We start from the raw sequence: 56,132 nt of genomic DNA, 5'->3' as shown, positions 1-56,132 counted from the left end.
CCGGAACGTACGGCGACGGTCTTGGCGGCGGAGGGACCGGCGGCGACGGGACGGGAACCGGCGGTGGCGAGGCTGTGCGGGGGCCGCGTCGCACCAGCGGGCGCATGACATTCCAAGACCTCCCTGAGGATGCTCTCGCGATGGGCGAAGAGGCGCTGGTCACAGTGGTCTTCGCGGTCGAGCCGGGCGGCACGGTGTCTGGTTGCCGGATCGAGGAATCGAGCGGTTTTGCGCGGGTGGATGCGCTGACATGCCGGCTGATCGAGCAGCGATTTCGCTACCGACCGGCGCTCGATCGGAGAGGTCGGCCGGTCCGGGCGCTCGTTCGCGAATCGCACCACTGGTTCGCGCGCGAGGAATAGGTCGCGCTTGCCGCCTGCGCCGGGTTCGGCAACAAAGGTGGCATGATCAAGATGCTCAATCGCTCTCCGCGCGTAGTGTCCATTCTGGGCGCCGTTCTCCTTGCCGCGTGCACCGGTGCAGCGCAGGCCGCGCCGTACGTCATGTACAAGGATCCGTACTGCGGATGCTGTACCGAGTGGGTGGAGCATGCGCGCGCAGGCTTGGCGCAAAAGATCGAATCTCGCGACGAGAGCCGGATGGACCTGCTCAAGGCGCGCCTCGGTGTGCCCTCCGACCTCGTGTCGTGTCACACCGCCGTGATCGGCGGCTACGTGATCGAGGGGCACGTGCCCGCAAGGGACATCGCGCGCTTGCTGGAGCAGCGTCCCAAGGGTGTTAAGGGTCTGGCCGTGGCGGGGATGCCGCTCGGCTCGCCGGGCATGGAAGCGGGCGGGCGGGTGCAGCCGTACCAGGTCATCGCTTTCGGCGACGCCGGACGGCGGGTGTTCTCGAGTTACCCCGCGAAGTAGCGCCGCTTTCGCCGACGCTCGGGACGTGTGAGAAAAATGGTCGGGGAAAGAGGATTCGAACCTCCGGCCCCTGCCTCCCGAAGACAGTGCTCTACCAGGCTGAGCTATTCCCCGACCGATGCATTCCCCCATCCGGAAGACCGGACGGGCGAGGCAGAGGCGGCCCTATAGGGAGGGGACGGCGGGGTGGCAAGCGGGCTTTTCGCGCGCTAGTGACCGTTCATGCCGACCACGCCTCCGCACCCGGAAAACCAGTATCTCGACCTGATGCGGCGCATCTGGACCGAGGGGTCGGAGCGTATCGACCGGACGGGAATCGGCACGCGGTCGATCTTCGGCGCGACCCTGCGATTCGACCTGGCCGACGGCGCGATGCCGCTCATCACCACCAAGCGGGTGTACTGGAAAACCGCCACGCGCGAGTTGTTGTGGTTCCTGACGGGCGAGACCAACATTCGCCCGCTGGTGCTGCAGGGGGTCGGCATCTGGAACGAATGGCCGCACGCCAACTACGTGCGCCAGACCGGCGACGACCTGCCGCTCGACGCCTTTGTCCAGCGCATCGCCGATGACGCGGCGTTCGCCGCCAACTGGGGCGATCTGGGGCCGGTGTATGGCAAGCAGTGGGTGGACTGGCCGACCTATCGCTATCGGCCCGACGGACTGTTCGAGGCGGGCGAGGGGATCGATCAGGTTTCCGCCGTGGTCGAATCCCTGCGCTCCAATCCCGGCAGCCGGCGGCACATCATCGAGGGCTGGAACGTGGCAGAGCTCGACAGGATGGCGCTGCCCCCGTGTCACAAGACCTACCAGTTCCACGTCGCGGACGGCCGCCTCAACGGGTTGCTCTACCAGCGCAGCTGCGATGTAGCGCTGGGCCTGCCGTTCAACCTGTGGTCCGCGGCTCTGCTGCAGCGGATGCTGGCCCAGCAGGCCGATCTGGAACCCGGCGAATTCGTGTGGATGGGCGGGGACGTCCACCTCTATCTCAACCACGCCGATCTGATCGACGAGCAGCTCACGCGGGAACCGCAGGGCCGTCCACGCCTTGAGATAGTGCGGCGTCCGGAAACCATTTTTGGCTACCGGATCGACGATTTCGAGGTTTCGAACTACACCCCGCTCGGCGCGCTCAAGGCGCCAGTGGCGGTCTGACCGGGCCAAGCTTGACTCGATTACCCGCATTGAAATAAAATAACGCGGTCGTAAAAGATTGCGACAGTCGCCTCGGTCCACTTTCGGGGCGGAATTTTCTCGCGGGAGAGCGTGAAGTGGCCGATGAGCCGAAAGGGACCGGACGAGCGGGGCACAATCGCCCGGCGCTGCAGTTCCATGTTCCCGAACCCAAGTTCCGGCCCGGCGACGCGGTCGATTTCTCCGACCTGAAGATCACCAAGCCCGGCGAACAGCCACGCCCGGACGAGGCCTGCGCGCCGATCGACACCGCGCCGCTCGCCAACGACCTGATCCGCGTGCTGGGCGACGACAACGCCGCGCACGGCCCGTGGGATCCGAAGCTCGACGCCGAAACGCTGCGCCGGATGCTGCGCACGATGGCGCTGACCCGTGCCTTCGACGAGCGGATGTATCGCGGCCAGCGGCAGGGCAAGACCAGCTTCTACATGAAGTGCACCGGCGAAGAGGCGACCAGCGTGTCCGCCGCGATGGCGCTGGCGGCCGACGACATGGTGTTTCCCAGCTATCGCCAGCAGGGTATCCTGATCGCCCGCGGCTATCCGCTGGTCGAAATGATCAACCAGATCTACTCGAACCGCGGCGACAAGCTCAAGGGTCGCCAGCTGCCGATCATGTATTCGAGCCGGCCGCACAGCTTCTTCACCATCAGCGGCAACCTGGCCACGCAGACTCCGCAGGCGGTGGGCTGGGCGATGGCGAGCGCAATGCGCGGCGACAGCCGGATCGCGGCGACCTGGGTGGGCGAGGGCAGCACCGCGGAAGGCGACTTCCACGCCGCGTGCCTGTTCGCCACGGTCTACAACGCGCCGGTCATCCTCAACGTCGTCAACAACCAGTGGGCGATCTCGAGCTTCTCGGGCTTCGCGGGCGGCGAGCGGGCGACCTTCGCCGCGCGCGGCGTCGGCTATGGCATCGCTTCGCTGCGGGTCGACGGTAACGACGCCCTGGCGGTCTACGCGGCGACCCAGTGGGCGGCCGATCGCGCCCGCTCCAACGGCGGGCCGACGCTCATCGAGCACTTCACCTACCGGGCCGAAGGGCACTCGACTTCCGACGACCCGAGCCAGTACCGCAGCGCGCACGAGCGGACCGAATGGCCTCTGGGCGATCCCGTGATGCGGCTCAAGAACCACCTCATCCATCTGGGCGAGTGGGACGAGGAGCGGCAGGTCGCGCTCGACCTCGAATGCGCCGAGCAGGTGAAGGCGGCGACCAAGGAGGCCGAGAAGAACGGCGTCCTGGGCCACGGCATGCACCATCCATTTCACACGATGTTCGAGGACGTGTTCGAAGAGCTGCCTTGGCATCTGGAAGAACAGGCCGCGCAGGCGATCCGCGAAAGGAAGATCAAGTGGCCACAAGCCTGATCGACGATACCCCCGTGGGCCTCGCCGATGCGCCCGCGCGCAACATGAACATGATCGAGGCGATCAACGATGCGCTCGACATCATGCTCAGCCACGATCCCACCGTGGTTATCATGGGCGAGGACGTCGGCTATTTCGGCGGCGTCTTCCGCGCGACGGCGCACCTGCAAGAAAAGCACGGCAAGAACCGCGTGTTCGACACCCCCATCTCCGAATGCGGGATCATCGGCGCAGCGGTCGGGATGGGCGCCTACGGCCTGCGGCCCGTGCCGGAAATCCAGTTCGCCGACTACATCTATCCCGGCATGGACCAGCTCATCAGCGAGGCCGCGCGGCTGCGCTATCGCTCGGCAGGCGAATTCATCGCGCCGATGACGGTTCGCTCTCCGTTCGGCGGCGGTATCTTCGGCGGGCAGACCCACAGCCAGAGCCCGGAATCGCTGTTCACCCACGTCGCCGGGCTGAAGACCGTCATTCCGTCGACGCCCTACGACGCGAAGGGCCTCCTGATCGCCTCGATCGAGGACAACGATCCGGTGATCTTCTTCGAGCCGAAGCGGATCTACAACGGCCCGTTCAGTGGCTACTACGACAAGCCTGTCGAGCCGTGGAAGAACCACCCGGACAGCAAGGTGCCCGAGGGCTATTATTCGATCCCGCTCGGCAAGGCGCGCACCGTCCGCGAAGGCGACGCGCTGACGATCCTGGCCTACGGCACGATGGTTCACGTCGTCTCCGCCGTGGCGAAGGAAAAAGGCGTCGACGCCGAGATCATCGACCTGCGCACGCTGGTGCCACTCGATATCGAGGCGATCGAGGCTTCGGTCGAGAAGACCGGCCGCTGCCTCGTCGTTCACGAGGCGACGCGGACGAGCGGTTTCGGTGCGGAACTCTCCGCGCTGGTGCAGGAGCGGTGCTTCTACCACCTCGAGGCACCGGTCGAGCGCGTCACCGGTTTCGACACCCCCTATCCGCACAGCCTCGAGTGGGCTTATTTCCCCGGTCCCGTCCGCATCGGCGAAGCGATCGACAAGATACTGGAAGCCTGACCCATGGCCCGTTTCACCTTCAATCTCCCCGATATCGGCGAAGGCATCGCCGAGGCCGAGATCGTGGCGATGCACGTCAAACCCGGCGACCGGGTCGAGGAAGATCAGCAGATCGCCGACATGATGACCGACAAGGCGACGGTCGAGATGGAGAGCCCGGTCTCGGGCACCGTCGTCGAGGTCGCGGGCGAAGCGGGCGACGTGATCGCGATCGGGTCGATGCTGGTCGTGATCGAAACCGAAGGCGGAATGATCGACAACGCGCCCGTCGACGAGGCGCCCGCGCCGAAATCCGAAGCGGTCGAGCAGCGGATCGAGGTCGAGACGCCCGAGGCGGAGGATGTCGCGCGCCTGGTCGAAGATGCACCCAAGGCGCCGCCTCCGCCAGAGCCTGCTCCGGCACCCCGATCTGCGGCGCCGAGTCCTGCACCGGCCAAGCCTGCGCCCGTCTCGAAGACTTCGCACGCCAAGGTCCTGGCCACACCCGCCGTGCGCCTGCGCGCCCAGCAGCTCGGCATCGACCTTTCCGAAGTGCGTCCGGGCGAAGAAGGGCGCATTCGCCATGCGGATCTCGACGCGTTCATCTCCTACGGCGCGCCGACCGGCCATGCGCCTTCGGGGGCAACGCGCGCCGACGAGACGATCAAGGTCATAGGCCTGCGCCGGCGCATCGCCGAGAACATGGCCGCGGCCAAGCGTAACATCCCGCACTTCACGTATGTCGAGGAGTGCGACGTCACCGAGCTCGAGCGGCTGCGCGAACAGCTCAACGGCGGGCGGGGCGACAAGCCGAAGCTCACGATGCTGCCGCTGCTGATCGCTGCTATCTGCAAGACGATCCCGCAGTTCCCGATGATCAACGCACGCTACGATGACGAAGCCAATGTCGTCACGCGGCACGGCGCGGTCCACCTCGGCATGGCCACGCAGACCGATGGCGGCCTGATGGTCCCTGTCATTCGCGACGCGCAGGCCAGGAACCTGTGGCAGCTCGCCGGCGAAATCCGCCGCCTTGCCGACGCGGCGCGGGACGGATCGACCAAGTCGGGCGAACTCAGCGGATCGACGCTCACGATCACCTCGCTCGGGCCCTTGGGCGGTGTGGCGACGACGCCGGTCATCAACCGGCCCGAAGTGGCGATCATCGGTCCGAACCGCATCGTCGAGCGCCCGATGTTCGTATCCGACGGGATGGGCGGCGAGCGCGTGGAGAAGCGCAAGCTGATGAACATCTCGATCAGCTGCGATCACCGCGTGGTCGACGGTTACGACGCGGCAAGCTTCATCCAGGCGATCAAGAAGCTGATCGAGAGCCCGGCCCTTTTGCTGGTCAATTGATGGCGGTATGCTGCCTTCCCGAAACGGAGGGCAGCATGACCACCGACCCGCGTATCGACGCCTACATCGCCAAGGCCGCTCCCTTCGCGCAGCCCATACTCCTGCACATTCGCAAGATCGTGCACGCGGCACTTCCGGAGGTTGAGGAGGGCATCAAGTGGGGGATGCCGCACTTCATGGTGAGCGGGAAGAACGTCGCCGGGATGAGCGCGTTCAAGGCACACTGCGCGTTCATCATCCACGGAGAAGGTCGACAGAACGGTGAGGGAATGGGCGGATATGGCAGGGTAACCGCCTTGTCCGACCTACCCAGCGACACTGTGCTCGAAACCGGGCTGAAGGAAGCTGCGCAGCGGATACTGGCCGGCGGAACCGCTCGCAAGCCGGTGCCGAACAAGGCCTCCAAGGCAGAGATCGCGATGCCCGACGATTTTGCGGCGGCTCTTGCGGCGGTTCCCGACGCCAAAGCGGCGCTCGATCGCTTCGCGCCGGGTCAGCGCCGCGAGTATCTCGAATGGATCACGACGGCCAAGCAGGCGGAGACGCGCGCAAGGCGGATCGAGCAAGCCGTCGAATGGCTCGCGGACGGAAAAAAGCGGCACTGGAAATACGAGAAGTGCTGACCCGTCTCAGCGGACGATCGCGCTGTAGGTCAGCCTCCCGGTAGGCGATCCCGCAACCCGCATCCGCACGTGAGTCACGTCTTCTGCCGAAGCGAGCCGGCTGCCGATGCGCAGCGCGCCCAGTTCGCCCCAGTTGCGGCCGCCGTCGATCGACACTTCGGCTGCGTCGTGTCCCGCGCGCTGGAAGGCGAGGGTGCGAGGAACCGCGCTTTGCACGGTGAACTTGCGATCGCGCGATTCGCTGCGCCACTGCACGACAAGCACCACCTTGTCGCCCGGCCGCAGCGTGGTGGCCGGTTCCAGCGCACGCACACCTTCGCTGGTGCGTTCGACATAGACCGAGCGGTCGATATCGACTGCTCCGTCGGCAAGAGCCGGGCTCGCCGCAAGGCAAGCGAGGCTGGCGATACCAAGCCCGATACGCATGATCCGAAGTCCCCCCAAGCCCCGCGGCCGGGGCAGGTGGACAATGGCCCGACATGGTTAATTTTCGGTGGACGGATAAGCGGCAAAAAGGGGCGCCTGCGGCTGTTGACAGGCCTCCGATCACGCCCTAGTGGCGCTGCTCCCAAGCGGTGCAAGCCCCGGATGCGCGGGTGTAGCTCAGTTGGTTAGAGTGCCGGCCTGTCACGCCGGAGGTCGCGGGTTCGAGCCCCGTCACTCGCGCCACTTGGGACCTTTTTTCAGCCCCAGCGGCCGGTTTCCATCCACAGGATGAACCGCCTGAGCGGCAAGAGCCATACGATCCCCAGAACCAAATAGACGACGGCCTGCGCCAGCGCCGGCCAGTCGCCGATGATCTCGGGCGCATAACGCGCGATGACCAGCGCGTAGGCGGTCAGCCCGGCCAGAAGGGCCAGAATGCCCAGCGGGATGCGCAGCGTCGGCTCGGTTCTCATGCGAAGGGTCCCAGGATGCGAGTGGGGGTGACGACCGCGCTCAGCGCCACGTCGTGCGGTTCGTGCGGCAGGTCGGCGACTTCCTGTATGTCCCAGGCCAGTCCGATCGTCACGGTGCCTGGATGCGCGGCGAGCCAGCGGTCGTAGTGCCCGCCGCCCTGGCCCAGCCTCCGTCCGTCGGGCGTGAAGGCCAGAAGCGGGACGATCAAGACCTGCGGCACGATCTCGGCGGCGTCCTCGTTCGGTTGCAGGCCGAAGGGACCATCGACGAGATCGTCACCGTCGAACGGGTCGGAATGAACGCGAAAGGACATCGGCGCATCGCGGTCTGCGAACCACGGCAGGGCGATAGGATACCCGTGCTCGGCAAAGAACCGGGCGTAACCGCCCGCAGGCGCTTCACCCTTGACGGCGTGGTACAGGCCGACGCTCGCGCCTTCGGGCACCATCTCCAGTGCCGGGCGGGGAGGGCGGTGGAATACCAGCGCGCGCACTTGCATGGGCAGCGCCTGGGCGTGGGCAAGGCGTTCGGCCCTCAGTTTTCGGCGGATTTCTGCTTTCGTCAAAGGATCATCGCTCCAGGAACAGACTATCGGGCATCAGCCCGCAAGGGCGAACGCCCGCCCGCAGCGACGCGACCTTTAGGTCGTTTGAGCGAGGAAAGCCAAGGCTGCGGACGCGGCCGCCGGCGCTTGAGGCGCAGCAGGTGGTGTGGCGGAACCACCATGGGTCGTTTGCCCCGAAATCCTCCGACGCCTCAACGTCAGGTGGGAACCATGTACCCCGGTCCCCGGGACGAACCCGGTCGCCAGGGCAGGGACAGCTCCCTAGATTTGCTTATAGCCCCGGGGATTTTGATGCGGCTCGTGCCGGGCAGTCCCGCCGCGTCCTATCTAGGCGTCCGCGGACCGTCTCTCAAGCTTGTCGGCACATTCTTCGAGCATTTGTGCCAGTCCTTCGAGCGCAGGGGCGAGCGAACCGAGGTCTTCGCCGGTAGGTCGCACGGCCTCCGCGGCTGCTTGCGCCGCGCGCAATTCGGTAATTTCGGACTGGTGCCGGACCGCCTCGGCGTCCTGCCTGTCGATCTGCTCGCGCAACCCGGTCTCACGGTCGGAAGCGTCTTTCAATTGCCTTTCGGTCTCGGCGGCTGCGGACTGCAACCGGGCAATCTCCGCTTCCAGCTCAGCGATCGTCTCGCTGAGCGCGGCATTGGCCTGGGCTTCGGCTTCGCTGTCGACAGAAGGAGCCGCGCCTGCGCCACCGTCGCGCGCTTCCTGCACCTCGTCGGCCAGGAGGAGGGCTGCGAACAGCATGTTCTGCTCGCCCGGCCCGGCGGAAGGGCCCATCGTGGCGAGCTTCTCGTCGATCGTCTTGCCGAGGCGCTTGACCCGGTCTTCCTCGCCCGCGGCGCATGCGACCCGATAGGTGCGACCGCCGATCTTGAGGGCGACCTCGCTCACTGCTCGAGCTCCGCCAGAACCTTGTCGAGTTCGGCGATCGCCTGGGCAACGGTTTCGCGGAGCGATTCGTGCTTGTCCACCAGCGCGAGGACGTTGGCCGGAGATGCGGGGGGCGCGGCATCCGCTGCGCGGGCGATACGCGCGAGCGCGGCTTCGATCCTTTGCACCGCGGCTTCGCTTCGATCCCCCGACATGCGCACCGATTTACCGCCAATCCCGCGCCGGTGCAAAGGGTTGCCGGGGCCTGTTGATAACTGACTTCGGCCACCTGCGCCGGGAACTAGCGGGGCACTTGCCTTGACCTTGCCCGACCCGTCCGCGAAGGGGTCGGCGCGCAACCGAATCGCCTGCCGAGGAGCCCTGCCGCGATGACGCCGAACCCCGCCCTCCTGGCGCCGATGGCCAACGCCATCCGCGCGCTTTCGATGGACGCGGTCCAGGCTGCGAATTCGGGGCACCCCGGAATGCCGATGGGCATGGCCGACGTCGCCACCGTGCTCTTCTCGAAATATCTGAAGTTCGATCCGAGCGCGCCCGACTGGGCGGATCGCGATCGGTTCGTACTGTCGGCAGGCCACGGATCGATGCTGATCTACAGCCTGCTCTACCTGTCGGGCTACGAACGTCCGACGATCGAGGACATCGCCAATTTCCGCAAGCTGGGCAGCCCCTGCGCCGGCCATCCTGAGAATTTCCTCCTCGACGGGGTCGAGTGCACGACGGGTCCGCTCGGTCAGGGCCTGGCGATGGCGGTGGGCATGGCGATCGCCGAGCGGCACCTGAACGCACATTACGGCACCGACATAGTCGATCACGATACCTGGGTAGTGGCGGGCGACGGGTGCCTGATGGAAGGCGTCAATCACGAGGCGATCGGCCTCGCCGGACATCTCGGTCTCGGTCGGCTCAAGGTGCTGTGGGATTCCAACAGCATCACGATCGACGGGTCGACTTCGCTTTCGACCTGCGAAGATATCCCGGCGCGCTATCGAGCCTCGGGCTGGCACGTGATCGCGTGCGACGGTCACGATTTCGCCGACATCGACCGCGCACTGGGCGAAGCGGCGGCGTTCACCGACAAGCCGGTGCTGGTCGAGTGTCGCACCGTGATCGGCAAGGGCGCCCCTAACAAGCAGGGCACCAGCGGAGTCCACGGCGCCGCCTTGGGTAACGATGAAGTTGCCGCCGCTCGTACCGAGCTTGGATGGACGGCAAAGCCCTTCGAGGTACCCGCCGAAATACTCGCCGATTGGCGCGCGACGGGTGAGCGCGGCAAGGCCCTGCACGCCGATTGGCAGGCCAGGCTTGATTCGTCAGGCCTTGGCGCAGAATTCAGCGCTCGAATGAGGGGTGAATTCGTCACCAATGCCCTCGACGAGTACATCGCAGGCCTGCTCGCCGAGCCAAAGACGGTCGCCACCCGCAAGGCGAGCGAGATGGCGCTGGAAGTGCTGACCGCCGCGATCCCCGCGATGATCGGCGGCTCGGCCGACCTCACGGGTTCGAACAATACCAAGACCAAGGCGACATCGCCGCTGACCGCTGGCGACTATGCCGGGCGTTACCTCTACTACGGCATCCGCGAGTTCGGCATGGCCTGCGCGATGAACGGGATGGCGCTGCACGGCGGCGTGATCCCCTATGGCGGCACGTTCCTGATCTTCAGCGACTATTGCCGCAACGCCGTTCGCCTGAGCGCATTGCAGCAGACGCGGGCGATCTACGTATTCACCCACGACAGCATCGGTCTTGGCGAGGATGGTCCCACGCACCAGCCCGTCGAGCAACTGATGAGCCTGCGGCTGATACCGAACCTCAACGTGTTCCGCCCATGCGACACGATCGAGACCGCCGAGTGCTGGGCACTCGCGCTGTCGACGCCGGAGACGCCCTCGGTCCTGGCCCTGAGCCGCCAGAACCTGCCGCAGCTCCGCAGCGAGGGCGGCAACCTCAGCGCGAAAGGCGCCTACCGCCTTCGCGCCGCGAAAGCGGAGCGCAAGGTGATCCTGATCGCCACCGGCTCCGAAGTTGAGGTCGCCGTGGCGACGGCCGATGCGCTCGAAGCGCAGGGCATCGGGGCGGACGTGGTGTCGATGCCTTGCATGGAACTGTTCGAGGCGCAGCCGCAGTCCTACAAGGACGAACTGCTGCCGAACGTCCCGCCGGAGCAACTACTGCGCGTTTCCATAGAGGCGGGATCGACGCTGGGCTGGGACCGTTACACTATGACAAACGGACTGCGGATCGGCCTCGACCGGTTCGGCGCCTCCGCCCCGGCGGAAGACCTTTACGCGAAGTTCGGCTTCACCGCCGAAGCTATCGTTCCAAAAATCACAGCAAAACTCGGTATTTAGCAGGAGCTTTTCACATGGCGACCAAGGTTGCGATCAACGGTTTCGGACGCATCGGGCGACTCGTCGCGCGTGCCATTCTCGAGCGCAGCGACCACGACCTTGAACTGGTGTCGATCAACGACCTCGCCGACACGGCGTCGAACGCCGTCCTGTTCGGTTTCGACAGCACGCACGGCCGGTTCCCCGGCAAGGTGGACACCGACGGCAACGACCTGATCGTCAACGGCAAGCGCATTCACGTGACCGCCGAGCGCGATCCCGGCAAGCTACCGCATGGCGACAACGGCATCGACCTGGTGATGGAGTGCACCGGTTTCTTCCAGTCGGACGAAGGCGCGCGCCCGCACCTTTCAGCAGGCGCCAAGCGGGTCCTAATCTCGGCCCCGGCGACGGGCGTCAGCAAGACGATCGTTTACGGCGTCAACCACGACACGCTGACCGCCGAAGACGTGATCATCTCAAACGCCAGCTGCACCACCAACTGCCTCGCCCCGGTCGCGAAGGTGCTGAACGACACCATCGGGATCGAGCGCGGGTTCATGACCACGATCCACAGCTACACCAACGACCAGCGCATGCTCGACCAGATCCACAGCGATCTGCGCCGCGCGCGCGGCGGGGCGCAGAACATGATCCCGACGACCACCGGCGCCGCCCGCGCGGTCGGACTGGTCCTACCCGAACTGAAGGGCAAGCTCGACGGCAGCTCGGTCCGGGTCCCGACGCCGAACGTATCGATGGTCGATCTGGTCTTCGTGCCGGGTCGCGACACATCGGTCGAAGAGATCAATGCCGCGCTCAAGGCTGCGGCGGACGGTCCGATGAAGGGCGTTCTCGACTATACCGACCAGCCCCTGGTTTCGAGCGATTTCAATCACTACCCGGCGTCTTCTACCGTCGATTCGCTGGAAACGGCCGTTCTCGAAAGCAAGCTCGCCCGTGTCGTCAGCTGGTACGACAACGAGTGGGGCTTCTCCAACCGCATGATCGATACCGCCGGAGTGATGGCGAAGTTCATCTAAGGAACGATACCAATGGCAGGCTTCCGGACGCTCGACGATCTGGGCGACGTGCGCGGCAAAGTCGCGCTCGTGCGCGTGGACCTCAACCTGCCGATGGACGAGGGGCGCGCTAGCGACGTCACGCGTGTCGAGGCGAGCGCGCCGACGATCTTGGAACTGGCCGATGCCGGGGCCAAGGTGCTGCTGCTCGCCCACTTCGGGCGGCCCAAGGGTCAGCGAAGCTCGGTGATGAGCACCAGCATGGTGATGGGCGATGCCGAGCGCGTGCTGGGCCGCGAGATCATGTTCATTCCCGAGGTCTCCGGCCCGGTGGTCGCACAATCGATCGGCATCCTGCGCGACGGCGACATCGGCCTGCTCGACAACGTGCGGTTCTGGCCCGGCGAGGAGCAGAACGATCCCGAGTTTGCCAAGGCGATCGCCGCGCACGGCGACTTCTACGTCAACGATGCCTTTTCCGCCGCGCACCGTGCCCATGCCTCCACCGAAGGTCTCGCGCATCTGCTACCGGCTTACGTGGGACGAGCGATGGAAAAGGAACTGAAGGCGCTCGACGCCGCGCTCGGCAATCCGCAAACGCCGGTCGTAGCGGTCGTCGGCGGTGCCAAGGTCTCGAGCAAGCTCGCGGTGCTCGAACACCTCGTCACCAAAGTCCAGCATCTCATCATCGGCGGGGGCATGGCCAATACGTTCCTCGCAGCGCGCGGCGTCGATGTCGGGAAATCCCTGTGCGAGCACGATCTTGCCGCCACGGCGAACGCGATCATGGACAAGGCCGACCATGCCGGCTGCACGGTCCACCTGCCTTATGACGTCGTGGTCGCGAAGGAGTTCGCCGCCAACCCGGCTTCTCTGCGGACCTGCAACGTGCACGAGGTCGCTGCCGACGAAATGATCCTCGACGTCGGACCTGCCGCAGTCGAGGCACTGGCCGATGTTCTGAAGACCTGCCGCACCCTGGTCTGGAACGGCCCGCTCGGTGCCTTCGAGACGCCTCCCTTCGACGAGGCGACCGTCGCTCTCGCGCGCACGGCTGCCGCGCTGACACAGGATGGCAGCCTCGTATCGGTAGCCGGCGGAGGAGACACCGTGGCGGCACTCAATCACGCCGGCGCGGCGGGAGATTTCACCTATGTCTCGACGGCAGGAGGCGCGTTCCTCGAATGGATGGAAGGCCGTGAGCTTCCGGGTGTGAAGGCACTGCAGTCATGAGCGAGGAACCCGCCGTCACCCAGTCGCCGCGCGGACCCCGCGTGATCGAGGAAGGCGAGTTTGCCGGTTGGATGAACTGGCCGCACGATGCGTTCGAAACCCGTGCCGGTCCGTTCTATTATCGCACCGAGGACGACGGTCAGATCGTCTGCGCCTTCCGCGCCGAACAGAAACACATGAATGGCGGCGGCTTCATGCATGGCGGTTGCCTCATGACATTCGCGGACTTTGCGCTGTTTTCGATTGCCGAGCATCACCTGAAGGACAACTTCGCCGTAACCCTGCAAATGGGCTGCGATTTCCTGGATCCGGCCCGCGTCGGGCAGTGGATGGAAGCACGTGGAGAGGTTACGCGCGCCGGCGGCAAGACGATATTCGTGCGCGGCACCATCACGGCGGACGGCGCGCCGGTCTTCGGTTTCACCGGGATCATTCGCAAGGTCGGCAAGCGCGCCTGACCACGGGTTGCCGCTGCCCCGCAAGGTGGCTATCGGACGCCCGCGCATACCTATGCACGGACTTGAGGATCGACGATGAATCACGCTGAAATGACCGACCGCATCGCCACCGGCGAGGGCTTCATCGCCGCACTCGATCAATCGGGCGGATCGACGCCCAAGGCGTTGACCGGATACGGGATCGAAGACGGATCCTGGACCGGCGAGGAAGAGATGTTCGCCTTGATCCACGACATGCGGAGCCGGATCATCGAGAGCCCGTGCTTCGGCAACGGCAAGGTCATCGGCGCAATCCTGTTCGAAAAGACCATGGACGGCATGAGCGGCGGCAAGCCGGTGCCCGAACGCCTCGCCGAGCGCGGGGTGGTCCCTTTCCTCAAGGTGGATAAAGGCCTCGAAGACGAGGCGAACGGCGTTCAGCTGATGAAACCGATGCCCGACCTCGAAAGCCTGCTTGCCCGCGCCAAGGCCAAGGGCGTGTTCGGCACCAAGATGCGGTCGGTAATCAAGTCGAACGATGCAGAAGGCATCGCGGCGGTGGTTCGGCAGCAGTTCGCCGAGGGTGCGCGCATCACTGCCGCCGGCCTGATGCCGATCCTCGAACCCGAATACGACATCAAGGCGGCCGACCGCGGAGAAGGTGAGCAGGTTTTGCTGGCCGAAATCCTCAAGGATCTCGACGCATTGCCCGAGGGCCAGCAGGTGATGCTCAAGCTCTCGATCCCGGTGGAAGCGAACCTCTACAAGCCGCTGGTCGACCACCCGAAAGTCCTGCGCGTGGTCGCGCTGTCGGGCGGGTTCTCCACCGACGAAGCGTGCGAAAAGCTCGAGGCGAACGAGGGTATGATCGCCAGTTTCAGCCGCGGCCTGCTGCAGGACCTGCGCGCGACGCAGAACGACGACGAATTCGACTCGGTGCTCGGCGGAGCGATCGACCGTATTCAGGCCGCCAGCGTTACCTGATCAGCGAGCTTCGAAGGCGAAGCGGTAGTCGCGCGGGCCAATCTCGGCCTGCGTCGTCTTCTCGGGCCGAACGCTAACGAGGGCGAGCATCTTGCCGTTCGTGCCGAAGGGTTCGCCCAGCGTCAGGTCGGCGGTGTCGGAGAACCCCGGGCCGACTATCCGGGCGGTCACCACAACGCGCCCGGCCCAGACACAGCGGGCGTTCATAGGGCAGCGACTGTCCTCCACCATCTTCTTCGGTGTGACGACCAGGTCGCCCACGCGCACCGGCACATCGAACGGAACCGCGTAGCCCTGCGGTTGCGGCGGGGTGCTGTTGGGCGGCGGAACCATGGTGCAGGCACCGATCAGGGCGGAAGCGGAGAGCGCGAAGACAGCTTTCATGCTGCCCATACGCACCTCTACCGCTTGCGGTTGCCTGAATGGCCGCTACCTAGCCAGCCCATGATGCCGAGCGAACTCTATGTGATATCTCCTTTGGACGTCGGAGGTGACTTTCCCGTCAGGCTGGAAGCGGCGCTTGGCGCGGGACCGGTCGCGGCGTTCCAGTTCAGGGTGAAAGGCCTGGATCAGCACGAGGCAGCGCGCCTCGCGGCGCCGCTTCAGACTATCTGCGCGGGGCACGATTGCGCCTTCATCGTCAACGACAGCGTCGCCCTCACCAAGCGCATCGGTGCCGATGGCGTCCATCTCGGCCAGTCGGATGGAGACGTGCGCGAGGCGCGTGAAATTCTGGGGCGCGAGGCGCAGATCGGGGTCACCTGCCACGCCAGTCGGCATCTTGCGATGGAGGCGGGTGATGCCGGCGCGGACTACGTCGCGTTCGGGGCTTTCTTCCCGAGCACCACGAAAATGAGCGAGCACCGACCGGAACCGGAACTCCTGACCTGGTGGCAGGGACTGTTCGAAATTCCCTGCGTTGCGATCGGCGGCATCACGCCGGACAATTGCGGTCCGCTTGTCAGCGCCGGCGCGGACTTTCTCGCCGTATCCGCAGCTGTGTGGAACGGCGATCCGGCAGCCAACGTCGCAGCGTTCCACCGGGCGATCGCCGCGGCTACCGAACGAGCCGGCTAAGACGGCGGATATATTTTCGGGCTCGGTCGTTGCCTTGACGAGGGACGGGTCGCGTCCCGTATTTCAGGGAACCTCCATGCGCCATTTCATCGCCGCCGCCTCGCTCCTAGCTCTTGCTGCCTGCGGTTTGAATGGCACCGATCGCAACGCCGACGAGACTTCGGAAGCCGACCGAACGGCGAATGCCACCACGGAAAGCCTCGCCGACACCATGGCTTCGCGTGACGGGGCGGACATGGCCTCCGACGTGCCCGACATTCCCGATAGCGAGGAGCGACCCGTCATGCAGGCGCAAGTCGTGCTGGACCGCCAGGGTTTCGGCCCCGGCGTGATCGACGGAGAAATGGGCCTGTCGACCGAGAACGCGCTGGAGGGCTTTCAGGAGGCGAACGGTTTCGAAGTCACTGGTGAAATGGACGAGGCGACTACTGCCAAGCTTGACCAATGGAAATCGATCCCGGCGACGCGCGTCGTCCGAATTCCGTCCGACTGGGGCACGCTCGAATATGCCGCCATTCCGAAGGATGCCGAGGATCAGGCCAAGCTCGAGCGCTTGGGATACCAGACCCTCGACGAGAAACTGGCCGAGCGGTTTCACACGACCGTAGAGGTTCTGAAGATGCTGAACCCTGGCGGTCAGCCAGCCGGCAAAGCGGGGAGCACAACTTCCGCGCCGGAGCCGTCGCCTTCTCCGACAGAATCCGCCACTGCTCCGGAAAGGCCAGTCTCGACCTTTGCTGCGGGCCAGATAATCCGCGTGCCCAACATCGGCGGGGACCGGATCGCGCCGGGCGCGGTCGATGATCCGGACTGGCAGCAGACCCTCCAGAGCCTGGGCGTGGGTACCGAGCAGCCGAATGTCGAAAAGATCGTCGTCAGCAAGAGCGAGAGCACGCTCAAAGCCTATGACGAAGCTGGAAAGCTGGTTGCGCTGTTCACCGTATCGTCGGGCAGCAGCCGCTTTCCGTTGCCTCTGGGTAACTGGAAGATAAACGGGAAGGCGCCCAATCCGCCGTTCACCTATGATCCTCGGGTCCTTGGCAACGACGACGACAGCGGGAAGCAGCAGCTTCCGCCCGGGCCGAACAGTCCGGTGGGCGTGGTCTGGATCGACCTTAGCAAGGAGCACTACGGCATTCACGGCACACCCGATCCCGAGACGATCGGCCGCGCTCAGAGCAGCGGTTGCGTGCGCCTGACCAACTGGGACGCGGCCCGCCTCGCACAGATGGTGCGGCCGGGCGTCGAAGTCGAATTCGTGGCCTGACCTCACGATGGGCGCTCTCGACCGGATCCTCACGATCGTCGTCACCGCCACGCTCACGAGCGCCGCCTGGATCGTGGCAGGTGGGACGGTGCTCGAAGGCGCACGTGGTGCGAGTCAGATCGGCAAGACGCGGCCCGCCGAGGCTGCACCCAGCCCGCGCTCGTTCTTCGAGGCGGGTACGTCGAGCACGCGGTCCCTCGACACGGAAGACCAGATCGCACCCGAACCTCAGTCCGGCGCTGCGCTCATGGTGCCGGTCCTTGGCATTCGGCCCAGCGATCTCACCGACACCTTCACGCAGAGCCGGGAAGGGGGTGCGCGCTTGCACGAGGCGATCGACATCATGGCGCCCGAGGGTACTACGATCGTGTCGGCGAACCCGGGAACGATCGAGCGCCTGTTCCTGTCTGAAGCCGGGGGCAAGACGATATACATCCGCTCGGACGACCGCCGGACCATCTACTATTACGCCCATCTCAAGGACTACGCTGGGGGTTTGCGTGAGGGGCAGAAGGTCCGCCGCGGCCAGCGGCTAGGCAGCGTCGGTTACACGGGCAATGCCGATCCCGAAGCGCCGCACCTGCATTTTGCGATCATGCGGACCACCCCGGGGGCGGAGTGGTGGGAGCCGTCGACCCCGATCAGTCCCTATCCGCTGCTCGTCCGGCGATAGCCGGAACAGGGTCAATCGGCGGCGCCGCGTCCGGTTCGCACACAACGCATCTTGGCAAAGTCACCCGCTGCATCCGAAGCCCTGAGCGTCCGTGCGCCCATCTGTGTAAACTTCATTCCCTTGTACGGACCGCTCGTGAAAACGAGGGTCTTCCCGGTCAGCAAATAGGTCCCGTTGCCCGCAGACGCGGTGTAGCTCGACGCGTTGATGACGTCGAACCACATATCCTTCAAAGGGATCGAAGCGAGACCTGCCGCGTCGCCCGGCACCTCGCAGAGATAGCGTCCGGATTCGAGCGTTCCGAGCCTGCCCTCTGCACGGGCTCCGGCAGCCGCAAGCGCTGTGGCCAGAGCGAGATAAATCGTGGTCCGTTTGATCATGGCGGCGAATATAGCAACTGCGCCGCCGCACGACTACCGCTCGCGTTTTCGCGATTGAGGGGGGTCTGCTTGCCCCGCATCCGCCAAGCGGCTAAGGCGCGCCGCGCAGTGCGTCCGCAAGATCGTGGAGCGCTCCCGATTTTCGAACCCCAAGTTTCCCAACCCAAGGCTCTTTCCACCATGAAGATTTCCGGCGTGGACATTCGTCCCGGCAACATTCTCGAATACGAAGGCGGCATCTGGAAGGTCGCCAAGATTCAGCACACCCAGCCGGGCAAGGGCGGGGCGTACATGCAGGTCGAGATGAAGAACCTGCAGGATGGCCGCAAAACCAACGTCCGCTTTCGCAGCGCGGACACGATCGAGCGCGTGCGGCTCGATCAGAAGGAATTCCAGTACCTTTACACGGACGGCGATGCGCTAGTCTTCATGGACAAGGATACGTACGAGCAGATCAACCTGCCGACCGACCTACTGGGCGACGCCGCGGCGTTCCTGCAGGACGGCATGGATGTGACCCTGGAATTGTGGGACGAAAAGCCGATCTCGGTCGCGCTGCCCGAACAGGTCGAAGCGACGATCGTCGAGGCCGATGCGGTGGTGAAGGGCCAGACCGCTTCGTCCAGCTATAAGCCCGCCGTGCTCGACAACGGCGTGCGCGTGATGGTGCCGCCGCACATCGAAAGCGGCACCCGCATCGTCGTGGACGTCTACGAGCGTACCTACGTCGGCAAGGCTGGCTGAGGACTACCTGTGGCAGTTTCCGCTATCATTCGCGTCATGGAAAAAGCTGCCCGCAAGGCGGGCGGCAAGCTGCGACGCGACTTCGGCGAGATCGAGCACCTCCAGGTCAGCCGCAAGGGTCCTTCGGATTTCGTCTCGAAGGCTGACCAGATTGCCGAGCGCACCCTGTGGGACGAGCTGAAGGTTGCGCGCCCCGGTTGGGGCTTCCTGATGGAAGAAGGCGGAGAGATCCCCGGCGAAGACGGCATGCCCCGCTTCGTGATCGATCCGCTCGACGGCACCAGCAACTTTCTGCACGGCATCCCGCACTTCGCGATCTCGATCGCCGCGCAGGAGCCGACGCTCGACGGCAAGGGTTGGGGTGAGGTGACCGCGGCGGTCGTCTATCAGCCGATCACCGACGAAACGTTCTGGGCCGAGAAGAGCCGCGGCGCATGGCTGCACGACGGTCGCCTTCGCGTATCGAGCCGTTCGCGGATGTCCGACGCCCTCGTCGCGACCGGGATGCCGTACCAGGGCCATGGCAATTTCGCCGAATGGACGCGGATCTATGGTGCCCTTGGACCGCAGGTGGCGGGCATACGGCGCTTCGGGGCGGCCTCGCTCGATCTCGCCTGGGTGGCCGCCGGACGGTACGACGGGTTCTGGGAAAGCGATCTTGCTCCCTGGGATACCGCAGCGGGATGCTTGCTCGTTCGCGAGGCCGGCGGCTTCGTCACCGATTTCCGCGGCCGCTCGCAACCGGTCTGCGACACGCAGGTGCTGGCCGCCAACGACGGCCTGCACTCGAAGCTGCACAAGGAACTCGCCGCCGCGCTCAAATAGCGCACGGCTCAAGCGATCTGGGTCTAGCCGCGGCGCAAACCGGCGGCTAAGGCTCCCCGCGCTGCGGAGCCCCTGTGGCGGAATGGTAGACGCGAACGACTCAAAATCGTTTGTCTTACGACGTGCCCGTTCGAGTCGGGCCAGGGGTACCAAATTCGGGCTTGGCCCGATAATCGCTTGAAATGCCTCGCGTGCTCTGTGAGGCATCGGAGCGATGATCGACGCTCCCAGTCTGCACGCGCTCGGCGCGATGATCGTGACGGTGGCGATGTTCGTGGCATTCGCCCGCGGGCGAATGAGCACCGAGATCGTGTCGCTCCTCACCATCGCGGTGATCGCGGTAGGACTCTACTTCTTTCCCTTGCCGCATACCCAGCCGACCGACGGCTTGGTGCTCGCGTTCTCGGGCTTCGGTCACTACGCGCTCATCACGATCTGCGCCTTGATGATCATGGGGCGGGGGTTGGTGGTCACAGGCGCGCTGGAGCCGTTCGCGCGGGTCCTCGAGCGCGTGTTCAAGATCAACCAGCAACTGGGCCTGCTCGTATCCCTGCTGATGGCGTTCTTCCTGTCGATGTTCGTCAACGACACGCCGGTACTGGTGCTGCTTCTGCCGATCTTCGTCTCGCTGGCCGTACGCGGTGGCATGGCGGCATCGAAAACGCTGATACCGATCAATGCGGCGGTCCTGATCGGGGGGATGGCCACGACGATCGGCACATCGACCAACCTGCTCGTCGTCTCGATCGCGCGCGATCTGGGGATGCCCCAGATGAACGTGTTTCACTTTACGCCCATCGTGCTGATGGCGGCGGTTGTTGCGTTGCCCTACCTCTGGCTCGTCGCGCCGCGCCTGCTCGGCGACAATCGGACCGAGGAAATTCACGAGAAGCGTCGGTTCGTCACCCGGTTACGTCTGAGCGAAGGCAGCGCACTGACTGGGCAGGAACTTGCCGCGATCATGCCGCGCCTTCCCGCCGAGATCGAGTTCCACGATCGACCCACCGGCAAGTTGGGATCGCACGAGCAGCTGACGATCTCGGGTACGCACGACGCGCTCGAGGAAGCGATGCGCACGCTGAAGGGCGAGGTTGCGCCTGCCTGGGTGATCGATCGCATCCGCAAGGAGTCACTGGACACGCGCGAGGATATCGCGGTCGTCGAGATGACGGTCACTGCAGACTCGCGGCTGATCGGGCGTACGCTGCCCAGCTCGGGCATAGCCGACCTGTATGGTGTGGCGGTGCTTGGCATCCATCGCCCCAAGAGATTGATCGGCGACCAGGCCGAGACCGCTATTGCCGATCTACGCATTGCGGAAGGTGACGTGCTGCTGGTGATGGGCTTGCCCCAACCGCTGCAGACGTTTGCCCGCGCAGACAGCCTTCTGATCCTAGAAGGCATGCGCGAGCTGCCCCGCCGATCGAAGGCGGTACTGGCGGGCGCAATCATGCTCGGATCGGTCGGGCTTGCCTCCATCGGCCTCTTGCCGATCGCTATTTCTGCGCTGGCCGGGGCGATCCTCATGTTCGTGACCGGATGCGTGAAATTCGAACGCGTTGGCCGCGCGCTTTCGGCGCAGGTCATCGTACTCGTCGCCGCGAGCATCGCGCTGGGGCGCCTGATCGGCGATACCGGCGCAGCTTTGTGGCTGGGTCAGGCAATGTCGCTTGGCCTGCAGTTCCTCAGCCCCGCAGGCGTGCTCGCAGCGATCATGCTGTTCGTGACCCTGCTGACCAACTTTGCCAGCAACGCGACCGCGGCGACCGTCGGCACGCCGATCGCGTTCAATATCGCGCAGCAGCTCGGCCTGCCGCCCGAGCCTTTGATCCTTGCGGTGCTGTTCGGCTGCAACCTCTGTTACGCAACGCCGATTGCCTACCAGACCAACATGCTGATTATGGCCGAGGGCAGTTACGAGTTCAAAGACTACATCCGGACGGGTGTTCCGCTGGTCCTGCTGATGACGGTGACGCTGTCGATCCTGCTGGTGATAACGTACAAGATGTAGAGCGGTAACGACAACAACGAGGGGGGAATATGCAGTTTCGATCGATCCTGGGTACAGGACTGGCACTGGCATTGGCCGCGACCGGTTCGCCGCTGGTCGCAAACGACCTGCGCGAGGCGGTGGCAGCCGACATGCCCGACTTGATGGCGCTTTACCGCGACCTTCATGAGCATCCCGAACTCAGCTTCCAGGAAGTGGAAACCGCCAAGAAGCTTGCGACTCGCCTCAAGGCGATGGGGTTCGAAGTGACCGAAGGCGTGGGCAAGACCGGTGTGGTCGGCGTGATGCGCAACGGCGCGGGTCCGGTCGTGATGTTGCGCGCGGACATGGACGGCCTGCCGGTGGTCGAGCAGACGGGCTTGCCTTTCGCCTCGAAGGCGCAGGGCACGCCTGAATCGGGCGTCACCACCGGGATCATGCACGCGTGCGGGCATGACACGCACATGGCTTCGTGGATCGGCGCGGCGCGCCTGCTCGCCGAACGCAAGAGCGAGTGGTCGGGCACGGTCGTGATGATAGGGCAGCCGGCGGAGGAACTCGGCCTCGGCGCGCTCGCGATGCTGGAAGACGGCCTGTACACCCGATTTCCCAAGCCGGACTACGTTCTTGCCTTTCACGATGCCGCCCAATATCCCGCGGGTCAGATCGCCTACACTTCCGGTTTCGCTCTCGCGAATGTCGACAGCGTCGATATCACGGTAAAGGGCGTCGGCGGGCACGGCGCCTATCCCCATACGGCCAAGGACCCGGTCGTGCTCGCCAGTTCAATCGTGATGAAGCTGCAGACGCTCGTCAGCCGCGAGAAGAATCCGCTCGAACCAGCGGTCGTCACTGTCGGCAGTTTCCATGCCGGCGCGAAACACAACATCATCTCGGACGAAGCCAAGCTTCAACTGACCGTTCGCAGTTATAGTGATGAATCCCGCAAGCAATTGCTCGATGGAATCAGTCGGATCGCGCGGGGTGAGGCGATTGCGGCGGGGATGACCGACGCGCAGATGCCGGTCGTGACGGTCGAAGACCCCTACACCCCCGCTACCTACAACACGCCGGATTTCACCAAGCGGGTCGCCGGCATCCTGACCGAGCGGTTCGGTGCCGAACGGGTCAAGGAAGTCCCGCCGGTGATGGGGGGCGAGGATTTCAGCCAGTTCCACCGCGCCGATCGCGAAGTAGAAACGCTTATTTTCTGGGTCGGTGGAGTGCCGCAGGATCAGATCGCCAAGGCCGAGGCGGGAGAGATCGAACTGCCTTCGCTGCACAGCCCATTCTGGGCGCCCGACGCGGAGAAGGTGATCTCGACGGCGACCGAGGCGCTGGCTGGTGCCGCGCTAGAACTCATGCCGGCATCGGGCGGCTGACCGGTAATTATTTGACGGCCGCCGGGTGAGGGGGTCACCCGGCGACCGTCTCTCCTCCCCAGGAGATCGTCAGGTCAGGTATAAGTGCCCAGCCGGTGATGCAGGGCGTTGATCCGGGCGAGTTCGTCCCGGTCGTCGATCGTCCGCGCATAGGCGGTCAAGGCCGTACGTAGCAGACGAAAATCCGCGGTGGAGAGCAGCGCGCGTGCACGGCCGGGCTCGGTACGGGGGGCTTCCTCGGTCATCGTGGTCATCCTTTCTCTCCTCGACTTTATAGAACCGGGTTCGCAGGTCGCCGTCAGGCAGCAGCGAACTGGTTCATCGTGTTATGCTCGCCGCCGGCCTTCAGGGCCGCTTCGCCGGCGAAATACTCTTTGTGGTCGTCGCCGATGTCGGACCCGGCCATGTTCTGGTGCTTCACGCAGGCGATGCCCTGGCGGATTTCCTCGCGCTGGACCTGCTTGACGTAGCCCAGCATTCCCTCGTCGCCGAAGTATCGCTTGGCGAGGTTGTCGGTGCTGAGCGCCGCGGTGTGATAGGTCGGCAGCGTGATGAGATGATGGAAGATGCCCGCCTGAGCCGCAGAGTCGCGCTGAAAGGTTCGGATGCGCTCGTCCGCCTCTTCGGCGAGGTCGGTGCCGTCGTATTCGATGCTCATCAGGCGCGCCCGATCGTAGGCAGTTAAATCGCGGCCTTCTTCGGCCCAAGCGTCATAGACCTGCTGACGGAAATTGAGCGTCCAGTTGAAGCTGGGGCTGTTGTTGTAGACCAGCTTGGCGTTAGGAATGACCTCGCGGATGCGATCGACCATGCCGCCGATCTGGCCGATGTGCGGCTTTTCGGTTTCGATCCACAGCAGGTCCGCTCCGTTTTGCAGCGACGTGATGCAGTCCAGGACACAGCGGTCCTCTCCGGTCCCGGGGCGGAACTGATAGAGGTTGCTGGGGAGGCGCTTGGGCTGCAGTAACTTGCCCTCGCGGCTGATAAGCACGTCGCCATTGCCGAGGGTGGTCGCATCGACCTCCTCGCAATCGAGGAAGGCATTGTACTGGTCGCCGAGGTCGCCGGGCTCCTGGCTGAAGGCGATCTGCTTGGTGAGCCCTGCACCCAGGCTGTCGGTGCGCGCCACGATCACGCCATCCTCGACACCCAGCTCGAGGAAGGCATAGCGGATGGCGCGGATCTTCTGCAGGAAGTCCTCGTGCGGAACGGTGACCTTGCCATCCTGGTGGCCGCACTGCTTTTCGTCGGACACCTGGTTCTCGATCTGGATCGCACAGGCACCGGCCTCGATCATCTTCTTGGCGAGGAGGTAGGTCGCTTCGGGGTTGCCGAAGCCGGCATCGATATCGGCGATGATAGGGACGACGTGCGTCTCATGACCGTCGATCGCCTGCTGGATACGCGCCGCTTCGACCTCGTTGCCGGCTTCGCGCGCCTTGTCGAGCTCGCGGAACAGGCCGCCCAGTTCGCGAGCGTCGGCTTGGCGAAGGAAGGTGTAGAGTTCCTCGATGAGCGCCGGAACCGAAGTCTTCTCGTGCATCGACTGGTCGGGCAGGGGGCCGAACTCGCTGCGCAAGGCCGCGATCATCCAGCCCGATAGATAGAGGTACCGCTTCTTGGTGGTCCCGAAATGCTTCTTGATCGCGATCAGCTTCTGCTGGCCGATGAACCCATGCCAGCAGCCCAGCGACTGCGTGTAGGCCGCCGGATCGGCGTCGTATGCCGCCATGTCTTCGCGCATGATTTTCGCGGTGTAGCGCGCGATGTCGAGCCCGGTGGGGAAGCGGTTCTGCAGCCGCATGCGCGCTGCGTTTTCCGCGTCGATCGCAGCCCAGGGTTGACCGGCACCTTCGATCGTGTGGCGGAGTTCGGTGGTGGTCGTCTGGTAGGTCATGTCGAAATCCCGTTGGGTAGTGTTGAACCCGGGATAATCCTCACGCGCTTCAGCAGCACGAACATTTTACACACTATCTTGTCTATCGCGGCAGCATTGGGCTATGTTAGTTGTAATTCTGTAAAGGAATTTACAATGTCGGAAAGTGCCCTATTTGCCGGTCCGGCGCTGCGCCGCTTGCGAAAGCGCGAGGGTTTGACGCAGGGTGCAATGGCCGCGCGCCTTGGCATATCGCCGAGTTATCTTAATCTGATCGAACGCAATCAACGGCCGTTGTCCGCCCGGGTCGTGCTGCAGGTCGTCGATCAATTCGATTACGACCCGCTGTCGTTGCGAGAGAACGAGACGATCGGCGGGCTCGATGGACTTGCCCGCCGGATGTCCGACGAACGCTTTGCCGACCTTGGCATCGATCGGGATGAACTGGCCGAGTTCCTGGCCGCAGCTCCGCAGGCAGCGGCCGCGTTTGCGCGCCTGTATGACAACAGCGACCCGGCCAAGAGACGCGACGATCCGACGCAGGCTGCACGGCGGGAGATCGAGCGGTGGCGCAACCATTTCGCCGACCTCGATTCAGCCGCCGAAGAATTGGCCGACGAGCTCCGTCTCTCTCGCGGCGATACCTATGCGGCGTTGGCAGAGCGGTTGCGCGAACGGCACCAGCTTGCGATCCGCATCCTGCCCCGCGACGTCATGCCCGACAACATTCGCAGGCTGGATCTCCACGCGCGGCAGTTGCAGCTCAACGAAATGCTCGACCCCGCGTCGCGGACGTTTCAAGTCGCGCTCCAGATCGCGCTCCTGGAATTCCGCGAGGAAATCGGCGCGCTGGCAGCCGGGGCGCGGTTTTCCGACGATACCGCTCGCAAGCTGTTCGAAAGGCACGTTGCAGCCTATGCCGCTGCCGCGCTCGTAATGCCCTACGGCCGGTTCCTGAGAGCGGCAGAAACGACCGGCTATGACATTCCCGTCCTCTTGCGCCGGTTCGGCGTGGGGTTCGAAAGCCTGGCTCACCGGTTGACGACGTTGCAGAGGGTTGGTCAGCGCGGGTTGCCGTTCTTCATGGCGAGGATCGACAGGGCGGGGCAATATTCCAAGCGCTACTCCGGGGCGAGCGGGGCCAGCCTGCTCGAAAGCGATGCGAGCTGTCCGCTGTGGAATGTCCATCGCGCGTTCGAACGGGCAGGCGAATTCTGCATCCAGTCCGTCGCTCTCGACGGTAGCGGCGCGGCACCAGCCCACTGGCTGACGATCGCCCGGACGGTTCAGGGCAGGGGCACGGGAGGTGAGGCGAAGTTCGCGGTCATTCTTGGTCTAGAGGGCCGTCTGGGGACCGATCTCGCGGCGGCCAGAGGTATTTCGCTTCGTGCCGAAGACGCGACGGTCATCGGACCGGGCTGCGCCCAGTGCCACGTCGCCGGGTGCTTTCAGCGCTCGCTGCCGCCACGCGGAACCGTGCTGCAGTTTTCGACCATGGAGCAGGGGCTGACCCCATTCCGCTTTGCGGGTTAACCACTCGTCGTGGAACTCACTCGCCTCGTGGTTCGTTTGCGCCGCATCGAATGAGGGAGTGATCCAATGACCGAAGAACGCATTACCGAGGTGCGCGACCCCGAAACGGGTAGCACGCACACCACCCACACCGTCATTACCGACGGCGAAACGCGCCGGAGTGGCGGCTCGGGTTGGCTGATCGCCATCATACTGCTGATCGCAGTGATCGCAGGCTTCTTCATCTTCTCGAACATGAGCGGGGCAGAAGTTGCCAAGGACAACGCCGTCGCCGGTGCCGCGAACGAGGTGGGCGAAGCGGCCCAGCAGGTCGGCGAAGCGGCCCAGGATGCCGCGGACCAGATCGGCGGAAACTGACGTCGGCTTCGGTTCAATGCACCCGTCGAGCACTGCGTTGTAAAATTTACCGACATTTCATCTCTCGGTCTTAGGGCTCGTTTACCTTAACTGGAGCGCGCCCGGGCCGAGACGATGATCCGTCTTTTCAAGCATTACATCCCGCACGCGGTCTTGCTGCTGGGACTTTTCGATCTCCTATTGCTATTGGTCGCGGGCGAGATCGCGTGGCAAGTGCGCGCTTCCCAGAGCGACAGCGTGCCCGGTCCCATCGCGGAGCGCGCCGCGATGCTATCGGTTTTCGCCGGCGTCGTTTGGCTGGCGATGATCGCGGTCGGCACATACGGGGCAGATGCGCTGCGGTCGATGCGCTTTGCCGTTGCCCGCCTGCTGGTTGCCGTAAGCCTCGGATTCATCGCATTGTCGGTGATCGAGTTTCTCTTGCCGGGCGACACGTTCTGGCGGTCCACATTGGTTTACGCAATGTTTCTGGCGATCGGGCTGCTGATCGCCAATCGATCGCTGGTCGGCAGCATCTTGGGAGCCGCCGCGTTCCGGCGCCGGATCCTGGTGTTGGGGGCAGGTGAACGCGCCCGCCGGATCAAGGCACTGTCGGAACGACCGGAAAGCGGATTTGTCGTGGCGAGTTTCATCGGCATGGGCGAAAGCTCGGCCCAACTCGACGAGGCGATCCCGCGTGCGGCAATTCACGACCTCGGCGGTTTCGTCGCGAATATCGGTGCCAGCGAGGTGGTTCTGGCCCTCGAGGAGCGCCGGAATGCGCTTCCGCTCAAGGACCTGTTGCGGATCAAGACCCAAGGGGTTCACGTCAACGATTTCTCCAGCTTCCTTGAACGGGAAACCGGACGCGTCGATCTCGATACCCTCAACCCGAGTTGGCTGATCTTTTCGGACGGCTTCTCATCGGGTCGGATGGTGTCGAGCGCACTTAAGCGAGTGTTTGACGTTGCCGCGAGCGGCATCCTTCTCGCGCTAACCTTTCCGATTATCGCCCTGTTCGCCCTGCTGGTGAAGCTGGATAGCAAGGGTCCGGCATTTTTCCGGCAGACACGCGTCGGCCTCTACGGTCAGCCGTTCACGGTTCACAAGCTGCGCTCCATGCGGATGGATGCGGAAGCCGGCGGCGCGAAGTGGGCCGAAAGGGACGACCCGAGAATCACCCGGCTCGGGCGCTTCATTCGCAAAGTCCGGATCGACGAGCTCCCCCAAGTTTGGACTGTCCTTGCCGGCCGGATGAGCTTTGTCGGACCCCGTCCCGAGGTACCTGCGTTCGTCGCGGACCTTGATGACAAGCTGCCCTATTATGCGGAGCGGCACATGGTGAAGCCCGGGATAACCGGGTGGGCGCAGATCAACTACCCTTATGGCGCCAGCGTGGAAGACGCGCGGGCCAAGCTGGAATACGATCTCTACTATGCGAAGAATTACACGCCGTTCCTCGACCTGCTGATCATTCTCCAGACGGTGCGCGTCGTGCTGTGGTCCGAAGGAGCACGCTGAGATGGGTGGCGTCGCTCTCTGGCATCTGGCCGGTTTCTTCATGAGTCTGGGTGGCGCAGTCGTCTGCGCGATCGTCGCCATCGTGCTGCTCAACCGGACCACCGCGCCACGACGCGAGCATGGGGCCGTGGTCGCCGCACTCGGATTATCCGCCGCTTGGTGTGTGACGAATGCGGCCTGGGGGCCCGGAACGGCTTTGGCCGACTTGATCGAAATTGCCCGCAACCTGGCTTGGATAATCGTCCTCTACCGCCTGTTCGGATACGACGGGCGCGACCAGAGCCTCGCGCCGATCCGGCCGCTCGTGTTCGTTCTGCTGCTGGTGGAGTGCATGCAGTCGGCCATCGTGATGGTGGATGCGCGGTTCGCAGGCGTCCCGCAGGTTCAGGAAGTGGCTTTTGCGGTTTCGGCGCTTTTTCGGGCTCTCGTAGCGATCGGCGCGCTCGTTCTGCTCCACAACCTTTATGCCGGTGCATCGGCGACTTCGCGTCAGGTGCTGCGCTGGCCCGCAGCGGCGCTGGCGGCGATGTGGGCCTTCCAGCTTAACCTGTACACCGTGGGCTGGTTGAGCGGCTCGCTGCCGGCCGAATTGACGGCCTTCCGCGGGTTGTTGACCGCGCTCGTGGCGATCCTATTCGCGATCGGCGCCAATGCTCGTGCGGCTGACCTGAGAATTCTTCCCAGCCGGACGGTTGCCTTCCAGTCGCTCTCGCTTCTGGTCATCGGAGGCTATCTGGTCGCGATCACGTTGCTCGCCGAATCCATGAGCCTTCTGGACGGGGGGCTCGCTCGCCTCACCCAGGTCGGCTTCGTCTTTGCCGCCGCGACATTTGCCCTGCTCTGGCTTCCGTCGAAGAGGGTTCGCGGTTGGCTGCGGGTGAAGGCATTCAAACACCTGTTCCAGCACCGCTACGACTACCGGTCCGAATGGATGCGGTTCAACGGCACCATCGGCCGCGCGGGGCCGGATGCGCCCCCATTGCCGGTGCGGGCATCGCAGGCCTTGGCGGACATTACCGATAGCCAGGGGGCATTGCTGTTCCTGCCCTCGGACGAGGGTTGCATGACGCTATCGGGGTCCTGGCAGTGGCCCGAGGGCGAAGTCCCCGATGCACCCTGCGACCCGGAGTTGGTCGCCATGCTCGAACGGACCGGGATGGTCGTCGAGCTCGATGAAGTTCGATCGCCGGAGACTGCCGCGCCTGGGCTCCATGCAATGCCCGAATGGCTTGTTGCGAACCCCCGCGCATGGGCGGTCGTGCCCCTGATCCACTTCGGCCGACTTGTGGGCATCGCGGTGCTCGCCAAGCCGCCGCTGGCGCGCCAGCTCGACTGGGAGGATTTCGACCTGCTCAAGGTCGTCGGACGCCAGCTCGCCAGCTACCTGGCCGAACAGGCCGGGCACGAAGCCCTGATCGAAGCATCGCGGTTCGACGAATTCAATCGCCGTATCGCCTTCGTCATGCACGACATAAAGAACCTTGCCAGCCAGCTATCGCTGCTGGCGCGAAACGCCGAGCGGCATGCCGACAACCCTGCATTCCGGGCGGACATGCTGGTGACCCTCACCAAAAGCGCGGAAAAGCTCAACGCCCTGCTTGCCCGGCTGAGCCGCTACGGCGCGTCCGGCGGTTCTTCGCGGACCCCTGTCGACCTCACAGAAGTGGCCCGCCGCATTGCGCGCCGCTATTCCGGGCAGCACAGGGTCGAAGTGACACGCACCGAACCGTGTCTCGTCCTGGCGGATGGTGAGGCTCTCGAGCAAGCGCTCATCCACCTTGTCCAGAACGCGATCGAAGCCAGCGAAGATAATGCACCAGTCTATCTCGACGTCTCGTCCGACGGCCTCCACGGCCGGATGGAGGTAATCGATTCCGGCTGCGGCATGAGTCCGCAATTCGTTCGCGAGAAGCTTTTCAAGCCGTTCGTTTCTCTGAAGGACGGGGGTTTCGGCATCGGCGCGTTCGAAGCGCGGGAGCTCGTCCGCGCGATGGGAGGACGGCTCGAAGTGCAGTCCCGGGAAGGGCTCGGCACCCGTTTCGCCGCCGTTCTGCCGTTATCGGCGACATTGAGGTTCGTAGCCAACACCATTCCTAGCGATGAGGTCGCATGATGACCCAGCATAAAGTCCAGCATAAGCCGAAGCTACTCGTGGTCGAGGACGACGAAGGTCTGCAGGCGCAGCTGAAGTGGGCCTACGAAGATTTCGAGGTGATCATCGCCGGCGACCGGGACACCGCGCTTGCCGCCTTGCGAAGCGAAGAGCCGGCAGTCGTGACGCTTGACCTCGGCCTGCCGCCGGATCCGGACGGCACCAGCGAAGGGTTCGCCGTCCTCGATGCGATCATGGCGCTGAAGCCGGATACCAAGGTGATTGTCGCGAGCGGCCACGGGGCGCGCGAAAGTGCGCTTTCGGCGATCGAGCGCGGTGCATACGACTTCTACCAGAAGCCGGTCGACATCGACGCTCTCGGCCTCATCGTGCGAAGGGCGTTCGCGCTGCACGAGATCGAGGCGGAAAATCGGCGCCTTGCCGCCCGTGTCGGCGACGACAAGACCGTTCTCGGCAACATGATCACCGCAGCACCCGAGATGGCCAAGGTGGCGCGAACGATCGAGCGGGTGGCCAACACCAAGGTTTCGGTCATGCTCCTCGGCGCGAGTGGCACCGGCAAGGAACTGCTCGCTCGCGGCCTGCACGAAGCCAGCGACCGCAGGACGGGCGCATTCGTCGCGCTCAATTGCGCTGCGATACCCGAAACGCTGCTCGAGGCGGAGCTGTTCGGCCATGAAAAGGGCGCATTCACGGGAGCGGTCAAAAGCACCGAGGGAAAGATCGAGCAGGCTCAGGGCGGAACGCTGTTCCTCGACGAGGTCGGCGACATTCCGCTGCCGCTCCAGGTGAAGCTGCTGCGATTTCTTCAGGAGCGCACGATCGAGCGCATCGGTGGACGCACCGCGATTCCCGTCGACACACGCATCGTCTGCGCCACCCACCAGGATCTGGAATCCATGATCGCGGCGGGTGCATTTCGCGAAGACCTCTTCTACCGACTGGCCGAGATCGTGGTGAAGATACCTACGCTTGCGGAGCGGCCGGGCGACGCCGTCTTGCTGGCCAAGGCCTTTCTCCAGCGCTTTGCCTCCGAAATGAACCCTTCGGTGAAAGGGTTCGCTCCGGATGCGCTGGCGGCCATCGACGCCTGGCCGTGGCCGGGCAACGTGCGCGAGCTGGAAAACCGGGTGAAGCGCGCAGTCATCATGACCGACGGCAAGCTCGTCTGCGCCGGCGATCTCGACCTTTCGGGTGACGGGGAGGAGGGTGCCGAGGTGCTCAACCTGAAAAGCGCCCGCGAGCGGGCCGACCGGACGGTGATCCGCCATGCCCTGGCCCGCAGCGAAGGCAACATTTCGAGCACGGCCAAGCTACTCGGCATCAGCCGACCAACGCTGTACGACCTGCTCAAGCAATATGACCTTACGGCGTAGGTCTCACGCCCTGATTGCTGCCCTTTTGGCGATTGCCCTGGCGGGCTGCGGGAATGCTACGACGGAAGGCATGGAAGACGGCGATTGGCGGGCGTCGATTGCAGCCGGCGACGGAAAATCCGCCGAGGCCGGGTTACGCCGCGAATTGGCCGGCGGCGTGGCTGGCTTGATAGCCTCGTACATGGGCGAAGCGGAACTTCTCCAAGGGAACCTCGTCGAAGCCGAGCGCTGGTTGACCGGATATGCATTTTCGCCCGAAGCAGCGAGCCACGGATACCGCATGCTCGGCCGATTGCGGATGGCACAGGGCAACTTGCAGGAGGCAGGACGCGCCTTCGATCGGGCCTTGGCCGTCAGTGAGAAAGATCCCGAACTTTGGGTCGACATCAGTAGATTGCGCTGGCGGGGCGGCGAGCAGGCCCAGGCCATCGAAGCTTCACAGCTCGCCATGCGTTACGGCCCTTCTAATCCCGCGGCGTTGCTGCTCCGCGCACAGCTCACAAGGGAAGCGCGCGGCAATCGCGCAGCATTGCAAATGCTGGAGCAGGCATTGTGGGTCGCACCGGATGATCCCGACCTGCTGGCCGAATATGCCGCGACGCTGGGCGATCTTGGCCGTGCAACCGAGATGCTGAGCGCCACGCGTAAGCTTGCGACGGTTGCACCGCACAATTCCAGATCGCTTTTCTTCCAGGCTGTTCTGGCGGCCCGCGCCGGTCGTGCCGACCTTGCTGTCACGCTCCTAAAGCGAAGCGGCGAATTCGAGCGACAGGTCCCTGCTGCGGTCATTCTCCAGTCTGTGATCGATTTGGAGGCCGGCAATTACGCGAGTGCTGCGAAAAACCTCGACCGACTTGCGCGGAGGCAGCCCGATAACGCGCGGGTTCAGTCGCTGCTTGCCCGTTCGCTTGTACTGGGCGGAAATTATCGCGAACTCACGGCACGATTTTCCGGTCGCGCGACGACGCCCTATATCGCAATGCTCGTGGGGCGGGGCTACGAGGCTCTTGGCGACCGGCAAAGCGCTGCCTCTTTCGTCGATATGGCTATGGCCGAGCCAGTTTTCCGCGCGGTTCCTATTGGCACCGAAGGAGCGGAGGGAGGCGGCATGGCTACTGGAGGCTCTGGCACCGTCAGTCTAGTCCGCAATCAAATCGTCAACGCGCGCTTTCTGGAGGCGCGCACGGAGGCCGACCAGTTTCTCGTCCGCAATCCCGGGTCGAGCGATGCGGCTGCCTTGGCAGGCGATGCCGCTCTTGCCGCAGGCGATAATCGGACGGCAGTTAGGCATTATCAAAGAGCATCTGCCATCCGGCGGACATGGCCGCTCGTAAGGCGAACAGCCGCCGCTCTGGATCTGTCCGGTCAACCGGATCGAGCGACCGCTCTGGTCGCCGAATACACCGATGGCGATCCATTGAATGCCGATGCAGCTACTGTCCTGATTACGCGGCGGAAAACAGGGAAATAGGCCCCAGCGCCCTAGCGAATCGCCTGCATCAAACGCCGAAAGCGGCGGATCGCCTCGACAATACGGCCCCGGCTCGCCAAGGGCCGATCGATGCGGTGGTTCGCCAAGATCGACCTGATGGTACGCCTCCTCGTGCTGGCGATCCTGCTTGCGAGCTTCCTCCCCGCTGCCGGCAACGCGCGCGAGATCGCCCAATGGATTTCCAACGGTGCGATCTTCGTGCTGTTCTTCCTCAATGGCTTACGCTTGCCGCGTGACGAGGTGCTGCAGGGAATGCGACACTGGCGCTTTCTCATCCCGGTGCTGATATGGTGTTTCGGCGCGATGGCTTTTGCGGGGAAGGGGCTCGCGATCGTCCTTGTCGGATCGCTTCCACCTCTCGTCGCCCTCGGCTTCCTTTACCTCGGTGTGATGCCTTCTACGGTCCAATCGGCGACTGCCTACTCGTCTCTCGCAGGCGGGAAGGTTTCGAGTTCGATCGTCGCGGCCGCGCTCACCAACATCGCCGGAGTGTTCATTTGCGCGCCGATGTTCGCCGCATTGGCAGGGAGCGGCGCGGTCGAGATGGGAGTGGATGGACTAACCAAGGTTTTCGCCATCCTTATTTTGCCGTTTGCGATCGGACAGCTGCTCCAGGGACGACTGTCGCACTGGGTCCGCGAACGAAAGGACCTCATCGCCTGGATGGACCGGATTTCTATCGCGATCGCGGTCTACGTCGCGTTTTCCGGGGCTGTCGAGCAGGGGTTGTGGACCATGATCGGAATATCCGAATGGGCCATCCTGCTTGCGGCGACGTGGGTGATGCTGGCCTTCGCCTTTATCGGTGCGTGGACCGTAGGCGGCCAACTCAGACTCGACAGGGGCGACCGGATCGCCTTCTTGTTTGCCGGGGCGCACAAGAGCGTCGCGATGGGTGCGCCATTGGCAGCAGTCCTTTTCCCGCCGCAAGTCGCGGGAATGGTTCTGCTGCCGCTACTGGTCTACCACTTGCTACAGCTGGTGATCAGCGCACCGCTGGCTAGTCGCCTCGCACGGCCTCTTCGACCGGTTCCGGATGCCGCCGCTTGTAGCGAACCGACCACCACAGCGAGAGACCGATAAGGACAGCACCCAGCAGGCCCGTAATCGTCTCTGGAATGTGCCAGCGGGCCGACAGCAGCATGATCGCGCCGAGCACGATGATCGCCCAGAAAGCGCCGTGTTCGAGGTAGCGATACTGTGCGAGCGTTCCCTTCTCGACGAGGTGGATCGTCATCGAACGGACGAACATCGCGCCGATCGACAGGCCCAGCGCAATCACGATCATGTTGTTCGACAGGGCGAACGCGCCGATCACGCCGTCGAAGCTGAAGCTGGCATCGAGGATATTGAGATAGAGGAAACCGCCCAGGCCGCTGCGGACCATCGCCCCGGCCAGACGCTTCTTCTCCTCGTGCAGTTCCAGCATCGTGCTGACGCCCTCGACCGCGATGAAGGTGACCAGACCGAGGACGCCGGACACGACGAAGGTCAGTGCCTCGGCATCGGGAAGCAGCATCGAGATGCCCCAGATCGCCAGGAGCAACAGACCGATTTCGGCCGCAGGGAGTGCGGCAAAGCGGCCAAGGAAGCGCTCGACCGACGCGATCCAGTGCACATCCTTTTCGCCGTCGAAAAAGAACTTCAGGCCGACCATTGCGAGGAAGGCGCCGCCGAAACCGGCAATTCCCACGTGCGCGCTCGACACGAGCCGTTCGTATTCGAGCGGATCGTTGAGCGAAAGCCGGATGGTCTCCATCGGACCGATCCCGGCGGCGATTGCGACGATGGCCAGCGGGAACACGATCCGCATGCCGAACACGGCAAACGCGATGCCCCACGTCAGAAAGCGCTTCTGCCACACCCGGTCCATGTCCTTGAGGACAGAGGCGTTGACTACGGCGTTGTCGAAACTGAGCGAAATCTCGAGGATCGACAGCACCACGATGATCCACAGCATCGCAGCCGTCCCGGCCAATGTGCCGGTGCTTTCGTATCCGTACCATACGCCCAGACCGAGGCAGATGAGCGTGAAGATCAGCGAGAAGCCGTAAAAGCGCTTGAGCGTGTCCATGGAGTGTCCGGTGAAAGAGTGGTGCCGGTAGGCTTATTTGGGTTGGTATGTCTGGTCGGCAGTAGGGAAAGTTCGCGAACGCACTTCGCCCGCGTAGGTTTCCACGGCCTTCGAAATAGTGGTGGCGAGGTCTTCGTAGCGCTTCACGAAGCGCGGCACCCGCTCGAACATGCCCAGCATGTCTTCGGTCACGAGTACCTGACCATCGCATTCGACCGAACCGCCGATTCCGATCGTGGGGCAGGAAACCGCCTTGGTCGCCGCTACGGCGATGGGTTCGACCACGCCTTCGACGACTATCGCGAAGGCTCCCGCCTGATCGAGCGCTTGTGCGTCCCCTACGATCTTGTCCGCTTCGGCGTCGCTGCGGCCGCGGGCGTTGTATCCGCCGAGCACATTGACCGCCTGGGGTGTGAGGCCGACGTGCCCCATCACCGGGATTCCTCGTGCGGTCAGGAACGCCACGGTTTCCGCCATCGCCGCGCCGCCCTCGAGCTTGACGCCCGCGCAGCCCGTTTCCTTGAGCACGCGCGACGCCGTGGCGAACGCGGCCTCCGGCGAAGCTTCGTAGGTGCCGAAAGGCAGGTCGACCAGGACGGCCGCATGGTAGCTGCCGCGCACGACCGCGGCGCCATGGGCGATCATCATGTCGAGGGTGACGGGCACACTCGAATCGAGCCCGTAGATCACCTGACCCAGCGAATCCCCGACCAGCAGCAGGTCGCAGTGCGCGTCGAGGAGCTGTGCCTGCCGGGCCGTATAGGCCGTCAGCATCACGATCGGTTCCTGCGTGACGCCATCGACCTTCCGGCGACGGATCGCCGGGATCGTCAGTCGCCGCATCGGCTGCGGGGTGGGGTGGGCCCGGCTGGTCGACGTGTCGAGTTGGAAGGTCGTGGACATGGGCTCGCTCTAGCGTCGCCACGGAAGCGGGGAAAGCCCGGACATTACATCTTGCCATGACGCGGCGCGGCGCTAGCTTCGCGCACCATTGAGGGAGGCGAGCCGCAACGGCCGTCCAGTGAGGGATTACGGGTCCATGTTTCTCGACCGTATCAAGCCGCTCGATGCCATTTTGGCGACGGCGGAAAAGAAATCGTTGCACCGGTCGCTCGGTGCATTTCAGCTCATGCTGTTCGGCATCGGCTGCATCATCGGCACCGGCATTTTCGTGCTGACCGCCGCAGGCGCACAGAAGGCCGGCCCCGGCCTAATGCTCGCATTCGTCATTGCCGGCGCGGTCTGCATAGTGGCTGCGTTGTGCTATTCCGAAATCGCTTCGATGATCCCCGTCGCGGGATCGGCTTACACCTACAGCTACGCGACGATGGGCGAATTCCTCGCCTGGACCGTCGGCTGGGCGCTCATCCTCGAATACGCGATCGCGGCATCCGCTGTGTCGGTCGGCTGGTCGGGGTATTTTAGCGGCACGATCCTAGGCGATACGTTCGGGATATCGTTACCTGCCTGGCTGACTGCCGGACCGCTGGCCTTGGGCGGCGCTCCGGGTGGACTGATCAATCTGCCGGCCCTCGTCATCGCGCTTCTGGTGACCTGGCTCCTGATGATCGGCACCAGCGAAAGCGCCAAGGTCAACGCCGTTCTCGTGTTGATCAAGGTGACTGCGCTTACAGCGTTCATCGGGCTGACGCTCACGAGCTCCGAGTTCGATGCGGCGAAGTTCAATCCCTTCCTGCCCGCTGGCGTCTTCGGCGGCTGGGGTAGCGGCGTCGGCGCGGTCGGTGCGGCTGCGACGATCTTCTTCGCCTACGTCGGGTTCGACGCGGTCTCGACCGCTGCCGAGGAAACCAAGAACCCGCAGCGCAACGTGCCGATCGGCCTGGTCGGTTCGTTGCTGTTCTGCACCGTGTTCTACATCCTCGTCGCCGCCGGCGCGATCGGGACGATCGGCGGGCAGCCGATCATGGGACCCAACGGCGTCCCTTTCCCGGCCGGATCTGAAGAGCTCGCTCGCCAGTGCGCCCTGCCGCTCTATGCCGATGCGCTGGTCTGCTCCAACGAGGCGCTGGCTCACGTGCTGCGGCAGATCGGTTTCGGCGCGATCGGCAACATGCTGGGTTATGCAGCGATCCTCGCGTTGCCTTCGGTGATCCTGGTGCTGCTGTTCGCACAGACCCGCATCTTCTTCGTTATGAGCCGCGATGGGCTGCTGCCCGAGGGGCTTTCGAAGGTGCACCCGAAGTGGCGGACGCCGTACGTCGTGACCGCCATCACCGGCGTGATCGTGGCGATTGCCGCGGCTTTCTTCCCGGTCGGACAGCTGGCCGATATCGCCAATGCGGGCACGCTCTACGCGTTCCTGATGGTGGCGGTTGCGGTCATGGTGCTGCGCCGGACCGACCCGACGCGCAAGCGGACGTTCCGGGTTCCGGGCCTCATCATCATCGGTCCGCTCACGATCCTGGGATGCCTGTTCCTGTTCCTCAACCTGCCCAGCGCGGCGATGCTCGTGCTGCCGGTCTGGACCGCGATCGGGCTGGTGGTCTATTTCGCCTATAGCCGGCGCAACAGCCATCTCGGTCGCGGGATCGTGGAAGTGGTCGACGACATCGGCGGCCAGGAGCACGACTTCCCGATCGATACGCCCGACAGCCACCGCTAGGGGCTTTCGGCATTAGAAAAGGGCCGCTCCTCTTTCGAGGGGCGGCCCTTTCGTTTGGATGGGCGCCCGGCAGTTAGAGCGCGGTTTCCTTCACGTGCTGCTTTTCAGCGGCAGGTTCGACGTACATGCCCAGCGCCATCTTGGCGGTGTTGATCAGGCCGATGTCGCCGTTCCAGATTTCGGCAGTTCCCAGGTCCATGCGCAGGAACAACAGGTCGGGATCGTTCTTGCCTTCGTCGTACCAGGCCTCGACGAAGTTATTCCAGAACTGGTCGAAGCGCTCCTGGCTGGTCTCGACGGCGAGGGTGCCGTTGAACCGGGCGAACATGTCATGCCCCTTGCCCGCGAACGTCGCGGTGACGGGGCCGAGCTGGGCGAACGCGCTCTTCTTGTGAGTGAAGAACCAGATCTCGCTGTTGGCGTCCTTGTCGAGCTGCGGGCTCATCGGAACGGCGGTTTCGCTTTCACCGGTGCGTTGGAGGAACAGGAATGGCGAGTCGGCCAGGGCCTTCCAGAAGTCCTTCTTCAGGGCCTCGGGATCGGCGGCGGGTTTACTGTGATGCATGATAATCTCCTTCGGGTTTCGAACGGAGTTGGGGAGCACTTGGTTCCGGCGTTGCGAATCGCCGAGCAACGGAACATAAAGAGAACGAATGAGTCGTCCTCTTGCCATGACCTTGCCGAACGCGTTCCTGCCGGCCTCCGGGCTTGCCTGCCTGTCCACCCACACACCGCGCTGGCGGCCGGGGCTGGCAGGAGCGCACCATAGCGAGGTGTTCGCGCCCTCTGGCGAGGCGAGCGGGGCGGGGGCTGCACTAGCCCTTATCGCCGACGCGTTGAGCGGAAAGGAGCGCGAAAATTCAGTCGAGGCCGATGACTTGCGCGCTCTGCTGTGGGTCCAGGACCGGCAGGCGTTGCGACTGGGCGGCCGCCCCTATCGCCCCGGATTGCCCAAGGCATTCCGTCACCGCATCGTCCACGTGCTGTGCGACAATTGCGAGGATGTGCTGTTCGCGCTGGAAGAAGGATTGCGCTGCCGCGATGTGGCGGCGGTGATCGGGGAGCTGGCAGGCAATCCGCGTGCGCTCGATTTCACGGCCTCGCGAAGACTGACGCTCACCGCCGAAAAGCATGGCGTCCCGCTTTGGCTGGTGCGGCTCGATGCACGGCACGACCTGTCGTCGGCCCGGATGCGGTGGGATGTGCGCTCCGCTCCTTCGCCTCACCCCAGCTGGAACGACCGGGCGCCCGGCATCCCTTCATGGAGGGCGGACCTGTTCCGTTCCCGCATGCACCCTCCCGGCACATGGACTTTGTACAATGACGGGCACGAACTCGTCGCCGCCCCCTTCTCGAACGACGATTGGGCCGGTGGCGCATCGCCGCATCCTCTCGGTCTGGCTTTCGCGGCTGGCGATCGATCGCTGGCGGCTGGCTAGCGGGCTTGCGCCGGGGGAGGGCGCCGACGCCGAACCGACCGCGCTGATCATCGAGACCGCGCACGGGCCGCGCATCGAAGCCGCCAACCCCGCAGGCCTCGCTGCCGGCGCGCGCAGCGGCATGATGCTCGCCGACGCGCGCGCGCTATGCCCTTCGCTCAAGGTCTCGCCCAGCGACCCGGCGGGCGATCACGATTTCCTCGAGAAGCTGGCCCTCTGGGCGCTTCGCTGGGGCCCGTGGAGCGCGATGGACGCGCCCGACGGCGTGCTGGTCGATGTGACCGCGGTCGCCCACCTGTTCGGAGGAGAGGAAAAGCTGCTGGCCGATGCGAAGGCGAAATTCGCCGCGCGGGGTCTTGCGGCGCGCATGGCTATCGCGCCTACCGCCGGGGCAGCCTGGGCCATGGCGCATTACGGGCCGGACGCCGCCATCCTGTGGCGGCAAGACGATATCGCCTCGCGTCTGGCGGATTTGCCGGTCGCCGCCCTGCGCCTCGACCAAGACGTCCTTTCGGTCCTGCGCCGCCTCGGCCTCAAGCGGATCGGCGATCTGACCGATCGGTTCGAGGAAAGCGCGGGCCGCGATGCGCTGCATCGACGGTTCCGCAATCGCAAGTCGCCCGGGGCGAATCCGCTCGTCCGGCTCGACCAGTTGCTGGGGCAGGTGCCCGAGCCGCTGCTGCCGGTAATCCCGCAGGAAATGCCGCTGGTGCAGCGGCGACTTATGGAGCCCATTCGCCACCGCGATCTGCTCGACCAGGTTCTTGTCGATCTTGCCGCAGACATGGCGCGCGAACTCGAGGGGCTGGGGCAGGGGGCTCGCCGGCTCGATCTGGGGATGTGGCGCGTCGACGGCGAAGTCATCATCCGACGGCTCGAACTTGCCGCCGCCACACGAGAGGCCGGCCATATCGCGCGGCTGTTCGGTGCCAAGCTCGACGATATCGATGCCGGGTTCGGGATCGAGTGCGTGCGCCTGCGGGCGAGCTGGGCCGAGCCGCTGGCCCTCGCGCAGGCCGATATCGAATCCGCAGCGGAAGAACACGGCACGTCTCTGGCCGCCTGCATCGACCGTCTTACTGTTCGCCTCGGACCCGATGCCGTCCGCAAGCCGGTGCTTCATGCCAGCCATATCCCCGAGCGCGCCCAGCGCTGGCAGCGCCCTCTCGTGCCCGAACCGCCCAGCCAGGGAGAACTCGCTTTTCACGCGCGGCCGCTCAAGCTGCTCGACCGGGCGGAGAAGATCGCGGTGCTCTATGCCACCCCCGACGGCTATCCCCAGCGCTTCCGTTGGCGCGGGAACGTGCACGAGGTCGTCCGTGTAGAGGGTCCCGAACGGATCGCTCCCGAATGGTGGCGCGAGAAGGGGACCGCACGGCTGCGCGATTACTACCGGATCGAGGATGGCGACGGTCGCCGGTACTGGATCTACCGCCTGGGCATTATTGGGGACGGGCGCGGCGGTATGCCCGACTGGTTTCTGCAGGGCCTGTGTGCCTGAGCGCCGCTACCGCTCCCAGGATCCCGTGCGCCGATAATGGGCGAGTACTTCGGCCAGCGAGGCGCCGCCGATTCCCGGTGCGGGTGCCTCCACCGAATCGCCGGATAGTACAGGTTCCGCCGGCGCCGTCTTGAGAAACGAGAGCGATCGCTTGCGACCTTGGGTGATATTCCCGACGCTGGCGATCGGCAGTTCCAGCACACGGTCCAGCGCAGCCGTTTCCGCCACTACCTCGGCAGGCAAGGGCTTGGCGAACGACAGCCCGCAGGCTTCTCCCTCAGACCAGACGATCGTGCATACGGCCTCGCGATTGTTCCAGCGCAGCAAAGCGGTGGCTCCCGAACCGGGCGGGTCGGCCGCTTCGAAGCGCGCACCCGCTTCGGAAATGTCCACGAGACTGCCGGACGTCTGCGTCGTCATGGTGAGCAAAGCGGCGTCGCAGGTTACCCGCACGCGGCGCGACGCGCGGCGTTCTGCCAACGTCTCCGGTTCGAAGCTGGGTTGGGGTTCCATTGCCGGTCATAGTTGACCGGAACGCTGAACATCGCCTGTCGGAAATTGGTGAACGGCCGGTTTGCCAACCCGAGCAACATTCGTCTATTGCGAATTCGTCATTGGAACATATAAGGAACAAATGGGTCCGCAAACTATCATCGAGAAGCTGGAAATCCTTGCCGACGCGGCGAAGTACGACGCCTCGTGCGCATCCTCCGGCACCACGAAGCGCAATTCCAGTGGAGGCAAGGGCATCGGGTCGACCGAGGGGATGGGCATCTGCCATGCCTATGCACCCGACGGACGCTGCATCTCGCTGCTCAAGATACTGCTGACCAATCACTGCGTGTTCGACTGCCATTACTGCGTCAATCGCAAGAGCTCGAACGTCCGCCGTGCGCGGTTCAGCCCACAGGAAGTGGTCGACCTGACGCTCAGCTTCTACCGCCGTAATTACATCGAAGGCCTGTTCCTGTCCTCGGGCATCGTGAAATCGTCCAACCATACGATGGAACAACTGGTGGAGGTTGCGCGGATGCTGCGCGAGGAGCACGACTTTCGCGGCTACATCCACCTGAAGACCATTCCGGAGGCCGATCCCGAACTGGTTCATCAGGCCGGCCTCTATGCGGACCGTGTCTCGATCAACGTGGAACTGCCGACCGATGCGGGCCTCGTGCGTCTCGCCCCCGACAAGAGCGCGCGGCAGATCGAAGGGGCGATGGGCAAGCTCAAGAGCGACATCGTCGAGGCGAAGGACAACAAGCGGCGCTTCAAGCACGCCCCGCGCTTTGCGCCCGCGGGTCAATCCACCCAGATGATCGTGGGGGCGGACGCGGCGACCGATGCCGATATCGTGGGTAAGGCAAGCCGGCTGTACGACAACTTCCGCCTACGCCGTGTCTATTACAGCGCATTCAGCCCGATCCCCGATGCAAGCGCTGTGCTTCCGCTCAAGCGCCCGCCGCTGATCCGCGAGCACCGTCTCTATCAGTCCGACTGGCTGATGCGCTTCTACGGGTATCAGCCCTCCGAAGTGATGCAGGCGACCGAGGCAGACGGCAACCTGCCGCTCGATATCGATCCCAAGCTCGCCTGGGCGCTGAAGTTTCGCGAGCGGTTTCCAGTCGACGTGAACCGGGCGAGCAAGGAGCAACTTCTGCGCGTGCCGGGGCTTGGCGTGCGCGCGGTGAACCGCATCCTGGCAAGTCGTCGTCACCGCACGATGCGGCTCGACGACGTTGCCAAGCTGACCGTATCGATCGCCAAGGTGCGTCCGTTCATAATCACGGCGGACTGGCGCCCGGTTCTCCTCACCGACCGCGCCGACCTGCGCGCCTTGCTGGCGCCGAAGACCGAGCAACTGGAATTGTTTGCCGCATGACCGCGCTGCAACACGTCAAGCTGGGCACGTACTACGTCGTGGCCTTGCCCGAGGCGGACGATTTCGATTTCTGGCGCGAACGCGCGCGCGGCCTCGTTCAGTGCGATGTCCCGCCCGATCGGATCGCGTGGGTCGAGCCGGGCGGGTCGGGTAGCCTGTTCAGTCACGGGGACCGCCGTTTACCGGTGCCGCCCACCGACGCTTCGCCGGTGCGGGCCAGCAAGGCCTTCGTGCAGCTCGCCAAGTCGGCGATCTGCCATTCGGACCCCGAACGGTTCGCGCTGCTCTATCGCCTGCTCTGGCGGCTGCAGGCGAAACCGCGCCTGCTGGAAGACGGGGCCGATCCGGAAGTCCGCAAGATCGACGAACTGGCCCGCACGGTTCGCCGCGACATTCACAAGATGCGCGCGTTCGTCCGCTTCCGGCTCGTGGAAGGCGAAGGCGAGGAGGCGGGCGAGCACTATGTCGCGTGGTTCGAGCCCGAGCATCACATCCTGCGCGCCAACGCCGGCTTCTTCGTGCGGCGTTTCGCCAACATGAGATGGTCGATCCTTACGCCCAGGGGCTCGCTCCATTGGGACGGATCGGTGCTGGAAGAAGGCCCGCCCGCGCAGCGCGGCGATGCGCCACAGGGCGATCCGACCGAAGATTTGTGGCGCAAGTACTATGCGTCGATCTTCAATCCCGCGCGTTTGAAGATCGGGGCCATGCTCAAGGAAATGCCCCGCAAATACTGGAAAAATATGCCCGAGGCCGCGCTCATTCCCGAGCTTGTCGCCGAAGCGCAATCGCGGGAGGCGGCGATGGTCGCGGCCGGAAGCTTGGAATTCGACGAGCGCCCTGAAACGTTCGCGGAGATCGACAAGGCGATCCACGGTTGCCGCAAATGCCCCATCGGCCTGCTCGACAACCACGCGGTTATGGGGGAGGGACCGCAGAACGCCGCCCAGGGTTTTTCCGGACTCATGATCGTGGGCGAGCAGCCGGGCGACCAGGAAGACCTTGCCGGCCGGCCTTTCGTCGGTCCCGCCGGACAACTGCTCGACCGGCACCTCGAGCAAGCCGGGATCGACCGGCGCAGCGCCTATGTCACCAACGCGGTCAAACACTTCAAGTTCGTGCAGCGCGGCAAGCGGCGCCTGCACCAATCGCCGACCGCCAAGGAGATCGACACTTGCCGCTGGTGGGTGGAGAGCGAGCGGGCGATCGTGCGGCCGAAGCTGGTCCTCGCCATGGGCGCCAGCGCGGCGCGCGGGATGCTGGGCCGTACGGTGAGCATATCGAAGGCGCGCGGCACGCCTATCCCGCTCGACGACGGCAGCGAACTGTGGGTTACCGCGCACCCTTCGTACCTGCTCCGGCTCGATGGCGCAGCGCAGGAGGAACAGTGCCGGCTGTTCGATGCCGATCTTGCCGCGGTGAAGGAACGGCTCGCGGAACTGAGCGCGTGAGGTGCCCGAGAACGACCTCCTCATTCCGCGACGGCGAATCGAACTCGATCCCGATAGCATAACCGCGCCCCCGCGCGCGGCGTTCGTCGAACTGGGTCTCGTCAGCAATTTCAGCTTCCTGCGCGGCGCGTCGGATGCGGTCGACCTGGTATTGACAGCCCATGCGCTCGGCTATGACGCCATGGGCATCGCGGACGTGAACTCGATGGCCGGCGTTGTGCGCGTGCACACCGAGGCAAAAACCCTGAAGATGCAGCCGGTTATTGGGTGTCGTCTGGAAACGGTCGAAGGCTTGGCCTTCCTCGCCTATCCTACGGACCGCGCAGCCTATGGCCGTCTGTGTCGGCTCATCAGCGCGGGCCGGATGCAGACCCTGGACGGAGAGTGGCAGGCCAAAGGGGCGTGCGACATCGACCTGGGCATGATCGCCGCTCATGCCGAAGGGGTTCAACTGATCCTGCTGCCGCCCCACGATCTGGCGGCGCAATTCACCGTTCCGGCATGGGCCAGCAATGTCGTCGCACTCGGCGGAGGGCAGGCGCAAGAGCTTGTCACAGGCAGTTTCGCTTATCTTGTCAATCATTTGACGTCCGGTCTTCCCACCCTGCGTCATATCGCCGCGAGTTATCTCCACACCGGCGAGGATATTGCCCGGATCGACCACCTCGATGCGCTGGCGCGCGAGCATGGCCTGTCGCTGCTCGCAACGAACGACGTGCACTATCACGCGCCCGAGCGCCGTCCGTTGCAGGACGTGATGGTGGCGATCCGGCACAAGACCACGGTCGATGCCGCGGGTCACCTGCTGTTCGGCAATGCCGAGCGTCATCTCAAGGGACCTGCGGAGATGGCGGCGTTGTTCGCGCGCTGGCCTCACGCCATCGCGGCGGCGCGCGAAGTGGCAGACGCCTGCCGGTTCACGCTCGACGAGTTGCAGTACGAGTATCCGCAGGAGATTTATCCCGACGGCATGACGCCACAGGCGTTCCTCGAAGGCGAAACCTGGAAGGGGGCGGAATGGCGCTATCCCAACGGTTTACCAGATACCGTTCGCACCACGATCCAGCGCGAACTGGTGCTGATCGGCAAGCTCGATCTGGCGCGTTATTTCCTGACCATCAAGGACATCGTCGATTACGCCCGAGGGGTCGAGCCACCCATCCTGTGCCAGGGGCGCGGGTCGGCGGCGAATTCGGCCGTCTGCTATTGTCTCGGCATCACCTCGGTCGATCCGGCCAAGCACGCGCTATTGTTCGACCGCTTCATCTCGGAGGAACGCAAGGAGCCGCCCGATATCGACGTCGATTTCGAGCATGAGCGGCGTGAGGAGGTGATCCAGCACATCTATCGAACCTATGGCCGCCACCGCGCTGGCCTGTGCGCCACCGTGATCCATTACCGTCCGCGGATGGCCATCCGCGAGGTGGGCAAGGCGATGGGCTTGTCCGAGGACGTGACCAGTGCGCTCGCGCGGACCGTCTGGGGCGGATGGGGCAAAGAGATCGGCGAACGCCATGTCGAGGAGACCGGTCTCGACATTGCCGATCCTCATTTGCGGCGCGTTCTCAAACTGACCGAGCAAATGATTGGTATGCCGCGCCATTTGTCGCAACACGTAGGCGGTTTCATCCTGACCGACAGGCCGCTTACCGAGACCGTGCCGATCGGTAACGGGGCCATGCCCGATCGCACCTTCATCGAATGGGACAAGGACGATATCGAAGCACTCGGCATCCTGAAGGTCGACGTGCTGGCGCTGGGTATGCTCACCTGCATCCGAAAGTGCCTCGACCTGCTCGAAAGCACGCACGGGCGGAGCCTGACGCTGGCAACCGTCCCGCGCGAAGACCCCGAAACCTACGCCATGCTCCGCAAGGGGGATTCGCTCGGCGTATTCCAGGTCGAGAGCCGGGCGCAGATGAACATGCTGCCGCGCTTGCGACCGCGCGAATTCTACGACCTCGTGATCCAGGTCGCCATCGTGCGGCCGGGACCGATCCAAGGCGATATGGTGCATCCCTACCTCAAGCGCCGCCGCGGGGCGGAGCAGGTAGTAATCCCTGCGCCCGCGCCGGAGCATGGCCCGCCCGACGAACTGTCGAGCATCCTCGAGCGCACGTTGGGTGTGCCGATCTTCCAGGAACAGGCGATGAAGATCGCGCTCGACGCGGCGAAGTTCTCGTCGCTCGAGGCGAACCGGTTGAGGAAGGCGATGGCGACCTTCCGGAGCCGCGGAATGGTCGACGAGTTGCAGGACATGATGGTCGAGCGGATGGTGGCGCGCGGGTACGATCGCGAGTTCGCCCAGCGCTGTTTCAACCAGATCCGCGGCTTCGGCGAATACGGTTTTCCCGAGAGCCACGCGGCCAGCTTTGCGCATCTTGTCTATGTGTCGAGCTGGCTCAAGTGCCACTTCCCCGCCGCGTTCGGCTGCGCGCTGCTCAATTCGCAGCCGATGGGCTTTTACGCCCCGGCGCAGATCGTGCGCGACGCCGTGGAGCATGGCGTCACGGTACTGCCGGTCGACGTCAACGCGAGCGAATGGGATTGCACGCTGGAGAGTATGGCACCGGGAACTGGTCCGGCAGAAGGGGACCGCGGCCGCCTCGATTGGCAGGTCGCTCTGCGCCTCGGCCTGCGGCAAATCGACGGGCTGCCCGAATACGTCGCCGCGCGCCTGCTTGCGGAGCGCAGCGAGCGCGGCCCGTTCGACAGCGTCGCTGCTTTGCGCGACCGGGCCGGGCTGTCGCCCGCACATATCGAGCGGCTCGCCAGCGCCGACGCCTTCCAGTCCTTGCACCTGCCCCGGCGCCAGGCCCTATGGGATGCGCGCAGCCTGATCGCGGGGCCCGACCTGCCTCTGTTCGCCTTTGCCGAAGCGCGGGACGAGGGAGGGGAGGCGGTCCCCACCGCGCTGCCGCGCATGCCGCTGTCCGAGGAAGTGGTCGCCGATTACCAGACCACTCGCCTCAGCCTGAAGGCGCACCCGATGGCATTCCTACGACCGGCCCTGGCCGAACGCGGTTTCGTGCGTGCCAGCGACCTGCGCGAGCGCAAGTTCCGCAGCATGGTCCAGGTCGCGGGCGTCGTGCTGATCCGCCAGCGCCCTGGCAGCGCCAAGGGCGTATGCTTCATCACGCTGGAGGACGAGACGGGGGTGATCAACCTCGTCGTCTGGCCCGATCTCAAGGAAAAGCAGCGCAAGGTTGTGATGGGATCGCGGCTGATGGAGGTGCGCGGCCGCGTCGAATACGACGACGAGGTGATCCATGTGATCGCACAGCACATGACCGACGCGACGCACGAGCTCCACCGCCTTTCGGACGATCTCATCAGGACGCCAATCGCGCGGGCGGATCACTGCAACAATCCGCTACCCAGCAAGCTGAACCCGCGCGACAACCTGCTCAGCGGGGAACAGAACCCGCACAAGCCTGTCGAGCCTTGGGAGCCGCCGGGACCGGGCAACCGCGAATGCGGTTTCACGGGCGGCCACCCGCGCGACGTGCGGATCGTACCCAAGCTTATGCCGTTACCACCGAGCCGCGACTTTCACTGAACGGGCTCTTACCCCCCGACTTGTCCCGATCCGGATCGGGGTCGATTTCCCCCGAGCGAAAGCCGGCCGAGTGCGATACTTTGCCTACCATGCGTCCGATCATCGCCGTTTCAATTCTGAGCGCCCTCGCTGCAACTGCGGCTCAAGCCTACGATCCGATCGTGCTCGCGCGCGGGTGGGAAAGGGTGGACGCTTTCGAATCCGAAGCCTGCACCGGTGAGGTCGGCACCAACGGCCGTTTCTATGTGATGTCCGCCACGGGATTCGCGCCGAGCGAAAGTGCGGTTCTCACGATCGAGAACGGCGAGATGCGGCCCATCGAGCGGGAGGTCCGCGCCGACCAGGCCGGCGAATGGCGCGATTACTACATCCCCTTCAGACCGAACCGCGGCGAGGGGGGCATCGTACGCGTGACCTTGGCCGGTGCTTCCTGCGTCGTTCCGCTGAGCTTCGAATGGAGCAGGGCCAAGGGATGGGACATACCCGCACCGCTCGTTCCACGCTGAACGTTTGCGAATCGCTCGCCGCCGCCTAGCGCGAGGCGGTGGTCGACCCCGAACGCCTTGCCGCCTTTGCCCTGATGACCGCCGCGACCAGCGTGGTTCCCGGCGTATCGATGCTGTTTGTCATGAGCCAGACGATGCGTTGGGGCCGCCGGAGCGGCTATGCGGCGCTCACGGGAATGCAGGTCGGCTACATAGGCTGGTGGCTCCTCGCCGCGTTCGGGCTCGGCACGCTGGCAAAGATGTTCCCGCAGGCGTTCCAGGCATTGGCGATCGGAGGGGCGCTTTATCTCGCCTGGCTCGGCGCGCAGGCCATGCGCCATTCGGGCGAGACCGCATCGGCTGACGCTCCCGCCAAGGGCTCGCTGCACGCCTTTCGCGATGGGGTGCTCGTCGCCCTCGGTAATCCCAAGTCGCTGATCTACATCGTCGCGCTGCTTCCGCCCTTCGTGGATGCACGGCTGCCCGTCGTCCCGCAACTTACCCTCCTGGCCGCGGTATCGCTCGTGATCGACGTCGCAGTCGGCGCGGCCTACATCGGCGCAGGCAGGAAACTTTCAGCGGCGATGAGCGACCCCGCGACCCGCCGAAAACTCGATATCGGTATCGGTCTGCTGTTCATTGCCATCGCAATCGGCATACTGACAGACTTGGCTATGCGATGACGTTTTCCCAATTTCTCAAGCGCCTGCGGGACGCGCGCCTGTCCCGGTTCGACCGTGCTGCATTCGCCTTGCTGATTGCTTTCGCCGTCGTGCTCGCAGGGAAAGGCTGGCTCGATGCGCATCCCGAACACAATCCGTGGGCGCCGCTCGACTTGCGCGATCCGATGGGCTGGGCAACCGACCGAAAGATCGCGGCCCTTCGCGATGACGTTGCCGAATGCCGAGCCGTACTTGAGCGGAGCGACGTCGAGTTCGCCGCTCTATCCCCTGCCGGAGAGGGATCGTGCGCGCGTCCCGATCGCACCGTAGTCGATGGCTTACCGCTGAGCCCCGCAACCCCGCCGACGACCTGCGCGGTCGCGGCGGCATTCGAGATGTGGCTGCGACGATCGGTCGAGCCCGCAGCCGAGACCATCCTTGAGTCGCCGATTGCGCGGATCGAGCACTACGGCGCGTTCTCGTGCCGAAGAATGTACGATCGCGACGATGCGCCATGGAGCGAACATGCCACGGGCAATGCAATCGATATCGCGGGGTTCGTGCTCGAGGATGGTCGGCGCGTAACGGTTCTGGGCGATTGGGATGGCGAGGGCGATGAGGCCCGTTTCCTGCGAGAGATCCGCGATGGCGCGTGTAAACCTTTCGGCACCGTTCTCAGTCCGGATTACAATGCCGCGCACCGCGATCACTTCCATCTCGACCAGGCGGCAAGGGGCTTTGGCGGCGTCTGCCGCTGATCGCGGTGAAAGCTCATCGAGAAATATCTGGCAGCCTTCGAGAATTCAGCTATTGCGAGACCTTCTCAATAAGAGGTGACCCCATGCGTTCCATATTTCTCACTGCAATCGCCACATCCGCCCTCGCGCTTTCGGCATGTTCCGGCGGCGCCGACGAAGCAGCCACCGCCGATACGAGCGCGACCGAAGCAGCCGACGACACGGCCCCGGCCACCGACGCCGCTGCCGCCACGACGGTTCTCGACCCCAATTCCGCGACTGCGGAGCAACTCGCCGCCGTTGCCGGGATGACCCCTCAGCTCGCCACCGCGATCGTCGACGGTCGTCCCTATGCAAGCGCAAGCGCGTTCAACACCAGACTGCTGGAAACGCTGACCGCGGATCAGGCTGCTACCGTGCGGTCCGCAGTTTTCGTGCCAGTGAACCTGAACACGGCGACCGAGGACGATATCAAGCTGATCCCGGGCATGACCGACAAGATGGTGGGCGAATTCCTCGAATATCGTCCCTACGAAAATATGGCCGAATTCGACCGCGAGATCGGCAAGTACGTGGATGCCGCCGAAGTGGCGCGGTTCCGGACCTACGTCACGCTCTGACGCGCTGGAGGACGATCCTGACGAGTTCGAGCACGACCAGAATGGCCAGAAAGACATAGGCCGTGGTCGGATCGAATGCCGCGAGCACCCAGTGCACGACCGTCAGGATCGCCGCCGGATAGACCAGGCGGTGCAGGCGCTTCCAGCTTCGTTTGAGCGCCCGCACCGCCTTGTCGTTCGAGGTCACGGCAAGCGGGATGAAGATCGCGAGGGCCAGCCAGCCCGTCAGCATGGCGACGTCGGCAGCCTCGGCGAGAACGGTCGCGAGCGAAGCTTTGTCGAATAGATAGATCGCGGTGTGCCCGGTGGCATAGACGAAGCTCGCCACGCCGATGTCGCGCCGGCGGCGCAGCAGCCAGGTCGTCCAGCCTTGCCTGCGGAACACGAGTCGAAGCGGCGTCGCTGCAAGTGCGAGCAGCAGCAGCCACGCTGCCCAGTCACCCGTATCGCCGATCGCGTGGCCGAAGCCGTAGAGATCGGGCGTGACCAGCCAGCGCCAGGCGATCCATACTCCGGGGAGAGCAAGCACCAGCCACAACAGCGGACGAGTCTTAAGGGCGACTTTCACCGGTCCACCTGACGGAAGGACGTCCGTGTGTCAAAACCCGGTAGAGTAGAAATCAGCCTTCGAGGGCGTACCCGGCGCTACGAACGGTCCGCACCGGATCCTTCGCGCCTTCGATCGCGATCGCCTGCCGCAGGCGGCGGATGTGAACGTCCACCGTACGCAGTTCGATCTCGCTTTCGGTGCCCCAGACGCCGTCCAGCAACTGTCCCCGGCTGAACACGCGGCCGGGACTTTCCATCAGGAACTTGAGCAGCCGGTATTCGGTCGGTCCGAGGTGGAGCGGCTGCCCGCGGCGCGTAACCCTGTGGGCCACCGGATCGAGCGACAGGTCGCCCACCGTGATGCTCTCGCCCGCAAGGGCCGGCCGGATGCGTCGCAGAACCGCCGCCACGCGGGCGAGCAGCTCTCGGGGGGAGAAAGGCTTGGTCAGATAATCGTCGGCGCCGGTTTCGAGTCCGCGGATCTTGTCGTCCTCGCCCTCGCGCGCGGTGAGCATGATGATCGGGACGTGCGCGGTCGCCTTGTCGCGGCGCAGGCGGCGGCAGACCTCGATCCCGCTCGTTCCCTCGATCATCCAGTCGAGGATGATGAGATCGGGCGCATCTTCCGCGGCGAGGAGCAGTGCCTCGTCGCCGTCGGGAGTGGCGCGCACCGAATAGCCCTCGTTCGAGAAGCGATATTCGAGCAGCTCGGCGAGAGCAGGGTCATCTTCGACCAAGAGGAGTTTGGCGCTTGTCATCCACGATGACCCGACACCAGAAATGTTACACCTTCACGACGCCAACGTGTCGGAAGGATCGCGATCAAAAGTCGGAGTCCACCGGATAGGCGCCTGTTGCGGCATAATGGACCATTTCCGCCACGTTGGTCGCATGGTCGCCGATGCGTTCCAGGTTGCGGGCAACGAACAGGAGCTGGGCGGCCGAACTGATAGTCGATGGATTTTCGACCATGTGGCTGACGAGGTTGCGGAAGATCGATTCGTAGAAATTGTCGACCTTCTCGTCGGTCGTGATCACCTCGCGCGCGAGCACCGCGTCGCGCGCGGCGTAGGCGGTCATCGCGTCGTGGACCATTTCAGCTGCGATCTCACCCATGGCGGGAACGAGCGTCAGCGGGCCGAACTTCTTGCGGTCCTCGATCTTGCGTCCGGCCTTGGCTATGGCTTTCGAATAATCGCCGATACGCTCAACCACGCCGGCAATCTTGAGCGCCGCGATCACTTCGCGCAGGTCGTCGGCCATCGGCGCGCGCAAAGCGATAATCCGCACCGCCAGCTTGTCCACCTCGGATTCGAGTGCGTCGAGCTTCTTGTCATCAGCGATTACCTGCTCGGCGAGCGTATCGTCGCCCTTGACCAGCGCGTCCATCGCGCGCTGCACCGCGACCTCGGCCATGCCGCCCATCTGGGCGATCAGGCCGCGAAGCCGGGTGATGTCCTCGTCGAACGCCTTGACGGTGTGTTCCATGCTCATCCGTATCTGCCGGTGATGTAGTCCTTGGTCCGCTCTTCCAGCGGATTGGTGAATATGTCCGAAGTCCGACCATATTCCACAACGTTGCCCAAGTGGAAGAACGCCGTGCGCTGACTGACGCGCGCGGCCTGTTGCATCGAGTGAGTGACGATTACGATGGCATAATTGCCCCGTAGCTCGTCAATCAGTTCCTCGATCTTCGCGGTCGCGATGGGATCGAGCGCCGAACAGGGTTCGTCCATCAGGATCACCTCAGGGTCGACCGCGATCGCGCGGGCGATGCACAGCCGTTGCTGCTGGCCGCCGGAAAGCGCGGTGCCGCTGTCGGTAAGGCGATCCTTGACCTCGTTCCACAGTCCCGCGCGCCTGAGCGAACGTTCGACGATCGCGTCGAGCTCTGTCTTGCCTTCGGCCAGGCCATGGATGCGGGGGCCGTAGGCGATGTTCTCGTAGATCGTCTTGGGGAAGGGGTTGGGCTTCTGGAACACCATGCCCACCCGCGCGCGCAATTGGACCACGTCCATGCCCGAAGTGTAGATATCCTCACCGTCCAGCTCGATGATTCCTTCAACACGTGCTGATGGAATCGTGTCGTTCATGCGGTTGAGCGCGCGCAGGAAGGTCGACTTCCCGCAGCCCGACGGGCCGATGAAGGCGGTGACGTATTTCGAAGGAATGTCGATCGACACTGCGTCGATCGCTTTCTTCGCGCCGTAGAAGACCGACACGTCGCGCGCGCGGATCTTGGCATCGGTCACTTCGAGGTTGGGATGGACTACGGTCACCAGGTCTTCTCGAATTTGTTGCGCAGGTAGATGGCGAGCCCGTTCATCACGAGCAGGAACAACAGTAGCACGATAATCGCCGCGCTGGTGCGTTCCACGAAGCCGCGGTCGATTTCGTCCGACCACAGGAAAATCTGCACCGGCAGCACGGTAGACGGGGATGTGAATCCCGAAGGCGGCGTGGCGACGAATGCCCGCATGCCGATCATCAGCAGAGGCGCCGTTTCACCGAGTGCGCGCGCCATGCCGATGATCGTTCCGGTGAGGATGCCCGGCAGCGCCAGCGGCAGGACGTGGTGGAACACGACCTGGACCGGCGAAGCGCCGATCGCCAGCGCGCCGTCGCGGATGCTCGGCGGCACCGCCTTGATCGCGTTGCGACCGGCGATGACGATCACCGGCATCGTCATCAGCGCCAGCGTCATGCCGCCGATCAGCGGCGCCGAACGCATGTTCGGGAAAATCCACAGGAACACCGCAAGGCCGAGGAGGCCGAAGATGATCGAGGGTACCGCCGCAAGGTTGTTGATCGAAACCTCGATCAGATCGGTCCAGCGGTTCTTGGGCGCGTATTCCTCGAGGTAAAGCGCGGCCAGCACGCCGATCGGGAACGCCAGCAGGAGCGTGACGAACATCGTCAGCATCGAGCCCTTGAGCGCGCCCCAGATGCCGACGGCCTGCGGATCGGTCGCATCCGAACGTTCGAGGAAACCGAGATCGAGGCGGGTGGCAAGCTTGCCTTCACCTTCGAGCCGTTCGGCCATCACGCGCAACTCGGGTGAGCCTTCGCCGGCCAGACCCGCCGCGAGCTTGGAACTCGCGGGAAGCTGCAACGTCTCGGTGCGGCGCAACAGGCCGGGGTCCTCCGCGATGGCCGAGGCGACCTCGCGCCAGGCATCGCCCGATACTTCGGCGGCGGCGTCCTCGCCCAATTCCTTCGCGGCGAAGAACTGGATCACGTCGGGTAGACCCTGCCCCTGCAGGTTCTGCTGGATCGCGACCGGGTCGGTGAGCGAAGGGTCGAGTGACAGGCCGGCCTGTGTGAAATCGACCGGGACACGCACTTCTGCGCGCTGGAACCCGCCGATCCCGTTGATAAACATCGTCGTCAACAGGAACAGGAGAACCGACATCGATACGAGGATCGCTCCGAGACCCAGCGCCTTGAAGCGCCGCTCGGACGCGTAGCGCTTCTTCAGCCGGGCCTCGAACGCGGGCGTGCGGGTGGGGGCGGCAAACTCACTCATAGGCTTCGCGGAACCGCTTGACGACGCGCAGGGCGATAAAGTTGAGCGCGAGCGTCACCATGAACAATACGAACCCGAGCGCGAATGCGCTGAGGGTCGCGGGGTGATCGAAACTGCCTTCGCCGGTCAGCATCGCCACGATCTGGACGGTGACCGTGGTCATCGATTCCAGCGGGTTGGCGCTGAGGTTGGCTGCGGTCGATGCGGCCATCACCACGATCATCGTCTCGCCGATCGCCCGGCTGACCGCGAGCATCACGCCTGCGACGATGCCGGGAAGCGCGGCGGGGATCAGCACGCGGCGGATCGTCTCGGACTTGGTCGCGCCCATCGCCAGGCTGCCGTCGCGCATGGCCTGCGGAACCGCAGCGATCGAATCGTCGGCCATCGACGATACGAACGGGATGATCATCACGCCCATCACCAGACCCGCGGCTAGTGCGCTCTCGGAGCTTGCCCCCGAAATGCCGATCGCCAGAGCCGCGTCGCGGATCGCGGGTGCGACCGTAAGCGCGGCGAAGTATCCGTAAACGACCGTTGGCACGCCGGCGAGGATTTCGAGCGCGGGCTTGAGCCATTTGCGCCACGACGGGCGCGCGTACTGGGTCAGGTAGATCGCGCTCATCAGGCCCAGGGGAATCGCGACCACCATGGCGATGATCGCGCCGATGAAGATCGTGCCCCAGAACAGCGGTATCGCGCCATAGCGGGTCGGATCGGCCGAGGTCGGCGCAGTCATTGGGTCTGGCGACCAGGTCGTGCCGAACAGAAAGTCGAGCGGCGATATCATGCCGAAGAAGCGGATCGTCTCGAACACAAGACTGACGAGGATGCCCAGCGTCGTCAGGATCGCGACGAGCGAGGCGGTCAGCAGCACCGCCAGGACGATCCGCTCAACCTTGGTGCGCGCGGCGAACTGCGGCTTGAGGCGCAGGAAGGCGAATGCACCCGCACCGATGGCAATCGCCAGCGTCGCGAGAATACCGATCAGGCGATAGCGCGAAATCGCATCGCGATATGGTTCGACCAAAGCGGCGGCGTCGGGATGGGTGGTCGTGGTCGCAAGGCCGGTGGCCACGGCGCGGGCCTGGGCGAGGATCGCGTTGCGCTGGAAATCGAACGCCGGAAGTCCGGCGGCCGCCGGATCGGCCAGAACGGACTGCTGGACGAGATTGGGCGCAAGCGTCGTCCACAAGGCCAGGAATGCGAGTAGCGGACCCACGATCCACAGTGCGACGTACCAGCCATGATAATTCGGTAGCGCGGCGAGCCGCACGCCTTCGCCCGTCTTGCGGAAGCTCCACGCGCGCGCGCGGCCCGCAAGCCATCCGGCCAGCGCGAGGCCGATCGTCAGGAGAAGAAGGAGTGAAAATGACATGCCGGAAAAAGGTGAGCCCAGATGGTTGGCGTATGGGTGGGATTAGCAGCCGATGTGGAGTTTTTGTGACTTATTCATGACAAACCTTGCTCTCCGTCATCGATAAGCGGGATACGCACGACCACCGTGGTGCCCCTACCGACTTTGCTTTCGATGTCGAGGCGGCCCCGGTGGCGCTCCACGATATGTTTGACGATCGCCAGGCCAAGGCCGGTTCCGCCCGACGCGCGGCTGCGACCGGGATCGGTGC

At 64.5% G+C, this 56,132-nt stretch carries 56 protein-coding genes, 3 tRNA genes and 1 other RNA gene (2 of these 60 running past the window's edge); 38 read left to right on the top strand and 22 right to left on the bottom strand.

The genetic code is table 11. The annotated features are described in order from the left end of the window. Together AR323_RS04995 and AR323_RS04990 are read left to right on the top strand one after the other, a co-directional pair. Positions 1–362, top strand: partial view of an energy transducer TonB gene (locus tag AR323_RS04995; RefSeq protein ID WP_057882855.1) — the 3' portion only. It extends 415 nt beyond the left edge of the window; 362 of the gene's 777 nt are visible here — the last part of the coding sequence; its start codon lies beyond the left edge, outside the window; the stop codon is at positions 360–362. Between the two features lie 42 nt (positions 363–404). Then, positions 405–872 carry a DUF411 domain-containing protein gene (locus AR323_RS04990; protein WP_321164530.1) on the top strand — a complete coding sequence of 156 codons (468 nt, stop codon included), beginning with the start codon at positions 405–407 and terminating at the stop codon, positions 870–872. Between the two features lie 37 nt (positions 873–909). On the opposite strand, the gene AR323_RS04985 is transcribed toward AR323_RS04990, so the two are convergent. After that, positions 910–986 (bottom strand) — tRNA-Pro (locus tag AR323_RS04985). A 108-nt stretch (positions 987–1,094) separates the two neighbouring features. Between AR323_RS04985 and AR323_RS04980 the strand changes: the two genes are divergently transcribed. The 5 genes from AR323_RS04980 to AR323_RS04960 all read left to right on the top strand — a co-directional run bounded on the left by AR323_RS04980 (position 1,095) and on the right by AR323_RS04960 (position 6,446). Then, positions 1,095–2,027, top strand: coding sequence for a thymidylate synthase (locus AR323_RS04980; RefSeq protein WP_057882854.1), 933 nt, complete (start codon positions 1,095–1,097; stop codon positions 2,025–2,027). 116 nt (positions 2,028–2,143) lie between these two features. Next, positions 2,144–3,436: a 3-methyl-2-oxobutanoate dehydrogenase (2-methylpropanoyl-transferring) subunit alpha gene (locus tag AR323_RS04975; protein WP_057882853.1), complete on the top strand. Its 1,293-nt coding sequence runs from the start codon at positions 2,144–2,146 to the stop codon at positions 3,434–3,436. 44 nt (positions 3,437–3,480) lie between these two features. Further along, positions 3,481–4,485, top strand: coding sequence for an alpha-ketoacid dehydrogenase subunit beta (locus AR323_RS04970; protein ID WP_200956681.1), 1,005 nt, complete (start codon positions 3,481–3,483; stop codon positions 4,483–4,485). 3 nt (positions 4,486–4,488) lie between these two features. Continuing rightward, positions 4,489–5,823, top strand: a complete 1,335-nt coding sequence (locus tag AR323_RS04965) for a dihydrolipoamide acetyltransferase family protein (protein ID WP_057882852.1) — start codon at positions 4,489–4,491, stop codon at positions 5,821–5,823. A 35-nt stretch (positions 5,824–5,858) separates the two neighbouring features. Then, on the top strand, positions 5,859–6,446 hold the full coding sequence (locus tag AR323_RS04960) for a YdeI/OmpD-associated family protein (RefSeq protein ID WP_057883173.1): 588 nt from the start codon (positions 5,859–5,861) through the stop codon (positions 6,444–6,446). Between the two features lie 6 nt (positions 6,447–6,452). Here the strand turns inward: AR323_RS04960 and AR323_RS04955 are convergent, their stop codons facing one another. Then, positions 6,453–6,872, bottom strand: a complete 420-nt coding sequence (locus AR323_RS04955) for a hypothetical protein (protein WP_057882851.1) — start codon at positions 6,870–6,872, stop codon at positions 6,453–6,455. 166 nt (positions 6,873–7,038) lie between these two features. Between AR323_RS04955 and AR323_RS04950 the strand changes: the two genes are divergently transcribed. Continuing rightward, positions 7,039–7,115, top strand: a tRNA-Asp gene (locus AR323_RS04950). A 14-nt stretch (positions 7,116–7,129) separates the two neighbouring features. Here AR323_RS04950 and AR323_RS04945 read toward each other — a convergent pair. The 5 genes from AR323_RS04945 to AR323_RS14805 all read right to left on the bottom strand — a co-directional run bounded on the left by AR323_RS04945 (position 7,130) and on the right by AR323_RS14805 (position 8,999). Next, entirely contained in the window at positions 7,130–7,345 is a 216-nt protein-coding gene (locus tag AR323_RS04945) for a DUF2842 domain-containing protein (RefSeq protein ID WP_057882850.1), read from the bottom strand. Further along, positions 7,342–7,911, bottom strand: a complete 570-nt coding sequence (locus tag AR323_RS04940) for a 5-formyltetrahydrofolate cyclo-ligase (protein WP_083495247.1) — start codon at positions 7,909–7,911, stop codon at positions 7,342–7,344. Before AR323_RS04940 ends, AR323_RS04945 begins: the two co-directional genes overlap by 4 nt. Positions 7,912–8,058: 147 nt before the next feature. Then, a non-coding RNA gene (gene ssrS, locus AR323_RS14310) (6S RNA) lies at positions 8,059–8,228 on the bottom strand. Positions 8,229–8,238: 10 nt separating this feature from the next. Next, positions 8,239–8,805, bottom strand: a complete 567-nt coding sequence (zapA, locus tag AR323_RS04935) for a cell division protein ZapA (RefSeq protein ID WP_057882848.1) — start codon at positions 8,803–8,805, stop codon at positions 8,239–8,241. Next, positions 8,802–8,999 carry a hypothetical protein gene (locus AR323_RS14805; RefSeq protein ID WP_057882847.1) on the bottom strand — a complete coding sequence of 66 codons (198 nt, stop codon included), beginning with the start codon at positions 8,997–8,999 and terminating at the stop codon, positions 8,802–8,804. Before AR323_RS14805 ends, zapA begins: the two co-directional genes overlap by 4 nt. Positions 9,000–9,173: 174 nt before the next feature. On the opposite strand from AR323_RS14805, the gene tkt reads away from it, so the two are divergent. The 5 genes from tkt (at position 9,174) to AR323_RS04905 (ending at position 14,814) form a co-directional block, all read left to right on the top strand. Further along, the gene (tkt, locus tag AR323_RS04925; protein ID WP_057882846.1) at positions 9,174–11,159 is read left to right on the top strand and encodes a transketolase; all 1,986 of its coding nucleotides are present in this window, start codon (positions 9,174–9,176) and stop codon (positions 11,157–11,159) included. A 14-nt stretch (positions 11,160–11,173) separates the two neighbouring features. After that, positions 11,174–12,181 carry a type I glyceraldehyde-3-phosphate dehydrogenase gene (gene gap, locus AR323_RS04920; protein ID WP_057882845.1) on the top strand — a complete coding sequence of 336 codons (1,008 nt, stop codon included), beginning with the start codon at positions 11,174–11,176 and terminating at the stop codon, positions 12,179–12,181. Between the two features lie 12 nt (positions 12,182–12,193). After that, positions 12,194–13,393 (top strand): phosphoglycerate kinase, encoded by a 1,200-nt coding sequence (locus AR323_RS04915; protein WP_057882844.1) that lies wholly within the window; start codon positions 12,194–12,196, stop codon positions 13,391–13,393. After that, complete coding sequence (locus AR323_RS04910) at positions 13,390–13,851, top strand: PaaI family thioesterase (protein WP_057882843.1); 462 nt, start codon at positions 13,390–13,392, stop codon at positions 13,849–13,851. Before AR323_RS04915 ends, AR323_RS04910 begins: the two co-directional genes overlap by 4 nt. Before the next feature lie 75 nt (positions 13,852–13,926). After that, on the top strand, positions 13,927–14,814 hold the full coding sequence (locus tag AR323_RS04905) for a fructose bisphosphate aldolase (protein WP_057882842.1): 888 nt from the start codon (positions 13,927–13,929) through the stop codon (positions 14,812–14,814). Here the strand turns inward: AR323_RS04905 and AR323_RS04900 are convergent, their stop codons facing one another. Then, a complete protein-coding gene (locus tag AR323_RS04900; protein ID WP_152980301.1) occupies positions 14,815–15,198 on the bottom strand; it encodes a hypothetical protein in 384 nt (127 codons plus the stop codon). A 60-nt stretch (positions 15,199–15,258) separates the two neighbouring features. On the opposite strand from AR323_RS04900, the gene thiE reads away from it, so the two are divergent. The 3 genes from thiE (at position 15,259) to AR323_RS04885 (ending at position 17,831) form a co-directional block, all read left to right on the top strand. Then, on the top strand, positions 15,259–15,891 hold the full coding sequence (gene thiE / locus AR323_RS04895; RefSeq protein ID WP_057882840.1) for a thiamine phosphate synthase: 633 nt from the start codon (positions 15,259–15,261) through the stop codon (positions 15,889–15,891). Between the two features lie 76 nt (positions 15,892–15,967). Continuing rightward, a complete protein-coding gene (locus AR323_RS04890; RefSeq protein ID WP_057882839.1) occupies positions 15,968–17,158 on the top strand; it encodes a L,D-transpeptidase family protein in 1,191 nt (396 codons plus the stop codon). Between the two features lie 7 nt (positions 17,159–17,165). Further along, the gene (locus AR323_RS04885; RefSeq protein WP_057882838.1) at positions 17,166–17,831 is read left to right on the top strand and encodes a M23 family metallopeptidase; all 666 of its coding nucleotides are present in this window, start codon (positions 17,166–17,168) and stop codon (positions 17,829–17,831) included. Positions 17,832–17,842: 11 nt separating this feature from the next. On the opposite strand, the gene AR323_RS04880 is transcribed toward AR323_RS04885, so the two are convergent. Next, entirely contained in the window at positions 17,843–18,211 is a 369-nt protein-coding gene (locus AR323_RS04880) for a hypothetical protein (protein WP_057882837.1), read from the bottom strand. A 180-nt stretch (positions 18,212–18,391) separates the two neighbouring features. Here AR323_RS04880 and efp point away from each other — a divergent pair, with 180 nt between their 5' ends. From efp to AR323_RS04855, 5 genes are all read left to right on the top strand, one after another. Next, positions 18,392–18,955: an elongation factor P gene (gene efp, locus AR323_RS04875; protein ID WP_057882836.1), complete on the top strand. Its 564-nt coding sequence runs from the start codon at positions 18,392–18,394 to the stop codon at positions 18,953–18,955. Positions 18,956–18,991: 36 nt separating this feature from the next. Further along, positions 18,992–19,780 carry an inositol monophosphatase family protein gene (locus AR323_RS04870; protein ID WP_057882835.1) on the top strand — a complete coding sequence of 263 codons (789 nt, stop codon included), beginning with the start codon at positions 18,992–18,994 and terminating at the stop codon, positions 19,778–19,780. A 68-nt stretch (positions 19,781–19,848) separates the two neighbouring features. After that, a tRNA-Leu gene (locus AR323_RS04865) sits at positions 19,849–19,932 on the top strand. A 62-nt stretch (positions 19,933–19,994) separates the two neighbouring features. Next, entirely contained in the window at positions 19,995–21,791 is a 1,797-nt protein-coding gene (locus AR323_RS04860) for an SLC13 family permease (protein WP_057882834.1), read from the top strand. 29 nt (positions 21,792–21,820) lie between these two features. Next, a complete protein-coding gene (locus AR323_RS04855; RefSeq protein WP_057882833.1) occupies positions 21,821–23,152 on the top strand; it encodes an amidohydrolase in 1,332 nt (443 codons plus the stop codon). A gap of 74 nt (positions 23,153–23,226) precedes the next feature. Here AR323_RS04855 and AR323_RS14930 read toward each other — a convergent pair whose 3' ends face one another. After that, positions 23,227–23,406: a hypothetical protein gene (locus AR323_RS14930; RefSeq protein WP_057882832.1), complete on the bottom strand. Its 180-nt coding sequence runs from the start codon at positions 23,404–23,406 to the stop codon at positions 23,227–23,229. A gap of 44 nt (positions 23,407–23,450) precedes the next feature. After that, positions 23,451–25,049 carry an isocitrate lyase gene (locus AR323_RS04845; protein WP_057882831.1) on the bottom strand — a complete coding sequence of 533 codons (1,599 nt, stop codon included), beginning with the start codon at positions 25,047–25,049 and terminating at the stop codon, positions 23,451–23,453. Positions 25,050–25,184: 135 nt separating this feature from the next. Here AR323_RS04845 and AR323_RS04840 point away from each other — a divergent pair, with 135 nt between their 5' ends. From AR323_RS04840 to AR323_RS04810, 7 genes are all read left to right on the top strand, one after another. Next, positions 25,185–26,561: a helix-turn-helix domain-containing protein gene (locus AR323_RS04840; RefSeq protein ID WP_057882830.1), complete on the top strand. Its 1,377-nt coding sequence runs from the start codon at positions 25,185–25,187 to the stop codon at positions 26,559–26,561. Positions 26,562–26,627: 66 nt separating this feature from the next. Beyond that, the gene (locus AR323_RS04835; protein WP_057882829.1) at positions 26,628–26,918 is read left to right on the top strand and encodes a hypothetical protein; all 291 of its coding nucleotides are present in this window, start codon (positions 26,628–26,630) and stop codon (positions 26,916–26,918) included. A gap of 114 nt (positions 26,919–27,032) precedes the next feature. Continuing rightward, positions 27,033–28,418: a TIGR03013 family XrtA/PEP-CTERM system glycosyltransferase gene (locus AR323_RS04830; protein WP_057882828.1), complete on the top strand. Its 1,386-nt coding sequence runs from the start codon at positions 27,033–27,035 to the stop codon at positions 28,416–28,418. Position 28,419: 1 nt separating this feature from the next. Then, positions 28,420–30,531, top strand: a complete 2,112-nt coding sequence (prsK, locus tag AR323_RS04825) for an XrtA/PEP-CTERM system histidine kinase PrsK (RefSeq protein WP_057882827.1) — start codon at positions 28,420–28,422, stop codon at positions 30,529–30,531. Further along, a complete protein-coding gene (gene prsR, locus AR323_RS04820) occupies positions 30,531–31,907 on the top strand; it encodes a PEP-CTERM-box response regulator transcription factor (protein ID WP_057883172.1) in 1,377 nt (458 codons plus the stop codon). Before prsK ends, prsR begins: the two co-directional genes overlap by 1 nt. Continuing rightward, positions 31,801–33,378 carry a tetratricopeptide repeat protein gene (locus tag AR323_RS04815; protein ID WP_083495245.1) on the top strand — a complete coding sequence of 526 codons (1,578 nt, stop codon included), beginning with the start codon at positions 31,801–31,803 and terminating at the stop codon, positions 33,376–33,378. The genes prsR and AR323_RS04815 overlap by 107 nt, the downstream gene beginning before the upstream one ends. Positions 33,379–33,468: 90 nt before the next feature. After that, positions 33,469–34,482 carry a bile acid:sodium symporter family protein gene (locus AR323_RS04810; protein WP_057882825.1) on the top strand — a complete coding sequence of 338 codons (1,014 nt, stop codon included), beginning with the start codon at positions 33,469–33,471 and terminating at the stop codon, positions 34,480–34,482. On the opposite strand, the gene AR323_RS04805 is transcribed toward AR323_RS04810, so the two are convergent. After that, positions 34,400–35,473, bottom strand: a complete 1,074-nt coding sequence (locus AR323_RS04805) for a DUF475 domain-containing protein (RefSeq protein WP_057882824.1) — start codon at positions 35,471–35,473, stop codon at positions 34,400–34,402. The two genes, AR323_RS04810 and AR323_RS04805, sit on opposite strands and share 83 nt — an antisense overlap. A gap of 33 nt (positions 35,474–35,506) precedes the next feature. After that, positions 35,507–36,376: a 3-methyl-2-oxobutanoate hydroxymethyltransferase gene (gene panB, locus AR323_RS04800; protein WP_057882823.1), complete on the bottom strand. Its 870-nt coding sequence runs from the start codon at positions 36,374–36,376 to the stop codon at positions 35,507–35,509. Between the two features lie 136 nt (positions 36,377–36,512). On the opposite strand from panB, the gene AR323_RS04795 reads away from it, so the two are divergent. After that, on the top strand, positions 36,513–38,096 hold the full coding sequence (locus tag AR323_RS04795) for an amino acid permease (protein WP_057882822.1): 1,584 nt from the start codon (positions 36,513–36,515) through the stop codon (positions 38,094–38,096). A 73-nt stretch (positions 38,097–38,169) separates the two neighbouring features. Here AR323_RS04795 and AR323_RS04790 read toward each other — a convergent pair whose 3' ends face one another. Next, positions 38,170–38,661 carry a pyridoxamine 5'-phosphate oxidase family protein gene (locus AR323_RS04790; protein ID WP_057883171.1) on the bottom strand — a complete coding sequence of 164 codons (492 nt, stop codon included), beginning with the start codon at positions 38,659–38,661 and terminating at the stop codon, positions 38,170–38,172. Between the two features lie 88 nt (positions 38,662–38,749). Between AR323_RS04790 and AR323_RS14925 the strand changes: the two genes are divergently transcribed. Then, positions 38,750–39,535: a hypothetical protein gene (locus AR323_RS14925; protein WP_200956678.1), complete on the top strand. Its 786-nt coding sequence runs from the start codon at positions 38,750–38,752 to the stop codon at positions 39,533–39,535. After that, positions 39,468–41,036 carry a Y-family DNA polymerase gene (locus AR323_RS04780; RefSeq protein WP_235510456.1) on the top strand — a complete coding sequence of 523 codons (1,569 nt, stop codon included), beginning with the start codon at positions 39,468–39,470 and terminating at the stop codon, positions 41,034–41,036. The genes AR323_RS14925 and AR323_RS04780 overlap by 68 nt, the downstream gene beginning before the upstream one ends. Positions 41,037–41,042: 6 nt before the next feature. On the opposite strand, the gene AR323_RS04775 is transcribed toward AR323_RS04780, so the two are convergent. After that, positions 41,043–41,549, bottom strand: a complete 507-nt coding sequence (locus tag AR323_RS04775; protein WP_057882820.1) for a PilZ domain-containing protein — start codon at positions 41,547–41,549, stop codon at positions 41,043–41,045. Positions 41,550–41,670: 121 nt separating this feature from the next. On the opposite strand from AR323_RS04775, the gene AR323_RS04770 reads away from it, so the two are divergent. From AR323_RS04770 to AR323_RS04740, 7 genes are all read left to right on the top strand, one after another. Beyond that, positions 41,671–42,915, top strand: a complete 1,245-nt coding sequence (locus tag AR323_RS04770) for a putative DNA modification/repair radical SAM protein (RefSeq protein WP_057882819.1) — start codon at positions 41,671–41,673, stop codon at positions 42,913–42,915. Then, on the top strand, positions 42,912–44,366 hold the full coding sequence (locus tag AR323_RS04765; protein ID WP_057882818.1) for a UdgX family uracil-DNA binding protein: 1,455 nt from the start codon (positions 42,912–42,914) through the stop codon (positions 44,364–44,366). Before AR323_RS04770 ends, AR323_RS04765 begins: the two co-directional genes overlap by 4 nt. A 1-nt stretch (position 44,367) precedes the next feature. Then, positions 44,368–47,925, top strand: coding sequence for an error-prone DNA polymerase (locus AR323_RS04760; protein WP_057882817.1), 3,558 nt, complete (start codon positions 44,368–44,370; stop codon positions 47,923–47,925). A gap of 89 nt (positions 47,926–48,014) precedes the next feature. Further along, a complete protein-coding gene (locus AR323_RS04755) occupies positions 48,015–48,431 on the top strand; it encodes a hypothetical protein (protein ID WP_057882816.1) in 417 nt (138 codons plus the stop codon). A gap of 38 nt (positions 48,432–48,469) precedes the next feature. Beyond that, positions 48,470–49,093, top strand: coding sequence for a LysE family translocator (locus AR323_RS04750; RefSeq protein WP_057882815.1), 624 nt, complete (start codon positions 48,470–48,472; stop codon positions 49,091–49,093). Next, positions 49,090–49,830 carry an extensin-like domain-containing protein gene (locus AR323_RS04745; protein ID WP_057882814.1) on the top strand — a complete coding sequence of 247 codons (741 nt, stop codon included), beginning with the start codon at positions 49,090–49,092 and terminating at the stop codon, positions 49,828–49,830. The genes AR323_RS04750 and AR323_RS04745 overlap by 4 nt, the downstream gene beginning before the upstream one ends. Positions 49,831–49,913: 83 nt before the next feature. Beyond that, positions 49,914–50,429 (top strand): helix-hairpin-helix domain-containing protein, encoded by a 516-nt coding sequence (locus tag AR323_RS04740; RefSeq protein ID WP_057882813.1) that lies wholly within the window; start codon positions 49,914–49,916, stop codon positions 50,427–50,429. On the opposite strand, the gene AR323_RS04735 is transcribed toward AR323_RS04740, so the two are convergent. The 7 genes from AR323_RS04735 to AR323_RS04705 form a co-directional block, all read right to left on the bottom strand. Then, positions 50,419–50,997, bottom strand: a complete 579-nt coding sequence (locus AR323_RS04735) for a ferric reductase-like transmembrane domain-containing protein (RefSeq protein WP_235510455.1) — start codon at positions 50,995–50,997, stop codon at positions 50,419–50,421. The two genes, AR323_RS04740 and AR323_RS04735, sit on opposite strands and share 11 nt — an antisense overlap. A gap of 52 nt (positions 50,998–51,049) precedes the next feature. Continuing rightward, complete coding sequence (gene phoB, locus AR323_RS04730) at positions 51,050–51,736, bottom strand: phosphate regulon transcriptional regulator PhoB (protein ID WP_057882812.1); 687 nt, start codon at positions 51,734–51,736, stop codon at positions 51,050–51,052. A 64-nt stretch (positions 51,737–51,800) separates the two neighbouring features. After that, positions 51,801–52,472 carry a phosphate signaling complex protein PhoU gene (gene phoU / locus AR323_RS04725; protein WP_057882811.1) on the bottom strand — a complete coding sequence of 224 codons (672 nt, stop codon included), beginning with the start codon at positions 52,470–52,472 and terminating at the stop codon, positions 51,801–51,803. Then, entirely contained in the window at positions 52,469–53,257 is a 789-nt protein-coding gene (pstB, locus tag AR323_RS04720) for a phosphate ABC transporter ATP-binding protein PstB (protein ID WP_057882810.1), read from the bottom strand. The genes phoU and pstB overlap by 4 nt, the downstream gene beginning before the upstream one ends. Then, positions 53,254–54,504, bottom strand: a complete 1,251-nt coding sequence (gene pstA, locus AR323_RS04715) for a phosphate ABC transporter permease PstA (RefSeq protein WP_057882809.1) — start codon at positions 54,502–54,504, stop codon at positions 53,254–53,256. Before pstA ends, pstB begins: the two co-directional genes overlap by 4 nt. Next, the gene (gene pstC, locus AR323_RS04710; RefSeq protein WP_057882808.1) at positions 54,497–55,882 is read right to left on the bottom strand and encodes a phosphate ABC transporter permease subunit PstC; all 1,386 of its coding nucleotides are present in this window, start codon (positions 55,880–55,882) and stop codon (positions 54,497–54,499) included. Before pstC ends, pstA begins: the two co-directional genes overlap by 8 nt. A gap of 74 nt (positions 55,883–55,956) precedes the next feature. Continuing rightward, positions 55,957–56,132 carry the final stretch of an ATP-binding protein gene (locus AR323_RS04705; RefSeq protein ID WP_057882807.1) on the bottom strand. 1,021 nt of this gene lie beyond the right edge of the window, so the window shows 176 of its 1,197 coding nt (coding positions 1,022–1,197); the start codon falls outside the window, past its right edge; its stop codon occupies positions 55,957–55,959.

Origin of the sequence: Tsuneonella troitsensis (assembly GCF_001441535.1) — a bacterium.
Classification (GTDB): domain Bacteria; phylum Pseudomonadota; class Alphaproteobacteria; order Sphingomonadales; family Sphingomonadaceae; genus Tsuneonella; species Tsuneonella troitsensis.
Note: the sequence above shows the minus strand (reverse complement) of the source record. Positions and strands in the feature narration are given on the sequence as shown.

Bases quoted from the DNA above. Each gene is read 5' to 3' on its own strand.
- AR323_RS04990 (WP_321164530.1), top strand. From the start codon at position 405: ATGATCAAGATGCTCAATCGCTCTCCGCGCGTAGTGTCCATTCTGGGC.
- AR323_RS04980 (WP_057882854.1), top strand. From the start codon at position 1,095: ATGCCGACCACGCCTCCGCACCCGGAAAACCAGTATCTCGACCTGATG.
- AR323_RS04970 (WP_200956681.1), top strand. From the start codon at position 3,481: ATGAACATGATCGAGGCGATCAACGATGCGCTCGACATCATGCTCAGC.
- AR323_RS04965 (WP_057882852.1), top strand. From the start codon at position 4,489: ATGGCCCGTTTCACCTTCAATCTCCCCGATATCGGCGAAGGCATCGCC.
- AR323_RS04960 (WP_057883173.1), top strand. From the start codon at position 5,859: ATGACCACCGACCCGCGTATCGACGCCTACATCGCCAAGGCCGCTCCC.
- AR323_RS04955 (WP_057882851.1), bottom strand. From the start codon at position 6,872: ATGCGTATCGGGCTTGGTATCGCCAGCCTCGCTTGCCTTGCGGCGAGC.
- AR323_RS04945 (WP_057882850.1), bottom strand. From the start codon at position 7,345: ATGAGAACCGAGCCGACGCTGCGCATCCCGCTGGGCATTCTGGCCCTT.
- AR323_RS14805 (WP_057882847.1), bottom strand. From the start codon at position 8,999: ATGTCGGGGGATCGAAGCGAAGCCGCGGTGCAAAGGATCGAAGCCGCG.
- tkt (WP_057882846.1), top strand. From the start codon at position 9,174: ATGACGCCGAACCCCGCCCTCCTGGCGCCGATGGCCAACGCCATCCGC.
- gap (WP_057882845.1), top strand. From the start codon at position 11,174: ATGGCGACCAAGGTTGCGATCAACGGTTTCGGACGCATCGGGCGACTC.
- AR323_RS04915 (WP_057882844.1), top strand. From the start codon at position 12,194: ATGGCAGGCTTCCGGACGCTCGACGATCTGGGCGACGTGCGCGGCAAA.
- AR323_RS04910 (WP_057882843.1), top strand. From the start codon at position 13,390: ATGAGCGAGGAACCCGCCGTCACCCAGTCGCCGCGCGGACCCCGCGTG.
- AR323_RS04905 (WP_057882842.1), top strand. From the start codon at position 13,927: ATGAATCACGCTGAAATGACCGACCGCATCGCCACCGGCGAGGGCTTC.
- AR323_RS04900 (WP_152980301.1), bottom strand. From the start codon at position 15,198: ATGAAAGCTGTCTTCGCGCTCTCCGCTTCCGCCCTGATCGGTGCCTGC.
- thiE (WP_057882840.1), top strand. From the start codon at position 15,259: ATGATGCCGAGCGAACTCTATGTGATATCTCCTTTGGACGTCGGAGGT.
- AR323_RS04890 (WP_057882839.1), top strand. From the start codon at position 15,968: ATGCGCCATTTCATCGCCGCCGCCTCGCTCCTAGCTCTTGCTGCCTGC.
- AR323_RS04885 (WP_057882838.1), top strand. From the start codon at position 17,166: ATGGGCGCTCTCGACCGGATCCTCACGATCGTCGTCACCGCCACGCTC.
- AR323_RS04880 (WP_057882837.1), bottom strand. From the start codon at position 18,211: ATGATCAAACGGACCACGATTTATCTCGCTCTGGCCACAGCGCTTGCG.
- efp (WP_057882836.1), top strand. From the start codon at position 18,392: ATGAAGATTTCCGGCGTGGACATTCGTCCCGGCAACATTCTCGAATAC.
- AR323_RS04870 (WP_057882835.1), top strand. From the start codon at position 18,992: ATGGAAAAAGCTGCCCGCAAGGCGGGCGGCAAGCTGCGACGCGACTTC.
- AR323_RS04860 (WP_057882834.1), top strand. From the start codon at position 19,995: ATGATCGACGCTCCCAGTCTGCACGCGCTCGGCGCGATGATCGTGACG.
- AR323_RS04855 (WP_057882833.1), top strand. From the start codon at position 21,821: ATGCAGTTTCGATCGATCCTGGGTACAGGACTGGCACTGGCATTGGCC.
- AR323_RS14930 (WP_057882832.1), bottom strand. From the start codon at position 23,406: ATGACCACGATGACCGAGGAAGCCCCCCGTACCGAGCCCGGCCGTGCA.
- AR323_RS04845 (WP_057882831.1), bottom strand. From the start codon at position 25,049: ATGACCTACCAGACGACCACCACCGAACTCCGCCACACGATCGAAGGT.
- AR323_RS04840 (WP_057882830.1), top strand. From the start codon at position 25,185: ATGTCGGAAAGTGCCCTATTTGCCGGTCCGGCGCTGCGCCGCTTGCGA.
- AR323_RS04835 (WP_057882829.1), top strand. From the start codon at position 26,628: ATGACCGAAGAACGCATTACCGAGGTGCGCGACCCCGAAACGGGTAGC.
- AR323_RS04830 (WP_057882828.1), top strand. From the start codon at position 27,033: ATGATCCGTCTTTTCAAGCATTACATCCCGCACGCGGTCTTGCTGCTG.
- prsK (WP_057882827.1), top strand. From the start codon at position 28,420: ATGGGTGGCGTCGCTCTCTGGCATCTGGCCGGTTTCTTCATGAGTCTG.
- prsR (WP_057883172.1), top strand. From the start codon at position 30,531: ATGACCCAGCATAAAGTCCAGCATAAGCCGAAGCTACTCGTGGTCGAG.
- AR323_RS04815 (WP_083495245.1), top strand. From the start codon at position 31,801: ATGCCCTGGCCCGCAGCGAAGGCAACATTTCGAGCACGGCCAAGCTAC.
- AR323_RS04810 (WP_057882825.1), top strand. From the start codon at position 33,469: ATGCGGTGGTTCGCCAAGATCGACCTGATGGTACGCCTCCTCGTGCTG.
- AR323_RS04805 (WP_057882824.1), bottom strand. From the start codon at position 35,473: ATGGACACGCTCAAGCGCTTTTACGGCTTCTCGCTGATCTTCACGCTC.
- panB (WP_057882823.1), bottom strand. From the start codon at position 36,376: ATGTCCACGACCTTCCAACTCGACACGTCGACCAGCCGGGCCCACCCC.
- AR323_RS04795 (WP_057882822.1), top strand. From the start codon at position 36,513: ATGTTTCTCGACCGTATCAAGCCGCTCGATGCCATTTTGGCGACGGCG.
- AR323_RS04790 (WP_057883171.1), bottom strand. From the start codon at position 38,661: ATGCATCACAGTAAACCCGCCGCCGATCCCGAGGCCCTGAAGAAGGAC.
- AR323_RS14925 (WP_200956678.1), top strand. From the start codon at position 38,750: ATGAGTCGTCCTCTTGCCATGACCTTGCCGAACGCGTTCCTGCCGGCC.
- AR323_RS04775 (WP_057882820.1), bottom strand. From the start codon at position 41,549: ATGGAACCCCAACCCAGCTTCGAACCGGAGACGTTGGCAGAACGCCGC.
- AR323_RS04770 (WP_057882819.1), top strand. From the start codon at position 41,671: ATGGGTCCGCAAACTATCATCGAGAAGCTGGAAATCCTTGCCGACGCG.
- AR323_RS04765 (WP_057882818.1), top strand. From the start codon at position 42,912: ATGACCGCGCTGCAACACGTCAAGCTGGGCACGTACTACGTCGTGGCC.
- AR323_RS04755 (WP_057882816.1), top strand. From the start codon at position 48,015: ATGCGTCCGATCATCGCCGTTTCAATTCTGAGCGCCCTCGCTGCAACT.
- AR323_RS04745 (WP_057882814.1), top strand. From the start codon at position 49,090: ATGACGTTTTCCCAATTTCTCAAGCGCCTGCGGGACGCGCGCCTGTCC.
- AR323_RS04740 (WP_057882813.1), top strand. From the start codon at position 49,914: ATGCGTTCCATATTTCTCACTGCAATCGCCACATCCGCCCTCGCGCTT.
- phoB (WP_057882812.1), bottom strand. From the start codon at position 51,736: ATGACAAGCGCCAAACTCCTCTTGGTCGAAGATGACCCTGCTCTCGCC.
- phoU (WP_057882811.1), bottom strand. From the start codon at position 52,472: ATGAGCATGGAACACACCGTCAAGGCGTTCGACGAGGACATCACCCGG.
- pstA (WP_057882809.1), bottom strand. From the start codon at position 54,504: ATGAGTGAGTTTGCCGCCCCCACCCGCACGCCCGCGTTCGAGGCCCGG.
- pstC (WP_057882808.1), bottom strand. From the start codon at position 55,882: ATGTCATTTTCACTCCTTCTTCTCCTGACGATCGGCCTCGCGCTGGCC.